Annotated in this window: 35 protein-coding genes and 1 pseudogene (1 of these 36 cut by a window edge); 18 read left to right on the top strand and 18 right to left on the bottom strand. The window is 71.2% G+C overall.

Features of this window, described 5'->3' with window-relative positions:
- Together ACWCRA_RS03440 and ACWCRA_RS03435 are read left to right on the top strand one after the other, a co-directional pair.
- Positions 1-4,100, top strand: a 4,100-nt coding sequence (locus tag ACWCRA_RS03440) for an RHS repeat-associated core domain-containing protein (protein WP_451066761.1), incomplete at its 5' end; no start/stop codon positions are given.
- On the top strand, positions 4,088-4,573 hold the full coding sequence (locus ACWCRA_RS03435; protein ID WP_351558514.1) for a hypothetical protein: 486 nt from the start codon (positions 4,088-4,090) through the stop codon (positions 4,571-4,573). The genes ACWCRA_RS03440 and ACWCRA_RS03435, both read left to right, overlap by 13 nt.
- Before the next feature lie 249 nt (positions 4,574-4,822).
- On the opposite strand, the gene ACWCRA_RS03430 is transcribed toward ACWCRA_RS03435, so the two are convergent.
- The 4 genes from ACWCRA_RS03430 to ACWCRA_RS03415 all read right to left on the bottom strand — a co-directional run bounded on the left by ACWCRA_RS03430 (position 4,823) and on the right by ACWCRA_RS03415 (position 8,859).
- The gene (locus ACWCRA_RS03430) at positions 4,823-5,053 is read right to left on the bottom strand and encodes a hypothetical protein (RefSeq protein WP_451066760.1); all 231 of its coding nucleotides are present in this window, start codon (positions 5,051-5,053) and stop codon (positions 4,823-4,825) included.
- A 428-nt stretch (positions 5,054-5,481) separates the two neighbouring features.
- Positions 5,482-6,147, bottom strand: coding sequence for a hypothetical protein (locus ACWCRA_RS03425; RefSeq protein ID WP_344477679.1), 666 nt, complete (start codon positions 6,145-6,147; stop codon positions 5,482-5,484).
- 49 nt (positions 6,148-6,196) lie between these two features.
- Positions 6,197-7,114 (bottom strand): 5'-methylthioadenosine/S-adenosylhomocysteine nucleosidase family protein, encoded by a 918-nt coding sequence (locus ACWCRA_RS03420; protein ID WP_451066759.1) that lies wholly within the window; start codon positions 7,112-7,114, stop codon positions 6,197-6,199.
- Positions 7,111-8,859, bottom strand: a complete 1,749-nt coding sequence (locus ACWCRA_RS03415) for a hypothetical protein (protein WP_451066758.1) — start codon at positions 8,857-8,859, stop codon at positions 7,111-7,113. Before ACWCRA_RS03415 ends, ACWCRA_RS03420 begins: the two co-directional genes overlap by 4 nt.
- Positions 8,860-8,945: 86 nt before the next feature.
- Here ACWCRA_RS03415 and ACWCRA_RS03410 point away from each other — a divergent pair, with 86 nt between their 5' ends.
- Positions 8,946-9,668: an NUDIX hydrolase gene (locus tag ACWCRA_RS03410; protein WP_451066757.1), complete on the top strand. Its 723-nt coding sequence runs from the start codon at positions 8,946-8,948 to the stop codon at positions 9,666-9,668.
- Positions 9,669-9,768: 100 nt separating this feature from the next.
- A pseudogene (locus ACWCRA_RS03405) lies at positions 9,769-10,052 on the top strand (dihydrofolate reductase family protein); the annotation flags it as partial.
- A gap of 464 nt (positions 10,053-10,516) precedes the next feature.
- Here the strand turns inward: ACWCRA_RS03405 and ACWCRA_RS03400 are convergent.
- Both ACWCRA_RS03400 and ACWCRA_RS03395 read right to left on the bottom strand, forming a co-directional pair.
- Entirely contained in the window at positions 10,517-11,026 is a 510-nt protein-coding gene (locus ACWCRA_RS03400; protein ID WP_451066756.1) for a hypothetical protein, read from the bottom strand.
- Positions 11,027-11,290: 264 nt separating this feature from the next.
- On the bottom strand, positions 11,291-12,724 hold the full coding sequence (locus ACWCRA_RS03395; protein WP_451066755.1) for a dihydrolipoyl dehydrogenase family protein: 1,434 nt from the start codon (positions 12,722-12,724) through the stop codon (positions 11,291-11,293).
- Positions 12,725-12,860: 136 nt separating this feature from the next.
- On the opposite strand from ACWCRA_RS03395, the gene trxA reads away from it, so the two are divergent.
- Positions 12,861-13,256: a thioredoxin gene (gene trxA, locus ACWCRA_RS03390; RefSeq protein ID WP_351558500.1), complete on the top strand. Its 396-nt coding sequence runs from the start codon at positions 12,861-12,863 to the stop codon at positions 13,254-13,256.
- A gap of 20 nt (positions 13,257-13,276) precedes the next feature.
- On the opposite strand, the gene ACWCRA_RS03385 is transcribed toward trxA, so the two are convergent.
- Positions 13,277-13,543 (bottom strand): hypothetical protein, encoded by a 267-nt coding sequence (locus ACWCRA_RS03385; protein WP_351558498.1) that lies wholly within the window; start codon positions 13,541-13,543, stop codon positions 13,277-13,279.
- A gap of 86 nt (positions 13,544-13,629) precedes the next feature.
- Positions 13,630-14,652 carry a LacI family DNA-binding transcriptional regulator gene (locus ACWCRA_RS03380; RefSeq protein ID WP_451066754.1) on the bottom strand — a complete coding sequence of 341 codons (1,023 nt, stop codon included), beginning with the start codon at positions 14,650-14,652 and terminating at the stop codon, positions 13,630-13,632.
- Between the two features lie 131 nt (positions 14,653-14,783).
- Here ACWCRA_RS03380 and ACWCRA_RS03375 point away from each other — a divergent pair, with 131 nt between their 5' ends.
- The gene (locus tag ACWCRA_RS03375; RefSeq protein WP_451066753.1) at positions 14,784-15,482 is read left to right on the top strand and encodes an alpha/beta fold hydrolase; all 699 of its coding nucleotides are present in this window, start codon (positions 14,784-14,786) and stop codon (positions 15,480-15,482) included.
- 36 nt (positions 15,483-15,518) lie between these two features.
- The gene (locus ACWCRA_RS03370; RefSeq protein WP_351558492.1) at positions 15,519-15,977 is read left to right on the top strand and encodes a type II toxin-antitoxin system PemK/MazF family toxin; all 459 of its coding nucleotides are present in this window, start codon (positions 15,519-15,521) and stop codon (positions 15,975-15,977) included.
- Between the two features lie 199 nt (positions 15,978-16,176).
- Here the strand turns inward: ACWCRA_RS03370 and ACWCRA_RS03365 are convergent, their stop codons facing one another.
- Positions 16,177-17,058: a TIGR02452 family protein gene (locus tag ACWCRA_RS03365; protein ID WP_351558490.1), complete on the bottom strand. Its 882-nt coding sequence runs from the start codon at positions 17,056-17,058 to the stop codon at positions 16,177-16,179.
- Between the two features lie 167 nt (positions 17,059-17,225).
- Between ACWCRA_RS03365 and egtA the strand changes: the two genes are divergently transcribed.
- From egtA to egtD, 4 genes are read left to right on the top strand one after another with little or no spacing between them, the layout of a single operon-like run.
- Positions 17,226-18,524, top strand: a complete 1,299-nt coding sequence (gene egtA, locus ACWCRA_RS03360; RefSeq protein WP_351558488.1) for an ergothioneine biosynthesis glutamate--cysteine ligase EgtA — start codon at positions 17,226-17,228, stop codon at positions 18,522-18,524.
- On the top strand, positions 18,521-19,852 hold the full coding sequence (gene egtB / locus ACWCRA_RS03355) for an ergothioneine biosynthesis protein EgtB (RefSeq protein ID WP_351558486.1): 1,332 nt from the start codon (positions 18,521-18,523) through the stop codon (positions 19,850-19,852). Before egtA ends, egtB begins: the two co-directional genes overlap by 4 nt.
- Positions 19,852-20,607, top strand: coding sequence for an ergothioneine biosynthesis protein EgtC (egtC, locus tag ACWCRA_RS03350; protein WP_351558484.1), 756 nt, complete (start codon positions 19,852-19,854; stop codon positions 20,605-20,607). Before egtB ends, egtC begins: the two co-directional genes overlap by 1 nt.
- The gene (gene egtD / locus ACWCRA_RS03345; protein WP_451066752.1) at positions 20,604-21,569 is read left to right on the top strand and encodes an L-histidine N(alpha)-methyltransferase; all 966 of its coding nucleotides are present in this window, start codon (positions 20,604-20,606) and stop codon (positions 21,567-21,569) included. The genes egtC and egtD overlap by 4 nt, the downstream gene beginning before the upstream one ends.
- A gap of 81 nt (positions 21,570-21,650) precedes the next feature.
- Here egtD and ACWCRA_RS03340 read toward each other — a convergent pair whose 3' ends face one another.
- A complete protein-coding gene (locus ACWCRA_RS03340; RefSeq protein ID WP_351558518.1) occupies positions 21,651-22,916 on the bottom strand; it encodes an extracellular solute-binding protein in 1,266 nt (421 codons plus the stop codon).
- A 193-nt stretch (positions 22,917-23,109) separates the two neighbouring features.
- Between ACWCRA_RS03340 and ACWCRA_RS03335 the strand changes: the two genes are divergently transcribed.
- Entirely contained in the window at positions 23,110-23,325 is a 216-nt protein-coding gene (locus ACWCRA_RS03335; protein WP_351558480.1) for a dodecin, read from the top strand.
- 217 nt (positions 23,326-23,542) lie between these two features.
- Entirely contained in the window at positions 23,543-25,927 is a 2,385-nt protein-coding gene (locus ACWCRA_RS03330; RefSeq protein WP_451066751.1) for an ATP-binding cassette domain-containing protein, read from the top strand.
- Positions 25,928-26,050: 123 nt separating this feature from the next.
- Here ACWCRA_RS03330 and ACWCRA_RS03325 read toward each other — a convergent pair whose 3' ends face one another.
- From ACWCRA_RS03325 to ACWCRA_RS03315, 3 genes are read right to left on the bottom strand one after another with little or no spacing between them, the layout of a single operon-like run.
- Positions 26,051-26,797: a succinate dehydrogenase/fumarate reductase iron-sulfur subunit gene (locus ACWCRA_RS03325; protein ID WP_351552840.1), complete on the bottom strand. Its 747-nt coding sequence runs from the start codon at positions 26,795-26,797 to the stop codon at positions 26,051-26,053.
- A complete protein-coding gene (locus tag ACWCRA_RS03320; protein ID WP_351552843.1) occupies positions 26,794-28,740 on the bottom strand; it encodes a fumarate reductase/succinate dehydrogenase flavoprotein subunit in 1,947 nt (648 codons plus the stop codon). The genes ACWCRA_RS03325 and ACWCRA_RS03320 overlap by 4 nt, the downstream gene beginning before the upstream one ends.
- A gap of 1 nt (position 28,741) precedes the next feature.
- Entirely contained in the window at positions 28,742-29,461 is a 720-nt protein-coding gene (locus ACWCRA_RS03315) for a succinate dehydrogenase (protein WP_351552845.1), read from the bottom strand.
- 93 nt (positions 29,462-29,554) lie between these two features.
- On the opposite strand from ACWCRA_RS03315, the gene ACWCRA_RS03310 reads away from it, so the two are divergent.
- The gene (locus ACWCRA_RS03310; protein WP_351552848.1) at positions 29,555-30,436 is read left to right on the top strand and encodes a LysR family transcriptional regulator; all 882 of its coding nucleotides are present in this window, start codon (positions 29,555-29,557) and stop codon (positions 30,434-30,436) included.
- A gap of 293 nt (positions 30,437-30,729) precedes the next feature.
- Here ACWCRA_RS03310 and ACWCRA_RS03305 read toward each other — a convergent pair whose 3' ends face one another.
- Positions 30,730-32,907: a putative bifunctional diguanylate cyclase/phosphodiesterase gene (locus ACWCRA_RS03305; protein WP_451066750.1), complete on the bottom strand. Its 2,178-nt coding sequence runs from the start codon at positions 32,905-32,907 to the stop codon at positions 30,730-30,732.
- Positions 32,907-33,728 (bottom strand): SAM-dependent methyltransferase, encoded by an 822-nt coding sequence (locus ACWCRA_RS03300; protein WP_351552853.1) that lies wholly within the window; start codon positions 33,726-33,728, stop codon positions 32,907-32,909. Before ACWCRA_RS03300 ends, ACWCRA_RS03305 begins: the two co-directional genes overlap by 1 nt.
- 819 nt (positions 33,729-34,547) lie before the next feature.
- Here ACWCRA_RS03300 and ACWCRA_RS03295 point away from each other — a divergent pair.
- Positions 34,548-35,078 carry a hypothetical protein gene (locus tag ACWCRA_RS03295; protein ID WP_351552856.1) on the top strand — a complete coding sequence of 177 codons (531 nt, stop codon included), beginning with the start codon at positions 34,548-34,550 and terminating at the stop codon, positions 35,076-35,078.
- Positions 35,079-35,194: 116 nt separating this feature from the next.
- Here the strand turns inward: ACWCRA_RS03295 and ACWCRA_RS03290 are convergent, their stop codons facing one another.
- Positions 35,195-35,827, bottom strand: coding sequence for a hypothetical protein (locus ACWCRA_RS03290; RefSeq protein WP_351552859.1), 633 nt, complete (start codon positions 35,825-35,827; stop codon positions 35,195-35,197).
- A gap of 321 nt (positions 35,828-36,148) precedes the next feature.
- On the opposite strand from ACWCRA_RS03290, the gene ACWCRA_RS03285 reads away from it, so the two are divergent.
- Complete coding sequence (locus ACWCRA_RS03285; protein WP_351552862.1) at positions 36,149-36,799, top strand: class F sortase; 651 nt, start codon at positions 36,149-36,151, stop codon at positions 36,797-36,799.
- A 174-nt stretch (positions 36,800-36,973) separates the two neighbouring features.
- Here the strand turns inward: ACWCRA_RS03285 and ACWCRA_RS03280 are convergent, their stop codons facing one another.
- On the bottom strand, positions 36,974-37,852 hold the full coding sequence (locus ACWCRA_RS03280) for a polysaccharide deacetylase family protein (RefSeq protein WP_351552865.1): 879 nt from the start codon (positions 37,850-37,852) through the stop codon (positions 36,974-36,976).
- Positions 37,853-37,974: 122 nt separating this feature from the next.
- On the bottom strand, positions 37,975-39,219 hold the full coding sequence (locus tag ACWCRA_RS03275) for a CapA family protein (RefSeq protein ID WP_451066749.1): 1,245 nt from the start codon (positions 39,217-39,219) through the stop codon (positions 37,975-37,977).
- A gap of 324 nt (positions 39,220-39,543) precedes the next feature.
- On the opposite strand from ACWCRA_RS03275, the gene ACWCRA_RS03270 reads away from it, so the two are divergent.
- Together ACWCRA_RS03270 and ACWCRA_RS03265 are read left to right on the top strand one after the other, a co-directional pair.
- Positions 39,544-40,107, top strand: a complete 564-nt coding sequence (locus tag ACWCRA_RS03270; RefSeq protein ID WP_351552871.1) for a sigma-70 family RNA polymerase sigma factor — start codon at positions 39,544-39,546, stop codon at positions 40,105-40,107.
- 214 nt (positions 40,108-40,321) lie between these two features.
- Positions 40,322-40,792, top strand: the 5' portion of a protein-coding gene (locus tag ACWCRA_RS03265; protein ID WP_451066748.1) for a hypothetical protein. 48 nt of this gene lie beyond the right edge of the window; only the first 471 of its 519 coding nucleotides appear in the window; the start codon lies at positions 40,322-40,324; the stop codon falls past the right edge of the window.

Genomic DNA, 40,792 nt, shown 5'->3' with positions numbered 1-40,792 from the left:
CCGAGGCACGCAAACAGCGCAACACCGCCGCCGACACGGCCCGCGCCGCCGTGACCGCCGCACGCGACGCCGCCCCGCCCACACCCTCCTACGCCAAACAGGCCGCGGACGGGATCGCCGAGTACGACATCCTCAAAACCCACTTCGGCGCGGGAATCGTCAAGGGCACCGCCGGGCTGGTCACCTTCGTCCGCGGCCTCAACCCCCTCGACCCGTACAACCTCACCCACCCCGCCGAGTACGCCCTCGCCCTCAACAACACCGCCGCCGGCCTCGTCCAGGTCGCCAACGACCCGGTGGGCGCCGGCAAACAGATGATCACCGGCTTCATGAAGGACCCCGCCGAGGGCCTCGGCCGGCTCGTCCCCGACCTCCTCCTCACCGCCGCCACCGGCGGCGCCGGAGCCGGCGTCAAAGGCATCCGCACCGCGAAAGAGGCCGCCGACCTCGCCACCGACCTCAACCGGGCACGCAACGCCGTCAACGAATTGCCGGAGGGCACCAACAGCCGCCCGGACAACCGGCGCACTGTCACCGCCACCGACCCCGTCGACCTCGCCACCGGCCGGATGTTCCTCCCCCAGACCGATGTGACCCTGCCCGGCACCCTCCCCCTCACCTTCACCCGCCGCGCCGAATCCGGCTACACCGCCGGCCGGTTCTTCGGCCCCTCCTGGGCCTCCACCATCGACGAACGCCTGGAAATCGACGCCCAAGGCGTCATCCACATCACTCCCGACGGGCTGCTCCTGACCTACCCCCACCCCGTCCCCGGGCTGCCCGCCCTTCCCAGGAGCGGGGCGACGCGCAACGTGCTGTGCCGCCGGGAAGACGGCGACTACACGATCACCGACCCGGACAGCGGACAAATACGCCACTTCACGGCCCCGCATGGAGTCGAGCCGGGCGGTGACGGCGACGCCTGGCTCGTCCAGATCACCGACCGCAACGACAACACCATCAGCATCGACCGCACCGACGACGGAACCCCCACGGCCATCGTCCACTCCGCTGGCCATCGCCTGCTGCTGACTGCGGCCGACCATCGAGTGACGGGCCTCGCCCTCAGCGGCGCCGATACCGCAGGACCGGTCCACCCGCTACTTGCGTACGGCTACACCGACGGAAACCTCACCTCGGTGGCCAAGCCATCCGGCGCCGCCCTGACTCTGGAGTACGACCACCGCCGCCGGGTGACGGCCTGGATCGACTCCAACAGCCGCCGCTATGGCTATGCCTACGACGAACAGGACCGGTGCGTCGCCGAGGGCGGCGAAGCCGGACACATCCAGCTCACCCTCGCTTACAGCATCCCCGACCCCGCCTCCGGAAACAGGGTCACCACCCTCACCACCGCGGACGGCCGCACGACCCGCCACCTCATCGGTCCCGGCTGCCGCGTCCTCGCCACCACCGACCCACTCGGCCACACCACCCGCTTCACCTACGACGCCCGAGGCAACCAGCTCACCCACACCGACGCACTTGGCCGCATCACCGCCTTCACCTATGACGAGGAGGGGCGTCTCAAGGCTGTCATCCGACCGGACGGAGCCGAGCTGAGCACAGTCCGCGGCTCGCTCGGGCTGTCCACAGGGTTCACAGGGCCGGACGGGGCCTGCTGGCGGCAGGAGTTCGACGAGCGCGGCAACCGGACGGCAGTCGTCGATCCGGCCGGCCACGCCACGCGGTACGCCTACGACGCCGGCGGCCGTCTCACCTCGGTCACCGACGCGCTGGGCGGGGTGACCACAATCCGCTGCGACCCGGCGGGCCGGCCGGTGGAGGTGGTCGACCCGCTGGGCGGTTCCACCCGTTTTGTGCGTGATGACTTCGGTCGCCCGGTACGGATTACGGACCCCCTCGGCGCGGTGACCCGGCTCGAATGGAGTGCCGACGGCGAGCTGGAACGCCGTACCGGCCCCGACGGCTCGTCGGAGACCTGGTCCCACGACGGCGAGGGCAATTGTGTCTCCCATGTCGACGCGACGGGTGCCGAGTCCCGCTTCGAGTACACCCACTTCGACCTGCTCGCCGCGCGCACCGGCCCTGACGGAACGCGCTACGCGTTCGAGCACGACGCCGACCTGCGCCTGACGAGAGTCAGCGACCCGCATGGCCTGACCTGGTCGTACTTCTACGATCCGGCGGGGCGGCTGGTCTCCGAGTCCGACTTCGACGGCCGCACACTCCGCTATGCCCTCGACCCGGCCGGCCGGTTGACCGCCAGGACGACTCCCCTCGGCGAGGTCGTCGCCTATGAGCACGACGAACTGGGCCGGGTGATCCGCCAGAACGCGGCGGGTGCGGTGACCAGCTACGCGTACGACCGAGCCGGGCGTCTGCTCCAGGCAACCGGGCCGAGCGGCGAGCTGCTGTACCGGTACGACCGGCGGGGCCGCGTCACCGCGGAGCTGTCAGACGGCCATGCCGTCACCTATGCGTACGATGCGCTCGGCCGCCGGACCCACCGGACCACTCCCACCGGGCAGACCACCGTCTACGGCTACGACGCCGCCAGCCGGCCGGCTCACCTGACCAGCGCCGGCCGGCGTATCGCCTTCACCTGGGACGCCGCCGGGCGGGAGCTCGAACGCGTCTTCGGCGACACGCTCACACTCACCTCCACCTGGGACGAGGCCGGGCGGCTCGCCGACCAGCGACTCACCGCCGGCGACCGGACGCTCAATCGCCGCGGCTATGACTACCGCGCGGACGGACACCTCACCGGCATCACGGATCAGCTCTCCGGCGACCGCTCATTCGAGCTGGACCCTGTGGGACGGGTGACCGCCGTCCACGCCGCCGGCTGGACAGAGCGATACGCCTACGACGCGGCCGGGAACCAGAGTTCGGCTTCCTGGCCCTCCTCCCACCCGGGCCATGAGGCGACCGGGGCCCGCTCGTACACCGGCACCTCCATCACCCGTGCTGGAGAAGTCCGCTACGAGCACGACGAGGGCGGGCGCATTGTCCTGCGCCAGCGGACCCGGCTCTCCCGCAGGCCCGGCACCTGGCGGTACGAGTGGGACGCCGAGGACCGCCTCACTGCGGTCACAACCCCCGACGGCACGCGGTGGCGCTATCTCTACGACCCGCTGGGTCGCCGCTCCGCCAAGCAGCGGCTCGCGGACGACGGGGAGACGGTCTGCGAGGAGACCCGGTTCACCTGGGACGGGGCGGTGCTCTGCGAACAGCTCACCACCTCGACGGAATTGCCTCATCCGGTCGCAACCACCTGGGATCACCAGGGTTTGCGCCCCCTCGCACAGACCGAACGCGTCCTTGCCGCCGATTCCTCCAGGACGGAGATCGATCAGCGCTTCTTCGCCATAGCCACCGATCTGATGGGGACCCCCACCGAACTCGTCGACGAGACGGGCGAAGTGGCCTGGCGCACCCGCACCACGCTGTGGGGCACGACCACCTGGAACCGCGACGCCACGGCGTACACACCACTCCGCTTTCCCGGCCAGTACTTCGACCCGGAAACCGGGCTCCACTACAACGTTTTCCGGCACTACGACCCGGAGTCCGGCCGCTATGCCGCGCCGGACCCACTGGGACTGGCACCCGCACCCAATCCTGTCGCCTACGTGCACAATCCGTATACGATCTGCGATCCGCTGGGGCTCTCGCCCTATCCTCAGTTCAAGGGTCTCGGCTGGCTGACGGAGAGGATGCTCGCCCGTCCTTCGTTCCGCTACCAGCGGACCGTCACCAATCAGGACTACGAGCAGCAGTGGATTCTGCCTGACGGGCGTGAGGTGCATCTCGACGGCGGGCCAAGGGACGGCTGGATAGCGGAGGCGAAGTGGACCGGAGGCGACAAGCAGTCCGAATGGGAGAAGTCCCCTTATAATCCTGATCATAAATTCTACAGCGAATCGAAGATCACAGATCAGGCCGAAAAGCTGTTGGCATTGAACGAGGGATTGGAGGGCAGGGGAGTGCGTTACATGGTGTCCAATGAATGGGGTGCCGCGCATGTGAACGAGGTCCTGGCCAGAGCCTTCCCCGAGGCTGTCGCCAACGGCACTCTCAAGGCTTATCACGTACCGGGCACTGGCATGAGTGGAATGAGCGCATGGCTGCAGTAGTCGAGTTGCTGGAGAGCATCCGGGGCATCGTCCCGCTGACAGGCGAAGGAGTGTCGGCGCAGTTCGGGGCCCAGGGTTGGATGCCAGAAGGGCGTCCGAAGAATGGCTTCGAGACCTCGTGGAACAAGGATGGCATCGGCGGCTGGGTCCACCCGTACGACGGTGGCGTCCGCGTCGAATTCACCGTCTGGATGCGGGACGCGGACGACGCGACGGGCTATTTCGAGGATCTGGAGACGGTCTACGAGGAGGGCGAGGAAGCACTGTCCGCTTTTCTCCCCGAGATCCTCTCGTCGTCGCTCGCCGACGGGCTGGTCGAGGCGGAGGGGACGGCGGATGAAACAGACGAGTTCATCACCTTCCGGAAGTGGGGACTGGACGGCCGCACTCTGATCGTCGGCGTCATCCAGGAGGATACGGACCTCCCGGTCAGAGTTATCACCGCCCTGGAGGACCGGTCTCCCAGCGGCTGAGCCGGACAGCGACCGGGGCCGCCCGGCGGCCAATGCGAGGCGGGGCCTGGGCGGCTCGGTCGCCCAGGCCCCAAAAGGCATCGACGGGATTCGGAAACGCGCCGCGCCGGCCGGACGCCCGCATCAACCGTGCGGTCAAGGCGGTCAGGCCCGGTGAACGGTCGGGTCCGGAAGGTAGAGTTGCTTCTCGCCCTGGACGAGGACATCAAGATGCGCAGCTCATCCAGAGCCTGTTGAGGTTCAGGGTGGTCATCCCGGTGGAACTCCACCAGGTGCCTCCGCCTTGCCGGTATCCACGGCCGAGTCTCCCTGCCAGAGTTGCAACCACGCCCACACCAGCGCTGCGACCCCGGTGCCGACCTGCAACGACACCCCGACCAGCTCCCCGGTCCCCGGGCCATTCAGCAACCAGACCATCGGCGTGTCCGCGATGCAGGCCACCCCGACCACGATCAGCACGATCTTCTGCGGCCGTGTCACGCCGCCCCGCCTTCCCCTGGCCGGCTCTTGGCAGGTAAAGCAAGGACGTTCACGCCGTTGCCAGTGGTTCCGGCAGTCCGGGTTGCCCGTGTCGTATCTCAAGCGGTCCGTATGACGGTGAACAGGGTGGCCGGATCGCCCACCCGTGACTGCCTCTGCCGCACTTCACGGGCATTTGCAGTATGGCTTCAACGGCGGTTCCTAACCTCGAAACTTCTCCAGCAACCGCCGTAAAGGACACACCTTAGCCACTTCCATCGGAGGTGTCGGCAAGTCGTCGCCCCGAGAGCGGCCCCTCGGTACCGAAGAAACGTGGAAACGTGGAAACGTGGAACTGCTCTGACCGGCTGGCTCCGATCGCCCTGGCATGGGCAACGTAGAGCTTGAGCCGTGCTTGAGGCAACGGCAGTGAGAGCTTACGGGGGACGTTAGGACTGGGGCGCCGGGTGAGAGGGTGGGCTGGCCGTCCATGCTGAGTCAAACTGCTGCAGGGCGATGGAGTACAGAAGTCCGGGTGCCCGGACGTACAGGCACGGGGAGTTCCTACCGTGAGCAGATCTGCTGTAGAAGGTGAGGTAGGCGGCCCGGTCCGTTGCGATCACGCGGCACGTGCTCGGCAGGTTAAAGTTGCGAAGCTCGAAATTACTTTGCGTACGGGCCACATGCGCGAGGTAGTCCATGTTCATCCGGACCTGGTTCCTGAGCAGGTCGGGGGTGAACCCGGCATCAAACAACTGTATGTCGCGCGAGCGGCGGTCAAGCCATGAGTCACCTTGGTTGCGAGGGTCAGGCAGTAGAACCTGGACAGAATCCAGGGACAACTCACCCGACCATAAAGGCGAGAAAACGTCACGGGTGAGTACGTTTCCACGTCCCGCCAGGACCTTGATCCAGCGAGCCCTGCCAAGGTCGCGTGCGATGTCCTGCTCGGCGGACGACTGATGACGGTAGACTCGGCCGATTCCTGTGCCGGTGAGCCGTGAGCTGGCGCTGACCAGCCACCCCACTGGGTGTGAGCCGCGCAGGAGGCCGAGCACAAGCACGATCGCGCTTGCCACCAGAGAACTGAGTATCCCGAACAGAAAAGCAGTCATACGAGCCGTCTCCCTGCGTCTGGGCGATCTCGATCATTTGACTACGGCATCAACAGAGATAGGGAAGAAGCTTCCGCAGGATATATGCGGCATTCCGAGCCGCAAGCTCGTGATATACATGCCCCTTTCCCTCGTCGGCGTTGTCGGACACACCCCGGATGACGATCCAGCCGGGGTTGATTCCCCCGTGAATAGAGTTCTCCTGCCAGTACTGGCTCAGCCCTCCGGCTTCCATGTCCACCGCCAGAACCTTCTCGTGGTAGTTCGTTAGGTAGCTGCGGATTTCGCTCTCACGGTCGGCGATGACGGCTTCGCCGGACCCGATTACTCCCGGGTAGACCTCGAACTCCTCCGAAGTATGTGTGGTGAGCTGACCGTTGATACGTGCCGGGGTCCCATGATCGGTGAAGAAGGCGTTTACCGCATGGACGACCGGTGCCGGCGCCTGCCGATGCTCTCCTCGACGGCGGACGTCCCCACGTGGATTGATCTTGCGATTCTCGTAGTAAACAATGTCGGTAGAGACAATGATGTTGCCGATGCGAGCGTGCTCGGCATGGAGGCCGCCGCCTACTCCGACGAGTGCCCACAGTCTCGGTTCGTAGTGTCGGCGCAGGTTCTCCAGAGCAGCCATCGCCGACCGTTGCCCTTGGCTCTGGCTCTGGGTGGCCACGATACGAACGGTCCCTTCCGGAGTGGCGTGTGTGCCCTGGTAGAAGTACAGCCCGCCTGGCTCCTTCCGGCGTTCCAGTTTCAACTCATCTACCACTGAACGCAATTCCTCGCTGAGGATCGTAACCACTCCGACGTCCCAAACAGTGGCCTGTTCACCGGCTGCTTCGGCTTCGACAGGGCGGGTACTGTCACAGGAAGGGGCGGCCACGGAAACATGGGCATTCTCTCCGACGGCATTGCTGCTGAAGTTATTGTTGTCACCCTGACTGGCGATGCCTCGATTGTTAATCACTTACTTCCTCCAGCGCTGGGAGTGTCCAGGCCTGTGGGCTGGTTTACGGAGACTCCGACCTGAGCGGCGTTGCCCACCGCGTTGTTACTGAAGCTATTGTTGTCACCAAAATTGAAGATTCCACTATTGATAATCTTGAGCGCGCGGTCATTGAAATCCGATATGTCCACATCCTTAGCTGCCAGGAAGTCGCCGGCCGCCCGAAGCAAACGCTGCTCAATCGTCTTCATCCGACCCAGGATGTCGCTCTTCTCCAGCTGGATCTTGGACCACGCCTGAGCCGATCTCTCCCTTATACTCACCCGACTGCCGATCAGGACATTGCGGATCGGCGTGGAAGTGAGGTCGCGGGGGAGAACGGCCGCCTTACTCAAGGCATACAAGTAAAGGAAGAGCCGCCATGAGCACTGGATCTCCGAGGGCAATGTGGCCAGTTCACGAAATGCCGCCCAGATGACGGCTGCAACTCCATGATGGCCAAATTCCGCCGTGCGCTGGAAAGATCTAGGCGTATGGGCAAGGACGCATGCTGCTGTGGAGATACTCAAGGTGCGTCCCTGCAGGCTGACATGCAACAGGACGGTCGCGACGAACTCCGATCCCTCGACAGGAGTTATCACCTCGAGGAAGTGGTGCTGTTTGGATCCAGGCGTGTTGATGATCGTGTTCAGGTCTGCCTCGTCGAACTCCTGCGGAAGAAGTGAACGGTCCACCGCCACATCGGTCTCGGCCACGTAGACGCGGTCGCGGACGTGCGCGGGAAGCCGGACGTTCCCGCTGTCAGCGTCCAGCAGTCGAACTGCCTCGCGCAGGTAATCGACCAACTCATGTGCCTGGAAGGGCGGCACGGGGTGCTCGCGCTCATGGAGTGGCGCATCGTCGCCGGGGCGCAGCAACTGGATGCTCATCGGTGGGTTCCACTGGTAGACGATTTCGCCGGCCCCGATGAAGGGTGACTCATCCCCGAAGAGCGTGAACGTGGTGAGGTCGTCCTCGTCCTCGCCTTCGTCCTCACTGTGACGGGGGCGGCGGTAAACGGCGCAGAGATGTTGCTGCTGTACGTCCGCAGTTCGTTGCCGACCGGACAAACGCGCAGGCCGAAGGGTTGGCGCGCGCAGGATGCGGTTGAGCATCAGCTGACGTGAAGCTCCCACGCCGAGGCAGAAGAGGGTGATTCCCACGGCTATGCGGAGGGCCGCCGTGGCTTGGTCCGGATGAGCCAGTGCGATCGCCAGGCCACCCACTGTCAGAGACAGAGCGGCGAATCCGATACGTCTGAGCGCATCTGCCTTCTCCGGGTACTTCCGCGGAGACAGCAACCTCAAGGGATGCCACTGGCCTCGCACCGACCCCAGACCGCGGCGTTTGGACTTCCGTCTGGGCCTCGACTCCCGGTCAACATCCCGGAGCAGCATGGCGAGGCGGAGCAACCACAGAAGGGCGAGGCCACAAGCGACGAGGATGGCGGCGGGCAGGGCACCCGCGAGAGCAGGAGCAACCACCGCTCCCGTCACCGCCATGCGAAGAAACGCGTTCAGCGTAGCGGCCCGCCACGCGTGGTGCATGACGGGAACGATGTCGAATCCATAGGACGGGGCGACCCGTCGATACGGCGCGGTGCACACCTCGTCGATCACGAGGTCTCGAAATCGTTCGTCCACGTACACGCCAGCGCATAAGTGACGGGTGGCAGCGGTCGGCTCACTGGCTGCGTCCCTGGCCGGTGGCGCATGGGAGGTGGTCACGCTCTACCCCTGCCTCGCAGAGTTAAGGTCCATGAGACCATAAGCACCGAAGGCGTTTAAGTCAATGCGACCTTAAGGGGGTTCCAGTGGAGGACTGGCTGAAAGACTCAACCGAGGTGGAGGCATCGTGGGTGACCGTGGACCTGGCGATCTTCACCGTGAGGGGCGATCAGTTGATGGTGCTCCTGATCGAGCGTGGGCTGGAACCCTTCCTTGGCCAGCCCGCGCTGCCCGGCGGCTACGTCCAGAAGCGCGAGACTTTGCACGAAGGGGCTCTGCGTGAGCTCAAGGAAGAGGCGGGAATCGATGGCCGCCAGCTGCATCTAGAGCAGCTCGGTGCGTATGGGGATCCTCTACGTGACCCCAGGGGAAGGGTGGTCACGATCGCCTATCTCGCACTGGGGCCGAATCTTCCCGCCCCCGTGGGCGGCACCGATGCCAGGCGAGCCTATTGGGCTCCCGTGTCACAACTAGGCAGTGGTGCGGCGCAGCTGGCGTTTGACCACCCGGCCATCCTCACGGACGCCCTGGAGGTAGTCCGCCGCAAGCTCGAATACACCGCAGTCGCCACGGCCTTCTGCCGGGACCCTTTCACCCTGAGTGAGCTGCGCACGGTCTACGAAGTGATCTGGGGGCAGCAATTGGACCCGAGCAACTTTCGCCGCAAAGTACTCAACACCTCAGGGTTCGTGCGGCCCACGGGGGAACAACGACTACCCCCCACCGGCCGCCCAGCCGCCCTCTACCGCCGGGGAAACGCATGGCTGCTCGGCCCACCGCTGCTGCGCGGCACAGGACACACCACGTAGCCCGCCTCGGGCGGCGACCAACACGTCGCGGCTCAACACAACGGCTTCGTGAAACCCATCCATGGAACCGGAGAGTCTGCTCACCAGCGGCAGTAGCACGGTCGGCGTCCACCCGTTTGAACGACGGCCGTACGAGGCAATGCTGTGCTGAGAGATCGCGGACGACGATCTGTCGCTCGACGACTCGGTGCTCAAGTGGGCCGCTCTCTGGAGAGCCGCTCCCGAAGGTGGTGTTCTCCACCACTGTCAACGGTACGGGTCATACCCGACTGGCCTCCGGCGGTCCGGCATGAGGAGATCGAGCGGTTGCGAGCCGAGCCGAGGGAAGGCGACCTCACGATCGGCGGCGCGACTCTCGCCGCCGAGGCGGCCGCAGCGGGACTGAGAAGTCACTGACGGCCACCCGGATCTCCCCGACCACACCGCCCTTCCAGCCCAGTATGGCTTTAGCGGCGGCACCCCTGCCGATACGCCTCCAGCAACCGCCGTAAAGGACACACCCTAGCCGCCACGCCACAGGCATGGGCCGGACCCCGGGCGGGCGACACGGTGCCCACGACCGGCCGACGCGGGAACCGCGACGGCCGACCGGCGCGACGGAGCCCCCGCATCGGCAGCAGCGGCTCGATCACCGCCCACTGGACATCCGTCAATGACGAGTCACAGGAACCCTGGCGGCCTTCGCCGGGGCCGGCCACCGGGAGCGGTCCTGCGGCCGTGGACGACACCGGGTGTCGGTACCGGCTGGGGTCAGGGCGCCGGCCCGGTGGGCCGCGGCGATTCCGGCGACAACGACCGCTGCACTCCAGTGCCGGGTCGAGATCCGACGGAGTTCCTGATCCGGTGGTTCAGGAAACGTGTCGCCCCGAGCCATCGGTGTCGACGGCAGCGGCGCCACTCACGTCCTCCACCCTCAGAGGCCGCTGTCCGCTGAATGCGATCACGAGACCGTAGGGGTCGCAGACGGGCAAACGCCCCTCGGCGAAACGCAGGTGCCACTCATCGGCGTAGAAGTTGAGTTGTGGAGCATCCAGAGGAAAATCCGCGTCCGGCACGCTGCGGTAGGACTCCGATTCCGCTTCGGTGAGACCGAAGAATTCCGGGTCTGCCTCCAACGCCTCCCGCACGAAGCGGAGCCCCGTCTCCAGGTAGTGGTCGAGTCCGCCGAGTACCTCTCCGACCAGGACAAGATCGGCCGCGTCGATGTCATCGGTGCCTTCGAGCAGAAGGTTGACCTCGACGAGGCCACCGTACAGCGCGCTCTCCGGCACCTGTTCCACGCTCCAGACCCTCAGTTCATCGGGTCCCCGTTCGAAGCGCAGCCGTCCGATGCCGCTACGGAAGACGGTCGAGTACACGGTTACCCCATCTCACGGAACTCAGGGGCGCGGGCCGCCATGCCCAGCCTTCCGCCATACGGAGAAGGCACTGACCAGTGCGTGCAGTAGCCCTCGCTCCTCGTCAAGAACCACGGCACGGCGCAGCGGATGAACACCCCGGACTGCACGGCACCTTTGCATGTCCGCAGAGTGCCACAGCGAGAGCCGCCCCCGCACAGTCCTTCGTTCCCCGGGCCGCCAAGGGATCACCGCGTCGCCTCGGCGGCGGAAGACTGAGAGCGACTACCCCTGCCTATAGGTCTCCAGCAACCTCAACCACACCTCACTGATCGTCGGATACGCGGGCACCGCGTGCCACAGTCGCTCGATCGGTACCTCGCCCACCACCGCCACCGTGGCCGAGTGGAGCAGTTCGCCGACGCCCGGGCCCACCAGGGTGACGCCGAGGAGGATTTCGCGGTCGAGGTCGACGATCATGCGGGCGTGGCCACGGTAGCCGTCGGCGTAGAGGGAGGCGCCCGCAACGGAGGCGAGGTCGAAGTCGACGGCGCGGACGCGGTGGCCGGCCGATTCGGCTTCGGCGAGGGAGAGGCCGACGGCGGCGGCCTCGGGGTCGGTGAAGACGACCTGGGGGACGGCGGCGTGGTCGGCGGTTGCCGCGTGGGCGCCCCAGCGGTCGGTTTCCAGGAGGGGGACCTGCTGGGCCCGGGCGGCGATGGCGGCGGCGGCGATGCGGGCCTGGTACTTGCCCTGGTGGGTGAGGAGGGCGCGGTGGTTGACGTCGCCCACGCCGTACAGCCAGGTGCTGCCGTCGACCCGGCAGCTGTCGTCGACCGGCAGCCAGGAGCCCGGCTCCAGGCCCACCGTCTCCAGGCCGATTCCCTCGGTGCGCGGGGCGCGGCCGGTGGCGAAGAGGACCTCATCCGCCTCGACGCGCTCGCCGCTGTCCAGGACGAGGGTGACCGGGCCGCGCGGGTCGGGGCGTTCCACGGAGGTCACGGAGGTGCGGGGGCGGATGTCGGCGCCGGCCTCGGTCAGCGCGTCGGCGACATGTTCGCCGACGAAGGGCTCCATCCGGGGGAGCAGCCCCTCGCTCCGCACCAGGAGGGTGACGCGGGAGCCGAGGGCCTGCCAGGCGGTGGCCATCTCGACGCCGACCACTCCCCCGCCGACGACCGCGAGCCGTCCGGGGACGGCGTGGGCGCTGGTGGCCTCCCGGCTGGTCCAGGGTTTGGCGCCGGCCAGGCCCGGGAGGTCGGGCAGGACGGCGCGGCTGCCGGTGCAGACGGCGACGGCGTGGCGGGCGGTCAGTACCCGGGGCTCGCCCTCGGGGCCGTCCACGACGACCTTCCGGGGGCCGTCCAGCCTGCCCCGCCCCCGGTAGAGCCTGGCTCCGGTGGTGTCCAGCCAGGAGACCTGGCCGTCGTCCTTCCAGTGCGAGGTGAAGGCGTCACGGTGAGCGAGCACGGCCGCCGCGTCGAGAGGTGCTTCGGCGGATTGCCGCAGGCCGGGGACCTTGCGGGCGTCGGCCCTCGCGATCACCGGGCGCAGCAGGGCCTTGCTGGGCATACAGGCCCAGTAGGAGCACTCGCCGCCGACCAGTTCGCTCTCGACGACCGCCGTGCTCAGGCCCGCGGCCCGGCACCGGTCGGCCACGTTCTCGCCGGTGGGGCCCGCGCCCAGCACCACGACGTCGTACTCCACAGCATCGGTCATAGGGACAGTCTGGTACCGGGTGTGTCTCCTGGCCACATGGGCAGGGGCAGGAATAGCACCGCCCCGGACACGGTTGTCGGGGGCGAGTCCACCGGACACCGGACACACACCGGACATATGGGAGAGGTACCACGTCATGAGCACTGTTGAGCTCACCAAGGAGAACTTCGATCAGGTCGTTTCCGATAACGACTTCGTTCTGATCGATTTCTGGGCGTCATGGTGCGGCCCGTGCCGGCAGTTCGCCCCGGTCTACGAGGGGGCCGCCGAGCGGCACCCGGATCTGGTCTTCGCGAAGGTCGACACGGAGGCGCAGCAGGAGCTGGCCGCCGCGTTCGAAATACAGTCCATCCCGACGCTGATGATCGTCCGCGAGAACGTGGCGGTGTTCGCGCAGCCCGGAGCGCTGCCGGAGGCCGCGCTGGAGGATGTGATCGGCCAGGCCCGTGCGCTGGACATGGACGAGGTACGCGATTCGATCAAGGCGGCCGAGGCAGCCGCCGCGCAGGGCGAGAGCCCCAAGGAGGGCTGAGCCGGGCGGGTACGCCGGGTTCAGCGCCTCTCGTCGGCGACCCGGGCGGAGAGACCGTAGTCCAGCTCGGCGCCGTCGACGAGAAGCGCCTCGACCGTTCGGGTGGTGGGGTCGATATCGGCCACCACGCCCTCACCGGCGTACCGGGGGTATCCCGATGCCCCGGTCTCGCCGGTGGCGGCCACGACGGCCGACCGGATCGCGGCCCGGTACAGATGCGCCGCGTCGAGGCCCTCGGCGTGCTCGGGCACGATCAGCACCTCGTAGTGCTGCGGGTCTGTCGTCATACGCGCGACGCTAGGCACTGGTCGCCCGGTCCGCATCCGGGCCGGGGCGCTCCGGGCCGGCCCCGCGGCCCGGGGGCCGGGGGCCGTCAGCTCGACTCACGGTGCACGGCCCGCGCCCCCATCAGGTCGTGCAGCTCCGGCCGGTCCTCCGGATCTCGCACCACCCGGTCCACGAGTTCGGCCAGCAGCCGTCCGGTCACCATGTCGATGTGCACCGTGCTCAACCGGGGCCGCAGCAGCCTGCCCAGGAGCAGGTCGTCGGCGCCGATCACCGCGGTCTCCCCCGGTATGTCGATGCCCTCGTCCTGGAGGGCCCGCATCAGAAGCGTCGCGTAATCGTCGTTGTAGGCGTAGACGGCGTCGAGCCCCAGTCCGCGCCAGCCCGCCGCGAGGGTGCTCGCCGACTCCTCGTCGTACGACAGCTCCAGCGGCTCCACATGGGCGCCGCTCCCGGCGGCGGCCCGGCGCGCGCCCTCGAACCGGGGCTCGGAGAAGTGTTCCAGGCCCGGCTCCCGGGGCATGACGACCCCGATCGCCCGCCGTCCCCGCTGGATCAGATGGGTGACCGCGCAGCTTCCCACCCCGGTCTGATCCATCACGAGCGAGTGCGCGCCCTCGACGCGCCGGGGGGCGAGGGTGATCACGGCCTTGGCGCCCGAGCGCTTGAGCACGTCGACACCGTGCGGGGTGAGACCGACCTCGCCGAGGGAGACGACCGCGACGGGTCTCAGCTCGGCCCAGGCGCGGGCGGCCTCGTCGCCGCCCAGGCCGAGGCTGCCGTACTGCACCACGGTGTAGTCGAGCCGTCTCAGCGCCCACTGGAGTTCTTGGAAGAACCGGTGGAACAGCGGGCCGACCGCGAAACTCGCGGCGGGCAGCAGCACCATGCGCGTGTGTCCGGCCCGCAGGCTGCGGGCCGCCGCATGGGGGACATAGCCCAGCTCTTCTGCGGCCTCCCGGACCCGTCGGCGGGTGGGCTCGCTGATGCGCACGGACGACGTGTTGTTGAGCACGTACGAGACCGTGGCCCGGGAGACCCCTGCTAACCGGGCGACATCGGCGCTGGTGGGAACGGAGCGTTCGGCGGATTGCTTGGGTGTCTGGCTCATCGCCCTGGGAATCTTTCCAGAACGGTCCCCTGCGCCGTCGGGTGGTTGGCCGGATTCGGCTGCCCCTGTTGCTTCGATCTTCAACCGCGCATGCTGGTCACCACAGGGCACCGTACTGGAGGGGCGTCGACGTGCGGCTTCACACCACCACATGGAGAGAGGGCGATCGTGTCGCGCTCCTGGTCCACGGCATCATGGCCGACCACCGCACCTGGCGGCGGGTCGGTCCCGCCCTCGCGGCGCGGGATTACCGGGTGATCGCGGTCGATCTGCGGGGGCACGGCGCGAGCGGCCGTGCCGACTCCTACACCCTGGAGGACCACGCGCGGGACCTGGTGGAGTCGCTGCCCTCCGGTGCGGAACTGGCGATCGGGCACTCGCTGGGCGCGCTGGCGCTCTCCCGGGCGGTGGCGGAGCTGGCACCGCGGCGCGCGGTGTACGTGGACCCGGTCTGGTATCTGCCGGACGGTGAGCACGGGTTCCGCCCCGAACTGTTCGCGGCGGCGAAGGCGCTGACGCGGGAGCGGATACGGCAGGGCAGTCCGCGCTGGGACGAGGAGGACATCGACATCGAGGTGGAGACCATCGGGGTGTGGGACGAGTCGACGGCCCAGGGGCTGATGGGCGTGGTGGGCGTCGATCTGATGCCGGCCGCGCCGGTGGTCCCGTCCCTGGTGCAGCTCGCCGACCCGAGCGAACTGGTCTCCCCCGAGGCCGCCGCGCTGCTGCGGGAGCGCGGTTTCGAGGTCCGTACCGTCACGGGCGCCGGACACACCGTCCAGCGGGACGACTTCGACGGATTCATGGCCGGCCTGGAGGGGTGGATCTGACAGCGGCCCCGGCGCCCGGGGCATTACGGTGGGACGGTGACGATCTCCTCCGGCGCCTCGGGCGCCTTCGACTCCCCGGGCCGCGGCGGTGCCGCCGCCACCACCGAGGCCGCTCCCGGCGCCGTGGGCCCGGTGGCCACCTCGTACGCCCCGGACCGGGACGGCGACCCCGATCCGGGCGAGATCGTCTGGACGTGGGTGCCGTTCGAGGAGAACGACGGGCGGGGCAAGGACCGTCCGGTGCTGATCGTGGCCCGGGAGGAGAAGGGCACCCTGCTGGCCGTCCAGCTCTCCAGCAAGCGCCACGACCGGGACCGGGAGTGGGTGCCGATCGGTGTGGGGGCGTGGGACCGCGAGCAGCGCGAGTCCTGGGTGGACCTCGACCGGGTGCTGCGGGTGCACGAGAAGGGGATGCGCCGGGAGGCGTGTGCGCTGGACCGGGGGCGCTTCGACGCGGTGGTGGAGCGGCTGCGGGAGCGGTACGGCTGGCGCTGAAGGGGCGAGTGGTGCGGCTGAGGCGGTACGGCCGGCCGCACGGACGGCGCCGAGCGGGGCGGGCGGCACGGCCGGCGGTGCGGCTGGCGCCGAGCGGGGCGGGCGGCGGTACGGAGGCGCGCGTGGCTCCGGGGCCGCGAGCGCTCCGGAGACGCACGCCCCCCGGAGGCACGAGGCACGAGGCACGAAACCCTTCGCGTCACAAGCCCCCGGCACGTGAGGCCCCAGGCCCCTGACCCACTCCCTCCGAAGGCGCGCGCTCGGAGCGGAAGGCGCTCGCGAAGGCCCCCCGCGTGGTCGTGCCCGCCGTGCGGTCGAGGACCGCGAAGACCACCCGGTCGAAGTGGCCCGCGAACCGGCCGTCCCCGGTGAGCAGCGTGTGGAAGGCGCCCGCGACCGCCGCCGGGTCGTTGCGGAAGACCCCGCAGCCCCACGCGCCGAGCACGAGCCGGCGGTATCCGCGGTCCACCGCCGTCTCCAGCACCCGTTCGGCGCGGGTGGCCAGCACCCCCGGAATCCGGTCCGCCTCCTCCGGGGCGCGGCGGACGATCACCCCCGCGTTCGGCGCGGGCGAGGTGAGGAACCCGGCGCTGTACGGGGTGTCCAGCAGCGCGCCCGCGCGGTCGCGGAAGACGGGGACGGCGGGCGAGTGGATGACCCGGTCCGAGTAGAACGGGCTGCGGTCGGCGCGGTGGTGCGCGTAGTACCGGGGCGCGCACAGCAGGGTCGTGTGGAGGGCGGAGGCGCGGCAGAGCGCCTCCTCCTGGGCCTGGGCGCCGTTGAGGTAGCCGCCCCCGGGGTTGCGCGCCGACGCGAAGTTGAGCACCGCCACCGGGTCGGGTGCCCCGGCCGTGAGCCGCCGGGCGGCCTCGGCGCTGTCCTCGGGGGTGACCTCGAAGGCGGTCGCACGGCCGGTGTCCGGGGTGACGTGCAGGGGGTCGGGGCCGTACAGCCGGGTCCCCGCCCGGGCGGCGGCGATCCGGGCCGACAGGGCCACGGTGCGCCCATTGGGGGCGACATAATGACCGGTTTCAACAATCTCTTCCGTCTGGCGGGCCAGCTCCCGGAGTCGTGTGCTCATGACCGAATAGTCCGTGACCTGCGGCGGACGGGGCAATCCGTTTTACGGCGGCCCGGGCGGGGCGCCCAGGCCGGGCCGCCGGGCGCCACCGCACCCTTGTGCGGAGCGTCAGACCTGGCTTTAGGTTGGCAGAGTGCCTTCGCAGGCCTTCGAAAGAGGAGCCGCTGATGCGTCCACCCGATGCCGGCGACCACGGCCGGTCCATATCCGAAGAGGAAGCAGAGGATCTGCTGCGATGTATCTGCTTCAAGAACGGCCCGCCCACCACCGTGGGCGTGGAGCTCGAATGGCTCATCCATGAACGGCACAGCCCCGAGCGCCCCGTCTCGGCGGACCGTCTCACGGCCGCCCACGACCGGGCGCGTTCCCTCCCGCTGAACTCGGCTCTCACCTTCGAGCCGGGAGGGCAACTGGAGCTCAGCTCCCGCCCCGCGGCCTCCCTGATGGAGTGCGTCGAATCCGTGGCCGCCGATCTGGCCGCCGTCCGCGCCGCACTCGAACCGGCCGGACTCGCCCTCGCCGGATTCGGGCTCGACCCCTGGCGGACCCCGCGCCGCATCCTCCGGGAGCCCCGCTACGACGCCATGGAGGCGTACCTCGACCGGACCGGCCCCTCCGGCCGGGTCATGATGTGCAACTCCGCCTCGATCCAGGTCTGTCTGGACGCCGGGGAGCAGGAGCCGGGGCCGCTCGGCGCCGGCAGGCGCTGGCAGCTCGCGCATCTGCTGGGCGCGGTGCTGACCGCGGCCTTCGCCAACTCCCCCGCGCTCGCCGGGCGGCCCACCGGCTGGCGCTCGACCCGGCAGGCGATCTGGGCCGAGCTGGACGACATCCGCCCCATCGCGCCTCCGCTGGACCGGGAGCCGAGGGACGCGTGGACCGCGCACGCGCTGGACGCGCCGGTGATGTTCGTGGCGACGGAGGACGGGCCGTGGGAGCGGCCCGACGCGCTCACCTTCCGGGCCTGGCTGCGGTCCGGCGGGCCGCGCCCGCCGACCCGGCAGGATCTCGACCGCCATCTGACCACCCTCTTCCCGCCGGTGCGCCCGCGCGGCCATCTGGAGCTGCGGATGATCGACGCGCAGCCGGGGGACGACGGCTGGCTCGTGCCGCTCGCGGTGGTCACGGCCCTCTTCGAGGACCCGGAGGCGGCGGAGACCGTCTACCGGATGGTCAAACCGCTCGCGGAGTACGCGGGGAACCGGCCGGCGCCCCGCAATCCCCTCTGGCTCGGCGCGGCGCGCGCCGGGCTGAGCGACCCGGAGCTGCGCGCGACCGCCGCGGGCTGCTTCACCGTCGCGCTGGAGGCGCTGCCCCGGGTGGGTGCCTCCACCGAGGTGTGCGACGCGGTGGCCGCCTTCACGGAGCGGCAGGTGCTGCGGGGCCGCTGTCCCGCCGACGACCTCCTCCTCCACCCCTCGCTCGGGCAGGGCCCGGCGACACCGGACAAGGAGCCGGGCACATGACCGAGGACCTCCGACGGCGGGCGGTCGACGCGCTCGCCCGCGCCCGCGCCCGCACCGCCGCGCTCACCGGATGTGTCGACGACGGCGAGCTGACCGCCCAGCACTCCCCGCTGATGTCCCCGCTGGTCTGGGACCTGGCCCATATCGGCAACCAGGAGGAGCAGTGGCTGCTGCGGAGGGTCGGCGGGCGGGCGGCCCTGCGGCCCGAGATCGATTCGCTGTACGACGCCTTCGAGCATCCGCGGGCGACCCGGCCGTCCCTGCCGCTGCTGGCCCCGGCCGAGGCCCGGGGGTACGCGTCCGATGTCCGGGGCCGGGTCCTGGATCTGCTGGAGCGCTCGCCGCTGGAGGGCGGCGGGCCGCTGGTGGACTCCGCGTTCGCCTTCGGGATGATCGCCCAGCACGAGCAGCAGCACGACGAGACCATGCTCATCACCCATCAGCTGCGCGGTGGCCCCGCCGTGCTGGAGGCACCCGATCCGCCCGGCGCGGACGGCGCCCGGCTGCCCGCCGATGTGCTGGTCCCCGGCGGCCCCTTCACGATGGGCACATCGGCCGAGCCCTGGGCGCTGGACAACGAACGGCCGGCGCACCGGCGCACGGTCGCGGCCTTCCGGCTCGACACGGTGCCGGTGACCTGCGGCGCGTATCTCGCGTTCATGGCGGACGGCGGCTACCGCGATCCGCGCTGGTGGGCGGCGGAGGGCTTCGGGCAGATCCAGCGGCACGGGATCGAGGCGCCCCTGTTCTGGCGGCGGGAGGGCGGCCAGTGGCTGCGCCGCCGCTTCGGGGTGACCGAGCCGGTGCCGCTGGACGAGCCGGTGCTGCATGTGAGCTGGTACGAGGCCGATGCCTACGCCCGCTGGGCGGGGCGGCGGCTGCCCACCGAGGCCGAGTGGGAGAAGGCCGCGCGGTACGACCCGGTGTCGGGCCGCTCGCGCCGTTTCCCCTGGGGCGACGGCGACCCCACCCCCGTACACGCCAATCTGGGGCAGCGGCACCTGCGGCCCGCGCCGGCCGGGGGGTATCCGGAGGGGGCGTCGCCGCTCGGTGTGCGGCAGCTGATCGGGGATGTGTGGGAGTGGACGGCGAGCGACTTCCTGCCCTACCCGGGGTTCGCCGCCTTCCCCTACCGCGAGTACTCCGAGGTGTTCTTCGGCGGTGAGCACAAGGTGCTGCGCGGTGGTTCCTTCGGAGTGGACGCGGTGGCCTGCCGGGGGACCTTCCGCAACTGGGACCTTCCGGTGCGGCGGCAGATCTTCGCCGGGTTCCGCACGGCGCGGGACGCGGCCCCCGGAGAGGGCGGCGCGGGGACGGGGGTGGGCTGATGTGCCGGCACATCGCCTATCTCGGGCCCCCGGTGGCCCCGGGCGAGCTGCTCACCGCGCCGGCCCACGGACTGCTGCGGCAGTCCTGGGCCCCCCGGCGGCAGAACCACGGCACCGTCAACGCCGACGGCTTCGGTCTCGGCTGGTACGCCGACGGCGATCCGGTGCCCGCGCGCTACCGGCGCGCCGGGCCGGTCTGGGGCGATCTCTCCTTCGCCGATCTCACCCGGGTGATCCGCACCCGGGCGCTGCTGGCCGCGGTGCGCGACGCGACCGTGCCGGGCGCCGACGGCGAGGCGGCGGCGGCGCCCTTCGCCGCCGGCCCGTGGCTCTTCAGCCACAACGGCGCGGTGCCGGGGTGGCCCGGCTCGCTGGCTCCGCTCGCCCTGACCCTGCCCGCCGCCGAGCTGCTCTCGCTGGAGGCCCGCTGCGACACGGCGCTGCTGTGGGCGCTGGTGCTGCACCGGCTGCGCGACGGCGACGAGCCGGGCCAGGCGCTCGCCGACACGGTCCACGAGGTCGCGGAGGCCGCCCCGGGCTCCCGGCTGAACTTCCTGCTCACCGACGGGGAGACGGTCGCGGCGACCGCCTGGGGCGACTCCCTGTACTCGCTCGCCGGCCCGGACGGCCGGTGCGCGGTGGCGTCGGAGCCGTACGACGACGATCCGCGCTGGCGCGCGGTGCCCGACCGGACCCTGCTGGTCGCCACGCGCGCCGGTGTCCTGCTCTCCCCGCTCAAGGAGCCCCCGCAGTGAGCCCGTTCCAGCTGACCCGCACCCTGCCCGAGGACGCCACGGGCGCCGCGCTGCGCGACGACGTGCTGCACGGGCTGACCCGTACGCCCAAGGAGCTGCCGCCCAAGTGGTTCTACGACGCCCGGGGCAGCGAGCTGTTCGAGGAGATCACCCGGCTGCCCGAGTACTACCCGACCCGGGCCGAACGGGAGATCCTGATCGCCCGGGCACCCGCCATCGCCGCCGCGACCGGGGCGCGCACCCTGGTGGAGCTGGGCTCGGGGTCGTCCGAGAAGACCCGGCATCTGCTGGACGCGCTGCCACAGCTGCGCAGCTATGTACCGGTCGATGTGAGCGAGAGCGCTCTGACGGGCGCGGCCGGGGCGCTGCTGGAGGAGCGTCCGGGGCTGCACATCCATGCCCTGATCGCGGATTTCACCCGGGGGCTCGTGCTGCCCGGCACCCCGGGGCCCCGGCTGGTGGTCTTCCTCGGGGGCACGATCGGCAATCTGCTGCCCGCCGAGCGCGCGCGGTTCCTGGGGTCGGTGCGGACGCTGCTGGGGCCGGGGGACGCGCTGCTGCTGGGCACGGACCTGGTGAAGAGCGAGGAGGTCCTGGTCCGGGCGTACGACGACGACGCCGGGGTGACGGCGGAGTTCAACCGGAATGTGCTGCGGGTCCTCGCCCGGGAGCTGGGGGCGGAGGTCGACCCGGCGGACTTCGAGCATGTGGCGCGGTGGGACCGGGAGCGGGAGTGGATCGAGATGCGGCTGCGGGCGCGCTCGGCGCTGACGGTGCGGATTCCGGAGCTGGGTCTCGCGGTGCCCTTCGCGCGGGGTGAGGAGATGCGCACGGAGGTGTCGGCGAAGTTCCGTCAGGAGGGGGTGCGCAAGGAGCTGGCGGAGGCCGGTCTCGAACTGTCCGCGTGGTGGACCGATACGGAGGGCCGGTTCGCCCTCTCGCTGGCGACCGTCATCACCTGATCCCGGGGTACGGGGTGAACGGGCGGCCCCGCGCGGTGTGCGCGGGCCGCCCCGGTCATCCCTCGGGGCGCGTCCGGCGGTTCACCCCGGGGAGAGCATGGTGGTGATCCGCTCGGACGCGAGCTGCCCGGCGCGCCGGGCGTCGCCGCCCTCCAGCACGGTGGTCATAAAGGTCTTGATCGGGTTGTCCAGCTCGACCTCGCCCCACTTGGGCGAGTTGGGGGTGGCCTGGCTGCCCTTGGCCGCGGCGCCCGCGGCCATGGCGGAGGTGCTCTCCTGCCCCTCGACGACCCGGGCGAGCGATCCCTTGTTGGGGACGTAGTTCATGGACTTCGCCAGGTCGGTCTGCCAGCGCTCGCTGGCCAGCGCCTTGACGACCTCGACCGCCGCGCCGCGCTCGTCCGCCTTCTCCGGGATGATCAGGTCGGAGCCGCCGGTGAAGACCGCGCCGGGCTCGTCCGCCGTCTTGCCCGGGATGGTGAAGTAGCCGAGCTTGCCCTTGAGCGCGGGGTTGGCCTTCTCGATGGCGGCGGCGGCGCTGGGGGCCGAGACGATCTGGGCGACATTGCCGCGTGCGAAGACATCGGCCTGCGGGGGCTTCTGCTCGTCCGCGTTCCTGGGGCCCTTGCCGTGCGCCTGGAGCTCCTTGTAGTACTCCATGGCGCGCAGGGCCTGGTCGGTGTGAATCCGGCCCTCCCAGTTGCCCGCCCGCTCGACGGCGAGCGCACCGCCCTCGTCCCAGATGAAGCCGGCGAGGGTGTACCAGTCCTGCCCCGCGAGATAGATGCCCTGGTTGCCGCCGGTGTTGAGCCGCTCGGAGAGGTCCAGCCACTCCTGGCGGGTCTTGGGGTACTCCTCGATCCCCGCGTCCGCGAAGATGTCCTTGTTGTAGATGACGACGCGGTTGGCGGCGTACCACGGTATGCCGTACTGCGAGCCGTTGATGTTGCCGGGCTCCGCCAGGCCCTCCAGCCAGTCCTCGCTGCCGAGGTCCCGCACGGCCTCCAGCGTGAGGTCGCGGAGCGCGTCGCTCTCGGCGTACTGGGCGACCTGGGTGTTGCCGACCTCGATGATCTCCGGGGTGTTCTCGCCCTCCAGCGCGGCGTTGACCTTCTTCCCGATGCCGGTCCAGGAGTGGAAGGTGAACTCCAGCTCCACCGATGGATGCTCCTTCTCGTACTCCTTGGTGAAGCGCTGCAGGAAGTCGTCGGAGACGCTGTTCTCCATCAGCCACACCCGCACCGTGCTGCTGTCGGAGCCGCCGCCGGGGAGGAGACCGCATCCGGCGGTGAGCGCGAGGGCACAGGCGAGTGCGAGGGAGGACGGGAGAGGACGGCGGATTTTCACAGCGTTCACCTTCGAGGGTGTGGAAACGTGAACCCGATGGGGGGAAGCGCGCTCCAGGCTCGCACGGGTGTGGCTGGATTTTGGTATGTACCAAAGTGCCGGTCAAGCCCTATACCGATGCCTCGCGCACCGCTTCCTGGTGGGGCACGGTGGAGACCATGTGCAGAGAGTGTAGCGAGAGGAGTACGACGACATGTCCAATCACACTTACCGAGTCACTGAGATTGTCGGCACATCTCCCGATGGAGTGGATCAAGCCATTCGGAACGGGATCGCCAGGGCGGACGAAACCCTGCGCGGGCTCGACTGGTTCGAGGTGACACAGGTGCGCGGCCGGATCGTGGACGGCCGGATCGAGCACTACCAGGTGGGCCTGAAAGTCGGCTTCCGACTGGAGGACGGCGGCTGACCGTCCGCACCCAAAAAGGACACATCACACCAGTTCCCTCACATCCCTTTCAAGCAGGTCCGAAACGGCCTTACCGGGCGGGACTCGCCTCCCGGCCGGCCGGGTGCGGCCCCGGGCCACCCGAACGGCGCAGACCGGTACGGAAATCCCGCCGGCACCCGCCCGGCGGAGCCCCGGGCGAACGGCTGAACGACACCAGCACCTAGAATTGTCCGATATGCACAGCCCTCACGACCCCTACGTCCGTGTCCGTGGCGCCCGGGAGCACAATCTCCGCGGTGTCGACGTGGACATCCCCCGTGACGCCCTCGTCGTCTTCACGGGTGTCTCGGGGTCGGGGAAGTCCTCACTCGCCTTCGGCACCGTCTACGCCGAGGCCCAGCGGCGCTACGTCGAATCCGTCGCGCCCTACGCCCGCCGGCTCATCCACCAGGTCGGCGCCCCCGACGTGGGGGACATCTCGGGGCTGCCGCCCGCGGTCTCGCTGGAGCAGCGGCGCTCGGCGCCCACCTCGCGCTCCTCGGTGGGCACGGTGACCACGCTCTCCAACTCGCTGCGGATGCTGTTCTCCCGGGCGGGCGACTACCCGGCGGGCGCGGAGCGGCTGGACTCGGACGCCTTCTCGCCGAACACGGCGGCCGGGGCCTGCCCCGAGTGCCACGGTCTGGGCCTGGTCCACCGCACGGACGAGTCCCTGCTCGTCCCCGACCCCTCGCTGTCGATCCGCGAGGGCGCCATCGCGGCCTGGCCGGGCGCCTGGCAGGGGAAGAACCTGCGCGATGTGCTGGACGCCCTGGGATACGACATCGACCGGCCCTGGCGCGAGCTGGACGCGCGGGACCGGGAGTGGATTCTCTTCACGGACGAGCAGCCGGTGGTCACGGTGGACCCGGTGCGGGAGGCGGGCCGCATCCAGCGTCCGTACCAGGGGACGTACACCGGCGCCCGGCGCCATGTGCTGCACACCTTCGCCGACTCCAGGAGCCAGGCGCTGCGCGCCCGGGCCGAGCGCTTTCTGACCAGCGCGCCCTGCCCGGTCTGCGGGGGCGGGCGGCTGCGGCCGGAGTCCCTCGCGGTCACCTTCGCGGGCCGGACCATCGCCGAGCTGGCGGCCCTGCCGCTGACCGCGCTGGCCGAGGTCCTCACCGAGGCCGGGGACGGCGGAGGCGGGGCCGGGGACGGCGGGGGCGGGGGCGGGTCCGCCCGGGTGCTCACCGCCGATCTGCTGGCGCGCATCGCCACGGTCACCGAGCTGGGCCTCGGCTACCTCAGCGCCGACCGGCCCACCCCGACCCTCTCCAGCGGGGAGCTCCAGCGGCTGCGGCTCGCCACCGCGCTGCGCTCGGGGCTCTTCGGGGTGGTGTACGTCCTGGACGAGCCGTCGGCCGGGCTGCACCCGGCGGACACCCGGGCGCTGCTGGTGGTCCTGGAGCGGCTGAAGGCCGCGGGGAACTCGGTCTTCGTGGTCGAGCACCATCTGGACGTCATGCGCGGCGCCGACTGGATCGTCGATGTCGGCCCCCTCGCCGGTGAGCACGGCGGACGGGTGCTGCACAGCGGTCCGCCCGAGGGCCTCGCGTCGGTCGGGGAGTCGGCGACCCGGCGGTTCCTCTTCGACCGCTCCCCCGCCCCGCCCCGGACGGTCCGGGAGCCCGCCGGCTGGCTGAGCACCGGCCCGGTCACCCGGCACAATCTGCGGGGTGTCGAGGCGCGGGTGCCGCTCGGTGTGCTGACGGCGGTCACCGGGGTCTCCGGCTCGGGCAAGTCGACCCTGGTCGGGGCGGTCACCGGGGAGACACCCGGGGTGGGGCGGCTGGTGACGGTGGACCAGAAGCCCATCGGGCGCACCCCCCGCTCCAATCTGGCGACGTACACCGGTCTGTTCGACGCCGTACGGAAGCTCTTCGCCGGGACCGGGGACGCGCGGGCCCGGGGGTACCGGGCGGGCAGGTTCTCCTTCAATGTGACGGGCGGCCGGTGCGAGACCTGCCAGGGGGAGGGGTCCGTCTCCGTGGAGCTGCTCTTCCTGCCCCGTACCCACACGCCCTGCCCGGACTGCCGGGGCGCGCGCTACAACCCCGCGACGCTGGAGGTGCGCCACCGGGGGCTGCACATCGCGGAGGTGCTGGATCTGACGGTGGAGGCGGCGGCGGAGTTCTTCGCGGAGGTGCCCGCGGCGGCCCGCGGCCTCGCCGCGCTGCTGGATGTGGGGCTCGGCTATCTGCGGCTCGGCCAGCCGGCGACCGAGCTGTCCGGTGGCGAGGCCCAGCGGATCAAGCTGGCCACGGAGCTTCAGCGGCCCCGCCGCGACCACACCCTGTACATCCTGGACGAACCCACGACCGGGCTGCACCCCGCCGACGCGGAGGTGCTGATGCGCCAGTTGAACGGGCTGGCCGACGCGGGGCACTCGGTGGTCGTCGTGGAGCACGACATGGATGTGGTCGCGGGCGCCGACTGGGTCATCGACCTGGGCCCGGGCGGCGGTGACGAGGGCGGGCGCATCGTCGCCGAGGGGACCCCGGCCCAGGTGGCGTCGGTGGCGCGGAGCCGTACGGCACCGTTCCTGGCGGCGGCGCTGGGCGTCCCTGCGCCCGGATAGCGCCACCGGAACCGGCGTGTCCACATCCCGGCCGGCCACGGCCCGGGATGTGGACACGGTCCAGGGGAGGGCCGGCTCCGCGCCCCGCCGGCGGCGGGCGCGGCCCGCGCCGGCCGGGCGGTCCTACCGCTTGGCCCTGCGGTTCGCCCGCAGCCACTCCTTGTTCATGGCGGCGATCGAGGGGAGCGGGATGCCCTTGGGGCAGGCCGTGGCGCACTCACCGGTCAGGGTGCACCCGCCGAAGCCCTCCGCGTCCATCGTCGCCACCATGTCGAGCACCCGGGTCTCGCGCTCGGGAGCGCCCTGCGGCAGCACATTGAGATGGTTGACCTTCGCCGAGGTGAAGAGCATCGCCGACCCGTTGGGGCAGGCGGCCACACAGGCCCCGCAGCCGATGCACTCGGCGTGCTCGAAGGCGAAGTCCGCGTCCGGCTTGGGCACCGGGGTGGCGTGGGCCTCGGGCGCGGCGCCGGTCGGGACGGAGACATAGCCGCCGGACTGGATGATCCGGTCGAACGCGGACCGGTCGACGACCAGATCCTTCACCACCGGGAACGCGGCGGCCCGCCAGGGCTCGATGTCGATGGTGTCGCCGTCCCGGAAGGACCGCATGTGGAGCTGGCAGGTGGTGGTGCGCTCGGGGCCGTGGGCGTCGCCGTTGATGACGAGGCTGCACGCGCCGCAGATGCCCTCGCGGCAGTCGTGGTCGAAGGCCACCGGGTCCTCACCGCGCAGGATCAGCTCCTCGTTGAGGGTGTCCAGCATCTCCAGGAAGGACATGTCCTCGGAGATGTCGTCGACCTCGTAGGTCGCCATCGTGCCGGGGGCGGTGGGGTTGCGCTGCCGCCAGACGCGCAGTTTGAGCCTCATGCGTAGCTCCGCTGGGTGGGGTGGACATACTCGAAGACGAGGTCTTCGCGGTGCAGGACGGGCGCCGTGCCGGTCGCGGTGAACTCCCAGGCGGCGGCGTAGCCGAACTCCTCGTCGCGGCGTTCCGCCTCGCCCTCCGGGGTCTGGGACTCCTCCCGGAAGTGACCGCCGCAGGACTCCGCGCGGTGGAGCGCGTCCAGGCACATCAGCTCGGCCAGCTCCAGATAGTCGACGACGCGGTTGGCCTTCTCCAGCGACTGGTTGAACTCCTCGCCGGTGCCGGGGACCTTGATCCGCCGCCAGAACTCCTCCCGGATCTGCGGGATGCGGTCGAGTGCCTTCCGCAGCCCCTCCTCGGTGCGGGCCATCCCGCAGTACTCCCACATCAGCTCGCCCACCTCGCGGTGGAAGGAGTCCGGGGTGCGGTCGCCGTCGACGGCGAGCAGCAGCCGGAGCCGGTCCTCGGTCTCGGCGACGGCCTCCGCGACCGCCGGGTGGGAGGGGTCGGGCCGCTCGCCGAGCGGGGCGCGCGCCAGATAGTCGTTGATGGTGGACGGCAGGACGAAGTAGCCGTCGCCGAGCCCCTGCATCAGCGCGGAGGCGCCCAGCCGGTTGGCCCCGTGGTCGGAGAAGTTGGCCTCGCCGATCGCGAAGAGCCCGGGCACGGTGGTCTGGAGGTCGTAGTCGACCCAGAGCCCGCCCATGGTGTAGTGCACGGCGGGGTAGATCCGCATCGGCACCTCGTAGGGGTTCTCGGCGGTGATCCGCGCGTACATGTCGAAGAGGTTGCCGTACTTCTCCTCGACCTTCGCCCGGCCCATCCGGCTGATCGCGTCGGCGAAGTCGAGATAGACGCCCTGGCCGCCGGGGCCCACGCCCCGGCCCTCGTCGCAGACGTTCTTCGCGGCGCGGGAGGCGATGTCCCGGGGGACGAGGTTGCCGAAGGAGGGGTAGATCCGCTCCAGGTAGTAGTCGCGCTCGTCCTCGGGGATCTCGTTGGCGGGGCGCTGGTCGCCGCGCGCCTTCGGCACCCAGATGCGTCCGTCGTTCCGCAGCGACTCGCTCATCAGCGTCAGCTTCGACTGGTGGTCGCCGGTGCGCGGGATGCAGGTGGGGTGGATCTGGGTGAAGCAGGGGTTGGCGAGGTGGGCGCCGCGCCGGTGGGCGCGCCAGATGGCGGTGGCGTTGGAGTTCATGGCGTTGGTCGACAGATAGAAGACATTGCCGTAGCCGCCGGTCGCCAGCACCACCGCGTCGGCGAAGTGGGTGGAGATCTCGCCGGTGATCAGATCCCGGGCGACGATGCCCCGGGCCCGCCCGTCGACGACGATCAGATCGAGCATCTCGGTACGGGCGTGCAGGGTGACGCTGCCCGCCGCGATCTGCCGGGAGAGCGCCTGGTAGGCGCCGAGCAGCAGCTGCTGTCCGGTCTGGCCCCGGGCGTAGAAGGTACGGGAGACCTGGACGCCGCCGAAGGAGCGGGTGTCCAGGAGTCCGCCGTACTCGCGGGCGAAGGGCACGCCCTGGGCGACGCACTGGTCGATGATCTCCACGGAGATCTGGGCGAGCCGGTGCACATTGGACTCGCGGGCGCGGAAGTCCCCGCCCTTCACGGTGTCGTAGAACAGCCGGTGGATGGAGTCGCCGTCGTTGCGGTAGTTCTTGGCGGCGTTGATGCCGCCCTGGGCGGCGATGGAGTGGGCGCGGCGCGGTGAGTCCTGGTAGCAGAACTGCTCGACGTGGTAGCCCTGCTCGCCCAGGGTCGCGCCGGCCGCGCCGCCGGCCAGTCCGGTGCCGACGACGATCACCGTGTGCTTGCGCCGGTTGGCCGGGTTGACGAGCTTCGCCTCGAAGCGGCGGCGGTCCCAGCGGTCGGCTATCGGGCCCTCGGGGGCCTTGGTGTCGGCGATCGGTTCGCCGGTCTCGTACTCCGTGAAGCTCATCTCAGCTCACCACTCCGGTCATGACGGCGACGGGTACCGCGATGAAGCCCACGGTCAGCATCAGGGCGAGGCCGTTGGCGGCGGCCTTCAGGGCGCGGTCACGGGTGGCACTGCCCACGCCCAGGGTCTGGGCTGCGCTCCAGAAGCCATGGCGGACATGGAGGCCGACGGCGAGCATCGCGGTGATGTAGATGACATTGCCGTACCAGGTGGAGAAGGTGGCGACGATGTTCTCGTACGGCTTCCCGGCCTCGGCGTTCTCGTTGACCGTGAGGGTCGTGAGATCGAGGATGTGCCAGACGACGAAGAGGACGATGATGATGCCGCCCCACCGCATCGTGCGGGTGGCGTAACTGGCCCGCCCGCGCTTGTGCGCGTACGCCACGGGCCTGGCCCTGATGTCGCGCCGGCTGAGCTGGTACGCGGAGACCGCGTGCGCCACGACGGCCGCGACCAGCACGACCCGGACCAGCCACAGGGCCCACTCGTAGTGCAGCAGGGGGGCGCCCAGGGTGCGCAGCCAGTGGGCGTACTCGTTGAACTCCTGCGAGCCGAAGAAGACCTTCAGATTGCCCAGCACATGCGCGACGAGATAGCCGAGCATGATGAGGCCGCTCACCGCCATGACGGCCTTCTTGCCGAGCGTCGATCCCCAGAAGGTGCGCTTGGGCGACGGTTTTCGGTCCGTCGGCCCCTGTCCGGTACGCGTTGCCAGAGCCATGGGGGAACCGTAGGGCTCCGGGGGTCAATCGGTCCAAGACATGATCCGGCTCATCTCCATAGACAAACCCTATGGTGGGTTACGGTGGGCGGTATGCAGTTCCAGCAGCTTCTGTACTTTGTCGCCGTCGCCGAGACCCGGCACTTCACCCATGCCGCCGAGCGGGTCCATGTCTCGCAGCCCTCGCTGTCGCAGCAGATCCGCGCCCTGGAGACGGAGCTGGGGGCGGAGCTGTTCAGCCGGGCGCGGGGGAACATCGGGCTCACCGAGGCGGGCGAGGCGCTGCTGCCGCTGGCCCGCAGGATTCTGGCGGACGCGGACACGGCGCGGCACGAGGTGCAGGAGCTGGTGCAGCTGCGGCGGGGGCGGGTGCGGCTGGGGGCGACGCCGAGCCTGTGCACCGGGCTGCTGCCGGAGGTGCTGCGGGTCTACCACGACCGGCATCCGGGGATCTCGCTGGTGATCGAGGAGGGCGGGTCGCACGATCTGGTGCGGCTGCTGGCGCGGGGGGCGCTGGATCTGGCGCTGATCGTGCTGCCGCTGCCGCCGGGGTCGCCGGCGCTGACGACGGTGGAGCTGCTGCGGGAGGACCTGGTGGTGGTGTCGTCGGCCTCGGTGAAGGCGCCCCGGCGGCCGGTGCGCATCCGCGATCTGCGGGACCAGCCGCTGGTGATGTTCCGGCACGGGTACGACCTGCGGGAGCTGACGGTGGCGGCGTGCCGGGCGGAGGGGTTCGAGCCCGGTTTCACGGTGGAGGGCGGCGAGATGGACGCCGTGCTGGGGTTTGTGCGGGCGGGGCTGGGGGTGGCGGTGGTGCCGAGCATGGTGGCGGGGAGGGCGGGGCCGGGGTTCCGGGTGACACCGCTGGCACAGCCGGGGCTGCGGAGGACGATCGCGCTGGCGCACCGCAGCGATGTGGCGCCGCCGAGGGCGGCGAGGGAGTTGCAGCGGGTGCTGATCGCTCGGGCCGGGTGAACCCCCGTGGGCGTACGCGTCGCGGGGCCGGGTGAACCCCGTGGGGATGCGCGTGGCGGGGCCGGGTGAACCCCATGGGGATGCGCGTCACGGGGCCGGGTGAACCCCATGGGGATGCGCGTTGTCGGGCGGCGCCCGCCGTGGCGGGCACGGCCTGCGGCCGTGTCCTCAATCGCCGGACGGGCTGAAGGCACAGGGCATCCCACAGCGCGGGCTGCCGGCCCGTGTCCTTCGCCGCCGGACGGGCCGGAGGTGCCCGGGGCGTCGCACGGCGGCGGGTCGCCGGGGTGGCCTCAGATGGCGTCCGCCAGGGAGAGGGCGTGGAGGCGGTCGGGCGGGCCCGGGCGGGCGTAGTACCAGCCCTGGGCCGTGTCGCAGCCGAGTTCCCGGAGCTGCTCGGCCTGGGCGCCGGTCTCCACTCCCTCGACGGTGACGGCCAGCTCCAGACTGTGCGCCAGGGCGACGATCCCCTCCACGATCTTCACATCGACCGGGTCCACCGGGAGCTGCTGCATCCCCTGGGTGAAGGAGCGGTCCAGTTTGAGGATGCTCACCGGGAGCCGGCGCAGATTCGCCAGGTTGGAGTACCCGGTGCCGAAGTCGTCGAGCGCGATGTCCACCCCCATCTCGGCGAGCTGCCGCAGCGGCTTGAGCAGCCCCTCGTCCGCGCCGATCAGCGCCGATTCGGTGACCTCCAGGCAGAGCGCGCCCGGCGCGAGCCCCGATCCCTCCAGGACCGCGATCGTGTCGGTGACCAGGCCCGGGTGGTGGAGCTGGGTGGGTGAGAGGTTCACATTGATCCGCAGCGGCCCGCCGTCGGCGTGGTTCTGCTGCCAGAATCTCGCCTGGCGCACCGCCTCCTGGAGCACCCAGCGCCCCAGCGGCACGATCAGCCCGGTGTGCTCGGCCAGCGGAATGAACTGGTCCGGCCCCAGCACCCCGTGCTGCGGGTGGTGCCAGCGCACCAGGGCCTCCGCGCCGTGCACGCTGCCGTCGTCCAGGTGGACCAGCGGCTGGTACTCGATGAAGAACTCCCCGCGCTCCAGCGCCGCGGGCAGCGCGGTGGTCAGCCCGTGCCGGGTGATGGCCCGGGCGTCCATCTCGGGGTCGGCGATCTCATAGCGGTTGCCGCCCGCCGACTTCGCGCGGTACATGGTGATGTCGGCGCTGCGCAGCACCTCCGCCGTGGTGCGCTCCCCCGCCGGGCCCTCGACGATGCCGATCGAGCCCCGGACGGAGAACTCGCGCCCGTCGACCCGGATCGGCGAGGCGAGGGCGCCCAGAATCCTGGCCGCCAGCTCACCCACCTCGTGCTGGGTGTCCGGCCCGGTGGTGAGCGCCACGAACTCGTCGCCGCCGAGCCGGGCCACCATCTCCCCCGGCGCGGTGGCACAGCTCTGGAGCCGGTCCGCGACCTCGACCAGCAGCCGGTCGCCCGCCGCGTGCCCGAGGCTGTCGTTGATGACCTTGAACCCGTCGAGGTCGAGATAGCAGAGCCCGAAGCGGCGGCCGTCCCCGCCGGAGATCGCCTTCTCCAGCCGCTCGGCGAAGAGCGTCCGGTTCGGCAGCCCGGTGAGCGCGTCGTGGGTGGCCTCGTACCGCAGCCGCAGATTGAGCAGCCGGCGTTCCGTGGTGTCCTCCAGCAGCGCGAGCTGGTACTGGGGGCGGCCCTCGCTGTCCCGCAGCAGCGACAGCGTCATATTGGTCCAGAGCACGGTGCCGTCGTTGCGGAAGAAGGGCTTCTCCACCCGGAAGTGCTCGCGCTCGCCGCGGATCAGCTCCCGGTGGAGCTGCCAGACGTGCGGCCGGTCCTCGGGGTGGGCCCACTCCGTCACCTTCTTGCCCCGCACATGGTTCTCCAGACCGCCGAACATGCGGGTGAGGGTCTCGTTGACCTCCAGCACATTGCCGTCGAGGTCGGCGATCCCGATGCCGATCGCCGCCCCCTCGAACACCGCCCGCAGCCGGGTCTCGGTGTCGTGCAGCGCGCTCACCGCGTCCGAGCGGGCCTGGAGCGCGGAGCGGGCGATGGCCTCCTGCTCGGCGAGGGTCCGTTCGCGCAGGGCCCGGGCGAACCCCGCGGCCAGGGCGTGCTGGAGCCGGGCGCAGCGGGCGACCCGGCTCTCCTCGGCCGCCGGGTCCGCCGGCGCTCCGGAACCGGAGCCGCAGTACAGGACCAGATAGGCGTCGATGACCCCGAGGGTGCTGCTGAGCGCCTCCGGGTCGGTGCAGTGGGCGTCGACGAGCGCGGCCCCGATCCCCTGGGCCGCCCGGGGGTCGAAGGTGCGGGCGTGCAGTGATTCGCTGAGCAGCCGGGCCAGGGGCAGCAGATGCTCCTCGACCTCGCCCCGGGTCAGCGGGGTCGCCGTCACGGGGAAGACCGCGCGGCTCCAGATGGTCGCGAACCTGCGGAGTCTGTCCTCCAGCCCGTCCGGGTCGGCCGCGGAATCCGCCGCCTGCGAGGGCACCATCACGCCTTGCGCCCCACCCCGGCGAAGCCCGCGAAGGCGTATGGGTCCTCCTGCTCGGCCGGTGCGTCGGGCCGCCAGCGGGGCGGTGACACCAGTCCGGGCTCGGTCATGTCGTACCCCTCGAAGAACCCGGCTATCCGGTCGTGTGTGCGCATGGTCAGCGGCTGTCGGATGTCACGGTAGACCCCGACCGCGCGCGCCGCCTGTTCCTCGGGCACCGGGACTCCGTCGTAGGCGGCGTGGTTGACGACGATCAGGCTGCCGGGCGCGAACGCGTCCCGGAGCCGGGCGACCGCGCCGTGCGGATCGTCCGCGTCCTCGACGAAGTGGAGCACGGAGAGCAGCAGCAGCGCCACCGGCCGCCGCAGATCGAGCAGGCCGGCCAGCTCCGGGCTGTCGAGGATCTGCCGGGGTCTGCGCAGGTCGGCGTGGGCGACGGCGGCCCGGGGCTCCTCTTCGAGCACGGCCCGGGCGTGGGCGACAACGACCGGATCGTGGTCGATGTAGAGCACCCGGGCGTCCGGATCGGCCCGCAGCGCGACCTCGTGGACGGTGCGGTCGCCGCCGGGTGTCGGGAGTCCGGCACCGACATCGATGAACTGGGTGATGCCCTGCCCGGCCGCGTACCGCACGGCCCGGCGCATGAACGCGCGGTTGGCCTGGACGACCTTGGGCAGGCCCGGCAGGAATTCCATCGCCCGGCGGGCGGCCTGGCGGTCGACCTCGAAGTTGTGCGAACCGCCCAGATAGAAGTCGTACATTCGGGACACGCTCGGCATCGATATATCGATGCCGGGCGGGGCCCAGGCGGGACGCTCCATCGATGTCTCCAACCAAGTCGCCGGGGTCGTCACGGGGGAAGTCCGGCCATGTGTATGGCGAGTGTTCGAGCCGAGGCTACTGATCGACCGCCAATTGGGCGAGTCCAAACGGAAATTAGCGGTCCGTTCTTGGTCACACGGCACAGGGGGAAACCGGCTCGTCCGCGTGCCGGGAGAGGCGGGAGGGGCCCGCCGGGGCCTCGGTCGCCGTACGGGGCTCACCCCGCCGCCGGCACGGGCCTGCCCAGCGGTTTCGCCGCGCACCAAGTCCTCCCGGCGCCGCGCCCGTTGGTGCCGCCGGGCCGGGGGCCGGGGGCGGGGGTGCGGCGCTTGCGGGGTCGGTGGTCTGCTGCTGGGCGCCGTGGGAGCGGTCGGGGGCCGCTGAGCGCCTCCGCCGGACCCCCTCGGTGCCGTCCCTGCCCGGGGAGGCGACAACCGGCCATTTCCCGGGCGGTCACCGGCGCGGGCGGTCCGCCGGGAGCCGGGGGGGAGCCCCCGGACGCGGTGGCCGGCCCCTCCCGGTGCCGGCCGGCGGTGATCACGCGGTGCCGGGGCCTCCGCGGCGAGGTCCCGCCACCCGGGGCGCGAAACGGAGCGCGGCGGGGCCCGATGCCCGGCGGCGGGCCCGGCGGCGGACGGGGAGTCCCCGGCGGGCGGGCCGGTCCGTCCTCCGCACGGCCTACTCCGGTGACCCATTCGCCCGGCAGCGATCGCGGGCCCGGGAGAGCGCTCCTAGCGTTCCGGATATCGAGGGGCATTCCCTTCTCCGTGTGGATATCGGTTCCGCGGCTGCTCCTCGGGGAACCCGGAGGACTCACCATGCGCGCGATATGTGCCGCATCCGCCGCCGTACTGGGAGCAGCCGCTCTCGCCCTGACCCCGCCCGCCGCCACCGCCGCCGACGGCAAGGCGACCCCGCTGTTCACCGTCAGCCCCTCGACCGTCGCGCCGGGCGGGCGCGTCTCGCTGTCCGCGCGGGGATGCAGCAGTACGGCCACGGCCTCCTCCGGTGTCTTCGACGCCGTGACCATGGGCCCGGGCACCTCCGCCGTCGCCACCGTGGACCGCGACGCCCGGCGCGGTGCGCTCTACTCGGTCCAGTTCACCTGCGGCAGCCAGCGGGGCTCGTTCAACCTCGCCATCGCGGGCGGCAGCGCGTCCCCGACCATCAGCTCGACGAGCTCGGTGAGCGCGCCGGCCACCCCTCAGGGGGTGAGAGGAGGGCTCGGCGGCAGCGTCGGGGAGGTGGACGCCGGGAACATCGCGATCGGCGCGGGGCTGGTGCTGGCGGCGACCGGCGCGGCCACCCTGCTGGTCCGCAGGCGGGCGGCGGATGACCGCCGCCACTGACCCCTCGTACCGCGTCCGCTCCCTCCGTCCCCCGCCCCGGGTCCCGTCCAGGACCCGGGGCGAGCGCCTGTGCCGGGCGTTCCCGGGCCCGGTGGGGAGGTCCGGCCGGGGTCCGGTCAGGCCCGGCCGCCGACCGTGCGGCGGCGGCGGGCGATGAAGAGGGTGCCGCCGACGGCCGCCGTGGTGACCAGCCCGGCGCCGACCGCCATCTCGGCCGGTCCCGGGGCCATCGAGCCGCCCAGTCCGCCGTGGGCGCCGCGGCCCGAGACCACGGTGAAGTGCGCGGTCGCCACCTCGGACCGGTTGCCGTTGTGGCAGCGGACGGCGAGGTTGTAGCGGCCCGGGGTGGCGTGGTCGTGAATCCGGGCGCCGGCGCTGGTGCTGTTCCCCCGGTTGTCCCCGCCCCGGTTGTCGCTTCTGCTGTCGTTCCGGTTCTCGCCGCCCCGGTCCGCTCCCCGGTTCTCCTCGCGGTTCTCCTCACGGCCGTCGCGGTTGTCGCGGCCGTCCTCCCGGCCGTCCCCCCGGTGGAGACTGAGCCTCGGGAAGGCGTTGGAGGTGATGGTGCCTCCCCGGTCGCAGCCGTGCACGGTGATCGTCAGCGTGGCGCCCTGGTGGACGGAGTGGGGGCTGACGGAGACATGGATCGGGCCGTTGTCCTGGCTGTCGCCGCCCGCGGCGGCCACCGGGGCGGTCAGCCCTACGGCGGCGCATGCCGCGGCGGCCGCTGCGAGAGCGCGTGAAGCACGCATCGTGAACCTCCAGAGGAAGGCGCACCGAAGCGGCGCTCCGGGGATTCGACGAGTACGCCTTCCATGACGAACCCTCACCGGACCCACCATCCACCGCATTTCGGCACTGGTCCACCTCGGTGAGCCGGCACCCCGGCGACACGCCGAAGGAGCTGACGGAGTCGCAGGTCATGGCCCATCAGGCGTTCTGTCGTACCGATGACACGGATGGGTCACCCCGAGTGGCCGCCGCCACCCGTTCGCCCTTCTCTCCTCGCCGCTCCCCCACCGCTCGCCTAGCGTGCTCCCAGGCACCTGGGAAACAGAACAAAAGGGAGAATCATGGGCGAGGATCACCCTGGCTCGGAGTCGCGCAGACGCTCGCCGTGGGGCGTGGTGGCCCTGGTGATGCTCACGGGGATCGCGCTGATGAAGAACGGCGCGGATGTCTCCCTGGGCCCGCCCCAGCCGGCCGCCGCTGCCTCCCTGGGCCGCGCCGGTGAGACCTTCACCCCGCTCGTGCCCCCGAGATCGCTGGACTTCGCGCCCGCCGAGCGGGTGCGGATTCCCGCCCTCGACGTGGACGCCCCCGTGATGAACGTCGGCCTGGACGCCGACGGCTGGATCGAGGCGCCGCCGCCCGAGGACCGCAATATCGCCGGCTGGTACCAGAACGGCATCGCGCCCGGCCAGCGCGGCACCGCGGTGATCGTCGGCCATGTCGACAACCGCTCGGGCCCGGCCGTGTTCTACGGGCTCGGCACCGTCCGCAGGGGCGACCGGGTCGAGGTGCCCCGCCTCGACGGCTCGGAGGCGGTGTTCGAGGTGTACGGGGTGGAGGTGTTCGGCAAGGAGGACTTCCCGGCCGCCGAGGTGTACGGCGACACGGGCCATGCGGAGCTGCGGGTGATCACCTGCGGTGGCGGCTGGTCCAGGGCGAAGGGGTACGAGTCGAATGTCGTGGTCTTCGCCCGGCTGGTCCGGGGTGTCTGAGTGAGCCGTCGGAGCCGTCAGAGCCGTCGGTGCGGGCCCGGGGCGGACGGCCGCTCGGTGCGGGCCCCGGGGCGGCCGGGCACTCCCCGGCGGTGGCCCGGGCGGCCTGAGAACCCCTCGCGCCCGCGCGACCCGGGGCCCGGCGCGGGCGCCGGGAGCCGCTGACAGAACGATTCAGCGGCGCGGCACGGTGAGCCGGTAGCCGTCGTCCAGCAGCCGGGGAAGGTAGTGGCGGAGCGCCGCGACGCTCTGCGAGCGGTCGCCGCCCGCGTCGTGCGAGAGCACCACCACCCCGGGCGCGGCCCCGTCCAGCACCCGGCTGACGATCGTGCCGGTGCCCGGCTCGGTCCAGTCGAGGGTGTCCAGCGTCCACGCCAGCGGCTCCATGCCCAGCTCGGCGCCGATCTCGAAGGAGTGCCGGTTCCAGGCGCCGAAGGGCGCCCGGTACCAGAGCGGCGCCAGCCCCGAGACCTCCTCGATCACCTCGCTCGTGCGGCCCAGCTCGCGCCGGATGCCGGACGGCGCGAGCCGCGGGATCAGCGGATGCGACCAGGAGTGGTTGCCGATCACATGCCCGTCGTCGGCGATCTGACGGAGCAGCCGGCGGTGGACGGTGACCATCTCGCCGCAGACGAAGAACATGGCCCGTACGTCGTACCGGCGCAGTGTGCGCAGGATGCCGGGCGTGTACTGGGGGTCCGGGCCGTCGTCGAAGGTCAGGACCATGGTGCGGCCGGTGGACGCCGGCAGCCGGTGGAAGGGGCGGCGGCGCACCGGGGGCAGGGCCCGCCGCATGCCGGGCGGATGGGCGGTCATGGGCTCCAGCCGGTAGGCCGAGGCCCGCACGGCCTGTCCGGCGGCCATCGGGGGGCCGCCGGGCGCGCCGGCGACCGTGCGGGAGGACCCGGCGCCCCCGGAGCCACCGGAGCCCCACGAACCGTGCGGGCCCCGCGAGCCCTCGGGCAGGAGGAGCCCGGCGGTGGCGGCGGCACCGAGGAGCGCGGTGACACGGAGTACCGTCCGGCGGTCCGGCGGTGTCTGATCCTTCGTCATGACCAACAGCTCGCACGGCGTCCGCTCCGGGCCGATGATCAACACGCACCGGGGGTGAAAGCACCCCCGATGGGAGCAGTCGTGCGAACCACCCACTCGTGTGCGGGTGGAGGGGCCCGCGCTCAGCGGCCGGCCATGGTCAGCCCGTCCGCGGCGGCTCCGCGGCTGAGCACCGCCTCGCTGATGGACTCCTGGGCCTCGCGGTAGTCGTCCCGGTCCGCGCCGTCCGCCAGGGCGGCGGGAAGCTGGACGAGCCGGCCCGCGCCGGTGTCGTAGAACTGGGGGATGAACTCGGCCCGGCGCACCTCCCAGCGCGCGCCGGCCCCGGCGGGCGGGGCGAAGGTGAAGCGGCCGATGGAGCCCTGGTTGCCCCGGAGGTCGTGCCCGCCGTAGTGGTTGAACATCGGGCCGGCGATCTGGTCGCCCATGCCGTAGATCACCCAGGTGCCGTTCACCTTCTCGTACGCCTGCGGGACATGGGCGTGCGTACCGATGATCAGGTCGATGTCGGGGCGGCCCGCCGTGGTGGAGGCGGTCAGGGTCCGCGCGAGGGTGAGCTGCCGCTCGTCGGGGTCGGTCTGCCACTCGGTGCCCCAGTGGAGGCTGAGGACGACCACGTCCGCGCCGGATCTCCGGGCGGCGCGCGCGTCGGCGACGATCCTCTCCTCGTCGAGCGGGCTGACCGCCCAGGGCTGCCCCGGGGGCGGCTCATGGCCGTTGGTGTCGAAGGTGTAGGCGAGCTGGGCGACCTTCGCACCGCCCGCTTCCAGCCAGGCGGGGGTGGCGGCCTCGGTGGCGGTGCGGGCCGAGCCGTGGTGGGCGACACCCGCCGCGTCGAGCGCCTCAAGCGTGCGGCGGATGCCGTCGGCGCCGTCGTCCAGGGAGTGGTTGGAGGCGGTGGAGCAGGAGTCGTAGCCGGTGGCGGCCAGGCCCGCGGCGACCTCGGGCGGGGAGGTGAAGGCGGGGTAGCCGCTGTAGTCGCCGTCCGCGCCGTACACGGTCTCCATGTGGCAGATGGCCAGGTCGGCCGCCGAGACCACCGGGGCGACGGCGGCGAGCATGGGGGCGAAGTCGTAGCCGTCGTAGCCGGCGTCCGCCCTGGCCTGCTCGATGACCGAGTCGTGCGGGAGCACATCGCCGGTGGCCACCAGGGTGAAGCCGGCCGGCGGGGCGGGCGCGGCGGGGGCCCCCGAGAAGCCGGCGGGCTCCCGGGCCCGCTGCCGGTCCGGCTCGGCGCAGGCGGCGGCCGAGGCGGTCAGGAGTACGGCGGTGAGGGCGAGCGCCGCCCGCCGGGCGGGGCTCGACGGCCGCCGGGCGGTTCCCGGCCAGTGGCCCGGGGCCGTGCGGGGGGTCGTGCGCCGGGTCATGGCGGCTCCCAACCGGACGGAGACCGCCCGGACCGATCAAGCGTTGATATGACGGTACGAATGCACCGTCCGGGGTGGGCGGAGTCAAGCGGCCCCGCCGTCGGCGTCACCGGAACGGACCCCGGTCATCCGTTTTCTGCCGCTCACCGGCCCACCCCACCGGCTGTCGTGATCCGGCCAACCGCTCACCGCACCATTCATCGCTCCGTGCGACCGCTCGCCGATTGACCGCACGGCTCTGTCTGTCCCCGGGCGCCACGATGCGTTCCCATACACGCCATACCAGCCACGCAACAGCGACCTCCGCGCGAAAGGGTGTTGGCCATGGCAACGGCGACCGTGACCGCCTCCGCGACCACCGACGAGCGGGCCATCGCGGAACTCCAGCGCGAACACGGCCCCGCTCTGCTCTGCTTCCTCCAGCAACTGACCTACGGCGACCAGCAGCGGGCCGAGGACCTCCTCCAGGAGACCCTGGTGCGCGCCTGGCAGCACCCCGAGGCCTTCCACGGGCCGTACGAGTCGATGCGGCCCTGGCTCTTCACCGTCGGCCGGCGCCTCGCCATCGACGCGCGCCGCTCCCGGCAGGCCCGCCCCACCGAGATCGGCGACGGGGTGCTGGCCTCCACCCCCGACCCGGCCGACCCGACCGAGAGCGCCGTCGCGGCCCTCGACGTCCGGGCCGCGGTGGGGTCGCTCAGCCCCGAGCACCGGGAGGTGCTGGTGCGGATCTACTTCCACGGGCTGAGCGTGAACGAGGCGGCCGAGGTGCTCGGCATCCCGCCGGGGACCGTCAAATCACGCTCGTACTACGCGCTGCGGGCCCTCTCCCGCTGTCTGCCGGGGTACGCCCGCTCGCGCGGGGCCCCAGGGCGCGGGCGCCCCTGACCCTCCGGGTCCGGCTCCCCGGGCCCGTCCCGCACGTCCCGGGCACCCCGCCCGTGACCTCCTCTCCCTCACGCCACGGCGCGGGGCGGCCCGCCGCGAAACGACACGGTGAAGTTGGGCAAAGACCCGTCGCGAACGGTGTCTCTCGGTGGAGGCTCGTCCCTGGGCCGGCACAGCGGGCCCGCACGGGAAGGCGTCCGAGGAAGGTGGAAAGGTGCACCCCGAGAGTACGAACGGCACCAGCGGAGGCACGCTGGACATTCCCATGGCGTGGCTCTGCGCCGAGTACGTCGCGGACGAGATGCTCCGCACCGGCGGTCTGGTGGAAGGCGGCTCGCTCGAATTCCGGGCGGGGCGGGAGACCCTGGCCCTGACCGTCTATCTCTGCGACAGCTCCGACGACCCGGCCGGGCTCCGCGCCCTGTCCAGGATCGAGGAGTGGCTCACCCTCACCTCGTACGGCCATCCCTGGACCGCGTGGGTACGGGAGCGGCTGGCCGCCCGGGAGGAGCGCGAGCGGGAGCTGGGCTGCGGCGATCCCGATCTCGCGCTGGCCCGGGAGTCCTGGCGGTGGCTGCGGGCCACCGAGCTGCTCGCCACGGATCTGGGCGACGACGAGCCCTGGCACCCGGCGGTCCCGCTCGGGGTGTCCGTGGACGAGGGCGAGCAGGTCTGGACACCGGCC

The sequence above is a fragment of the Streptomyces sp. NPDC001889 genome, from assembly GCF_053594535.1.
This window is presented reverse-complemented; position numbering and strand designations above follow the sequence as displayed.

Coding starts and splice junctions, on each gene's coding strand:
- ACWCRA_RS03365 (WP_351558490.1), bottom strand. CDS start 17,058: ATGAGCACACGACTCCGGGAGCTGGCCCGCCAGACGGAAGAGATTGTT.
- ACWCRA_RS03295 (WP_351552856.1), top strand. CDS start 34,548: ATGCGCGCGATATGTGCCGCATCCGCCGCCGTACTGGGAGCAGCCGCT.
- ACWCRA_RS03280 (WP_351552865.1), bottom strand. CDS start 37,852: ATGACGAAGGATCAGACACCGCCGGACCGCCGGACGGTACTCCGTGTC.
- ACWCRA_RS03380 (WP_451066754.1), bottom strand. CDS start 14,652: ATGAGCCAGACACCCAAGCAATCCGCCGAACGCTCCGTTCCCACCAGC.
- egtB (WP_351558486.1), top strand. CDS start 18,521: ATGACCGAGGACCTCCGACGGCGGGCGGTCGACGCGCTCGCCCGCGCC.
- ACWCRA_RS03270 (WP_351552871.1), top strand. CDS start 39,544: ATGGCAACGGCGACCGTGACCGCCTCCGCGACCACCGACGAGCGGGCC.
- ACWCRA_RS03395 (WP_451066755.1), bottom strand. CDS start 12,724: ATGACCGATGCTGTGGAGTACGACGTCGTGGTGCTGGGCGCGGGCCCC.
- ACWCRA_RS03325 (WP_351552840.1), bottom strand. CDS start 26,797: ATGAGGCTCAAACTGCGCGTCTGGCGGCAGCGCAACCCCACCGCCCCC.
- ACWCRA_RS03320 (WP_351552843.1), bottom strand. CDS start 28,740: ATGAGCTTCACGGAGTACGAGACCGGCGAACCGATCGCCGACACCAAG.
- ACWCRA_RS03300 (WP_351552853.1), bottom strand. CDS start 33,728: ATGGAGCGTCCCGCCTGGGCCCCGCCCGGCATCGATATATCGATGCCG.
- ACWCRA_RS03275 (WP_451066749.1), bottom strand. CDS start 39,219: ATGACCCGGCGCACGACCCCCCGCACGGCCCCGGGCCACTGGCCGGGA.
- egtC (WP_351558484.1), top strand. CDS start 19,852: ATGTGCCGGCACATCGCCTATCTCGGGCCCCCGGTGGCCCCGGGCGAG.
- egtA (WP_351558488.1), top strand. CDS start 17,226: ATGCGTCCACCCGATGCCGGCGACCACGGCCGGTCCATATCCGAAGAG.
- ACWCRA_RS03425 (WP_344477679.1), bottom strand. CDS start 6,147: ATGACTGCTTTTCTGTTCGGGATACTCAGTTCTCTGGTGGCAAGCGCG.
- ACWCRA_RS03285 (WP_351552862.1), top strand. CDS start 36,149: ATGGGCGAGGATCACCCTGGCTCGGAGTCGCGCAGACGCTCGCCGTGG.
- ACWCRA_RS03315 (WP_351552845.1), bottom strand. CDS start 29,461: ATGGCTCTGGCAACGCGTACCGGACAGGGGCCGACGGACCGAAAACCG.
- ACWCRA_RS03435 (WP_351558514.1), top strand. CDS start 4,088: ATGGCTGCAGTAGTCGAGTTGCTGGAGAGCATCCGGGGCATCGTCCCG.
- ACWCRA_RS03305 (WP_451066750.1), bottom strand. CDS start 32,907: ATGGTGCCCTCGCAGGCGGCGGATTCCGCGGCCGACCCGGACGGGCTG.
- ACWCRA_RS03290 (WP_351552859.1), bottom strand. CDS start 35,827: ATGCGTGCTTCACGCGCTCTCGCAGCGGCCGCCGCGGCATGCGCCGCC.
- ACWCRA_RS03335 (WP_351558480.1), top strand. CDS start 23,110: ATGTCCAATCACACTTACCGAGTCACTGAGATTGTCGGCACATCTCCC.
- ACWCRA_RS03330 (WP_451066751.1), top strand. CDS start 23,543: ATGCACAGCCCTCACGACCCCTACGTCCGTGTCCGTGGCGCCCGGGAG.
- ACWCRA_RS03310 (WP_351552848.1), top strand. CDS start 29,555: ATGCAGTTCCAGCAGCTTCTGTACTTTGTCGCCGTCGCCGAGACCCGG.
- ACWCRA_RS03385 (WP_351558498.1), bottom strand. CDS start 13,543: ATGACGACAGACCCGCAGCACTACGAGGTGCTGATCGTGCCCGAGCAC.
- trxA (WP_351558500.1), top strand. CDS start 12,861: ATGAGCACTGTTGAGCTCACCAAGGAGAACTTCGATCAGGTCGTTTCC.